The sequence below is a fragment of the Demequina sp. B12 genome (assembly GCF_028823635.1).
GTDB lineage: Bacteria > Actinomycetota > Actinomycetes > Actinomycetales > Demequinaceae > Demequina.
In genome coordinates this window covers 342,459-400,129 of sequence record NZ_JAPEHU010000002.1, presented here as the reverse complement: position 1 = coordinate 400,129, position 57,671 = coordinate 342,459, and the positions used below count along the sequence as shown (strand labels likewise).

The window sequence follows — 57,671 nt, the reverse complement described above, 5'->3', positions numbered from 1 at the left end:
AGATCGCCTGCACGCACGCCCAGGTCACGTGCGCCCGCGTTCGTCGCAATCACAATCTGCGGGCGCCCATTAAAGGCGGCCGATGCTGCCACCACCACGGGCTGTGCCTCACCCAGGCGGGCACGGACATCCGTCACCAGCGTGCGGAGATCGTCGCCGTCGGCGGCGTTGGTGGACTCATGAGCCACCACAGTCACGCCGTTGACGGTCTGCGCGGACTCCACCAACTGCGCTGCGACCTGCTGCATCGCTTGCTGGCGGTACTGGGCGAGCTGCTTCTCGGTGTCCGAAAGCTTCGACAGCAGCGAGCCGATGCGGTCGTGGAGCTCATCGGGGCGCACCTTGAGGGTGGTGGTGAGCTCGTTAACGATCGCTCGCTCCCCCGCCAACTGGGCGAAGGCGTCCGCACCCACGAGCGCTTCGATACGGCGGGCACCGGAGCCCACAGATCCTTCGCTAGTGACGGACAGCAGGCCGATCTGAGCGGAGTTGTCGACGTGCGTACCTGCACACAACTCACGGGAGAACGGACCACCGATCTCGACCACACGCACCTTGTCGCCATACTTCTCACCGAACAACGCCATCGCACCAAGCGACTTGGCGTCGTCAAGGTTCATGACGTTCGTAGCAACCGGCAACTCTTCGCGAATGGCACGGTTGGCGATGCCTTCGATCTCCTCGCGTGCACCCATCGAGATCCCCTGTCGCCACGCAAAGTCCAGACGCATGTAACCAGGCTTGTTGTATGAGCCCGCCTGCGTTGCGTCCTCACCCAAGACCTCGTGCAAAGCAGCGTGGATCAAGTGAGTAGCGGAGTGAGCCTTCGACGCCTGGTGACGGTGCGCAAGATCAACTTCTGCGGACACATGGTCACCGGCAGCGACTTCGCCTTCCTCGACTGTGACCGTGTGGACAATCACGTCAGCCACAGGCTTCTGAACATCGATGACGTTCAGCGTGCAGTTGGCGCCCTGGATGACACCAGAATCCGCGTCCTGACCGCCTGACTCCGCGTAGAACGGCGTCTCGTTGAGGATGACCTCAACGGTGTCGCCAGCCTGAGCCACCGGAACGGCTACGCCGTCCTTGATGACGGCAACCACGGTCGACCCCAGCGACAACTCGTCGTATCCACGGAACACGGTGGGCTGAAGAGCCTGATACACGCCAACGTCAGCGTGGCCGCCCTTCTTAGCCTTGGCATCGGCGCGCGCACGTTCCTTCTGCTCAGCCATCAGGGAGCGGAAGCCCTGCTCGTCGACAGTGACGCCCTGCTCTGCCGCCATCTCCAGCGTCAGGTCAATGGGGAAGCCATACGTGTCGTGCAGCTTGAAAGCATCTGTACCGGAGAGCGCCTTCTTGCCCTGCTCCTTTGCCTTGCCCACGGCCACGTCGAAGATGCTGGTGCCCTGGGTCAGGGTGCGACGGAACGCGTCCTCTTCGGTCGCGGCAACATTCACAATCTTGTCGATGTTGGCGCCGAGCTCCGGGTACGACGGCTTCATCGCGTCATACGAGGTCAAGATGAGCGACTCTACCGAGGGGTCTTCGACGCCCAGCAGCCGCATCGAGCGCACGGTACGGCGAAGCAAGCGACGCAGCACGTAGCCACGCCCCTCATTGCCTGGCACGATGCCGTCCTGAATGAGCATGAGCGACGAACGCACGTGGTCCGCGATCACACGCATGCGAATGTCGTCCTCAGCATCCGCCTTGTACTGCTTTCCGGACAGCTCCTGCGCCTTCGCGATCACCGGGAAGACCTCATCGATCTCGTACATGTTGCCCACGCCCTGCTTGAGGTAGGCAATACGTTCCAGACCGGCTCCCGTGTCAATCGCCTTCTGGTCGAGTTCGCGGATGAGTGGATAGTCCTTGCCCGAGCCAGGACCACGCAGGTACTGGTCGAAGACCAGGTTCCAAATCTCGAGGTAGCGGTCGCCAATCTCGTCGGTCCATCCTGCAGCACCAGACGCCGGGTCGTAGTCGGGACCAAACTCGGCGCCACGGTCCACGTGCCACTCCGCACACGGACCCGCAGGCCCAGGCTGCCCGGTGTCCCAGAAAATCTCCTCACGCGGCAACTTCACGATGCGTTCGGTCGGCACACCCACGTTGCGCAGGGCCGAAAGCGCCTCATCGTCTTGATCCCAAATGGTGACCCACAGGCTCTCGGGGTCAAGGCCGTACTTGCCGTCATCCTCGGAACCCGTCAAGAGTTCGTACGCGAAGTCAATCGCGCCTTCCTTGAAGTAATCGCCAAAGGAGAAGTTGCCCAGCATCTGGAAGAACGTGCCGTGACGCGTGGTCTTACCGACCTCTTCGATGTCCTTGGTGCGAATGCACTTCTGCACACTGGCGATACGCGGGTGCGGCGACTCCTCAGTGCCAATGATGTAAGGAATGAACGGCACCATGCCGGCCACCGTAAACAGCAGGCTAGGGTCCGGGGACACCAAGGACGCGCTGGGCGCAATGTGGTGGTCCTTCGACGCAAAGTAGTCGATCCAGCGCTGGCTAATGTCAGCGGTGCGCATCCTGTTCCTCCTGATCAGGGGTGCCCGGTAAGGGCCGCGGAAGCGAGCTCTCGCTCGCCGGTGAGTGGAGCATCGGCTCTCTACAGAACCGGACCACCCTATAAGTATGACAAAGCCGCTGGGCCCCAAACGAATCCGGGACCCAGCGGCCTAAGTGTGTCGTTGGCTCGAAGCCTACGCCGCAGAAATTAGCGAGCGTAGTACTCGACGACCAGCTGCACCTCGCAGGTCACGGGGACCTCGGCGCGCTTGGGACGACGCACGAGCTTCGACGACAGCTTCTCGAGCTGGACGTCGAGGTACTCGGGCACCTCCGGAAGCACGTCGCGGTGTGCACCTGCGGCGGCAGCCATGTAGGGCTCCATGGTGACGGCCTTGGGCTTGACCTGAATGGTCTGGCCGGGCTTCACGCGGAACGAAGGGCGGTCAACGATCTGACCATCCACGAGGATGTGGCGGTGCAGAACGGCCTGACGAGCCTGGAGGATCGTGCGAGCAAAGCCCGAACGAAGAACCAGAGCGTCAAGGCGCATCTCGAGCAGCTCGACGAAAGCCTCACCAGTCAGACCGGGCTCCTTGCGGGCCTCGGCGAAGGTGCGGGTCATCTGCTTCTCACGAAGACCGTACTGGGCGCGAAGACGCTGCTTCTCGCGCAGACGGACGGCGTAGTCGCTTTCCTTACGGCGAGCGGTACGACCGTGCTCACCTGGGGGGTACGGACGCTTCTCGAAGTGCTTGACAGCCTTGGGCGTCAGTGCGATGCCCAGGCTGCGCGACAGGCGAACCTGACGACGTGCCTTCTGTACTGAGGTCATGATTTCCTTCACAGTTGAACGCGCGCGGAAGCGCGACCAACAATGGTTGTGCGTTTGCTGAGTTCGCGGCGACAGCAGCCAACCGTCCGCGAGGGCTTAAATATGCTACCAGAGGACCGGCGAAATCGGATGAGGACTACGCGCGGCCCAGCATGTCGCGGATGCGCGTCAACCGATCCGTGACCGTGCGTTCAAAACCAAACTCGGTGGGGCGATAGTACTGCGCACCGCGCAACGCCTCCGGGAGGTACTCCTGGGCGGCAACACCGCCAGGTGCATCGTGTGAGTAGACGTACTCCTGCCCATGGCCGATGCGCTCAGCACCCGCGTAGTGAGCATCCCGCAGATGTTCGGGGACCACCCCGGCCTTCCCCGCCCGGACGTCTGCGATCGCCGCATCGATGGCGCGGTAGGAGCGGTTCGATTTAGGAGCCGTCGCCAAGTAAGTCGTGGCTTCAGCCAGCGGGATCCGCCCCTCAGGCATGCCGATGAAGCTCACCGCGTCGGCAGCCGCCTGTGCAATCACCAGTCCTTGCGGGTCCGCCATACCGATGTCCTCCGCTGCAAGGATGACCAGCCTGCGGGCGATGAAGCGTGGGTCCTCCCCCGCCACCACCATACGCGCCAGATAGTGCAAGGCAGCATCAACATCCGAACCACGCACCGACTTGATAAACGCGCTGATGACGTCGTAATGCTGGTCGCCACTCTTGTCGTATGCGACCAAGGCGGCATCCATCGTGCGTTCCGTCAGCTCAGCCGTCACAACCGGACGTTCGGCGCCCTCCGGCGCCCCCATCGACAGTGCTGCGTCCGCCACGGACTCCACCAAGGTCAAAGTCTTGCGAGCATCGGCTCCCGCCACACGCAGAATGTGATCGCGTGCTTCAGGCTCCACATCGACTCTGCCGCCCAAGCCTCGTTCATCCGCCAGCGCTCGGTCGAGCAAACTCCCCAAGTCTGCGCTCGACAACGGCTGCAAAGTCAACAACAGCGAACGCGACAACAACGGACCTACGACGGAGAAACTGGGGTTCTCCGTGGTCGCACCAATGAGCGTGACCCACCGGTTCTCCACCGCAGGAAGCAACGCATCTTGCTGAGTCCGTGTGAAACGGTGGATCTCGTCCACGAACAGCACCGTCTCACGCTCACCCGTCGCGATACGACGCTTGGAGTCCTCAATGACGCCGCGAACATCCTTGATACCCGCGGTCACAGCAGACAACTCGACAAACCGGCGACTGCCCGCCACCAGGTAAGCCAGAGTGGTCTTACCCGTGCCCGGCGGCCCCCACAAAATGACCGACGTCGCAGGAGCATCGTCCCCCACCAAACGACGGAGTGGAGAGCCATCCGTCAAGAGATGCCCCTGACCCACCACCTCATCAAGCACACGGGGGCGCATACGCACCGCCAACGGCGCATTCGGCCCCGGCTCCGGAACACCCCGGTTGGTGCGTTCCGTCGACTCGAACAAATCCATGCCGCAAGCCTACGTGGCGGGCCTGACAACTCCCGCCGCGTCGTGGGGCCCGACGCCGACGTGCGTCGCTCGAGCGCCAGGGCACTCGTATTCGTCACTCTCGTTTTTTCGAGAATGACGCCTGTACCGGCGGGCACGCGCGGGGCCGCGCTAGCCGAACCCGGGATGCGCCGTGGGAGTTCGTCGCCCTCTTGGCGCGTCGATGCCACACACGAGCCAAAACGACAAATGCCGCGCGCCGGACCCCGTGGGGCACGTCGCGCGGCACTTGCCAGCACTCATGACTACGCCGAGGCGGTTTCGTCCTCTTCCTCAGGCTCGTAGTCCACGCCAGCTTCCGCACGCTGCTCAGCAGTGATCGGAGCGGGGGCCGCGGTCAACGGGTCGTAGCCGCCACCTGACTTGGGGAACGCAATCACGTCGCGGATCGAGTCAGCCTTCGTCAGCAACGCCACAATGCGGTCCCAGCCCAACGCGATTCCACCGTGAGGCGGTGCACCAAACGAGAACGCCTCGAGCAGGAAGCCAAACTTCTCCTTGGCCTCTTCCTCGCCAATGCCCATGACATTAAAGACGCGCTCCTGGACATCCTGCCGGTGAATACGGATGGAACCGCCACCAATCTCATTGCCGTTGCAGACAATGTCGTAGGCGTAGGCGAGGGCGTTGCCAGGGTCGGATTCGAAGTTGTCCATCCACTCGGGCTTCGGCGACGTGAACGCGTGGTGCACCGCGGTCCAATTCGAGGAACCGAGCGCAACGTCGTCGTCATCCGCGTCAACAGCCTTGAACAACGGGGCGTCCACCACCCAGCAGAACTCGAAACGGTCCTCGTCGATCAGGCCCACGCGCTTGCCGATCTCCAGGCGAGCAGCGCCCAGCAGCGCACGCGACGGACCAGGCTTGCCCGCAGCGAAGAAGACACAGTCACCGGGGTTCGCACCCACCGCAGCGGCAAGACCGGCCCGCTCGTCGTCGGACAGGTTCTTCGCAACGGGGCCTGCGAGTTCGCCGTCTTCCTGAATCAGGACATAGGCAAGACCACGCGCACCGCGCTGCTTCGCCCACTCCTGCCAAGCGTCGAGCGTGCGACGAGGCTGGTCTGCGCCACCCGGCATGACCACCGCGCCCACGTAATCGTTCTGGAACACCCGGAACGGAGTGTCTTTGAAGTACTCAGTGAGTTCCACCAACTCCAAACCAAAGCGCAGGTCCGGCTTGTCCGAACCAAAGCGAGCCATGGCATCGGCGTAAGTAATGCGCGGGATGGGGGTCGACACTTCGTAGCCGATCAGCGACCACAGTTCCTTGATGAGTTCCTCACCCAAGGCGATCACATCGTCCTGATCCACAAAGCTCATCTCCACATCAAGCTGAGTGAACTCTGGCTGACGGTCCGCACGGAAGTCCTCATCGCGGTAGCAGCGAGCGATCTGGTAGTAACGCTCCATGCCGGCCACCATCAGCAACTGCTTGAACAGCTGCGGCGACTGCGGCAACGCATACCAAGAGCCAGGCGACAAACGTGCGGGCACCAAGAAGTCGCGTGCACCTTCCGGCGTGGAACGCGTCAGCGTGGGTGTTTCGATCTCCAGGAAGTCGTGACGGTCGAGCACCCGGCGCGCTGCCTGGTTGGCCTGTGAACGCAGCACGATGTTGGCGCGCGGCTGAGGACGACGCAGATCGATGTAGCGGTACTTAAGACGCGCTTCCTCGCCCACGTTGACGTGCTCGTCGACCGGCATCGGCAAGGGCGCCGCTTCGTTCAGGATGGTGACGTCGCTCACGACAACCTCCACCTCGCCCGAAGGAAGGTTGGGGTTAGCCGAGCCTTCCGGACGTCCCCGCACCTCACCCGTGACCTGAATCACGTACTCATTGCGCAGGGAGTGCGCCACCTCTTCACGAATCACCACCTGCGCGAATCCGGAGGCATCTCGCAAGTCGATGAAGGCAACGCCGCCGTGATCACGACGACGCCCCACCCATCCAGCGAGTGTGACGGTCTGTCCCGCGTCAGTGGCGCGGAGATTTCCTGCAAGGTGAGTGCGAAGCACAGTGAGCCTTTCGTGGGCACGCTAGACGGGCGCGCCGGATAGGTCTGGTTTGGTCGCCGACAAGTCTATCCGTCACGCACGGTCTGAGGTCGCCCTGCCACGGCATCGGCCCTCCGGAATGTCCGCACCACCACGCCTGACTTCCCCGAGTGGCACAAAACAGCTGCCATAGGTCGCTAAAACAACCACATGGAGCCATGTGGCGGGGAAGGGCTACAGGGAAGGGTGAGGATTAGGAGACGATGCGTGGGCGCGCGTCCGCAGCGGGCGGCAGCCACACGTCGGCGTCCGCGGGCACCTGCTCGCCCGAGCGGATGTCCTTCACCTCGCCGTCCCCCTCAACGGGGCTCGCAGCATCGGCCGACACCGACGCGGGGAACCAGACAAAAGGAATGCCTCGCTTGTCCGCCAACTGAATCTGCTTGCCAAACTTCGCGGCCTTCGGCGATACCTCGCACGCGACGCCACGCGCCCGCAGTCGGTCCGCGATCCGCACCGACTCGCCACGGGTGTCCTCGTCGGTCACGGCGACCATGACAGCGCTCGGCACCCCACGCGACGCCGAGGCAAGCCCCGCCGACAACATCCGGCTCACCAAACGTGACACACCAATCGACATTCCCACGCCAGGGAATCCACCGCCAGCGACCAAAGAGTCATAGCGACCTCCGGAACAGATCGAGCCGAGGTCTTCGTGGCCCGTCAAGAACGTCTCATACACGGACCCCGTGTAGTAGTCGAGGCCACGAGCAATGCGCAGGTCTGCCACCGCCGTTCCCGGCACAGCGGCATTCACCCCCTCGACGAGTTCCACCAGCGCAGCAATCCCAGCCTTCAACTGGGCTTCGGCGTCCGCAACCTCCGCAATGGTCGTGGTCGTGGCCCACAAGTCCTCGATCGCGGCGGCGAAGGATGCGTCAGCAGCACTGATCCGCGCCAACTCCAGAATTGCGTCAGCAGCGCTTTCTCCCACGCCCTTGTCAGCAAGTTCTGCACGCACCCCGTCGGGGCCAATCTTGTCCAACTTGTCGACGCTACGCAGCGCGTCAGCGACATCGTCAATGCCTACGCCACGGTAGAAACCCTCGACGAGCTGCCGGTTGTTGACGTGCATGCGCGCTCCCGGAACAGGCAATGCCGCCAGGGCCCGCGCCATCACGACGGCAACCTCGACCTCAAAATGCGGCGCAAGTACGTCGCGCGCCACGACGTCAATATCCGCCTGGTAGAACTCGCGGAAGCGGCCCTCCTGCGGACGCTCGCCACGCCACACCTTCTGAATCTGATAGCGGCGGAAAGGGAACTGCAAGTCGTTCTGGAACTCTTCAACGTAACGGGCAAAAGGCACCGTGAGGTCAAAGTGCAGACCTACCTTTGCCTCAGCATCGTCGTCAGCGTTCAAACGTCCGAGCGTGTAAATCTCTTTCGAGGCCTCTGACTTGCCCGCTAGGCGTTCCAGCGTCTCCACCGCCCGAGTCTGGATCTCTCCAAAACCGTGGACCTCAAACACTTCCGCAATCGCTGCCAGAACTTGCGTCTCTACAACGCGCTGGGAAGGGGTCCATTCGGGGTATCCAGAGAGAGGTCGCACACGTGCCATGTGGGCCATCATTCCATTACCCGCAGCCCAGCCTCGCCTCAGGGTCGCTTCGCCACGTTCTGAGCAAACGCTGAGCACCCCCGCCTAGACTGACACCAGCACTCCGACACCCCGGAAAAGGAACGCATGACCAGCAAGAAGCGACAACGCGACAACGCCCGTCGCAAGCAAGCGCAACTCGAGGCCAAGCACCACGCGCGTGCCGCACGGCGGGACCAGCGCGTGCGTGTTGGCATCGCGGTAGCGAGCGGCCTGGTCGTGATCGGTCTGGCGAGCTGGGCAGTGATCGCGCTGATGGCAGACGGCGATACGTCGTCTCAGGAGACCACCGCAGCCTCCCCCGACGCCACCACAACGCCCGAAGCCACGTCTTCAAGCGAATCCACGGAAGCTGACGACGACCTGGAGTACGCCACAGGCTGGAGCACCTCGCCTACCGCTCCGGACCCGTCACTCTCAGAGGACCGCACCTGGACCGCGACCCTGACAACCAATCAGGGAGACATCGTGATCGAGATTGATGGCGAGGCCGCCCCCCAAGCAACGTCAAGCTTTGTTGCGCTTGCGGGCGACAGCTTCTACCACCAGTCCGAATGCCACCGACTCACCACCTCCGGCATCTACGTTTTGCAATGTGGTGCTCCTGCCACGGTCGGAGTGGATGGGCCGAACTACCGGTTTGGACCCATCGAGAACGCACCAGAGGACGACTTCTACCCCGCAGGAACTGTCGCCATGGCGCGTGTAGCTAACGACGCAGAATCGATGGGAAGTCAGTTTTTCATCGTCTATGAAGACTCCACGATTCCCTCCGACACGGCCGGCGGATACACCGTATTCGGGCAGGTGACGCAGGGTCTGAGTATTGTGGAGGGCGTTGCCAGTGCCGGAACTATTACTGGCGAGCCCGACGGACCCCCGGCACAGTCCGTCATCGTAAACGAGGTGTCCGTAGAATGACCGCCCCCAAGCCCACTCCTAAGCCCACTCCTAAGCCCAAGCCCCCGGCCTCCGGAGCGACGCCCGCGGTGTTGGCTGCCAAGCCCACCCACCCCGTGAAGGTTCCCGTTGTCGCTGAGGTTTCCGATGACCAGATCGCCGCGGCCGCCAAGTTTGGCGAAGTCGTCGACACCACCGTGGTGGTCATCGTTGGCTCCGACAAACTCGAAGTAGGGCCCGCCGCTGGCGACACCCCCCTCGAGCCGTACGCGAAGGCTTTCTATGAGCTCGAAGCCTCGGTTGAACGCTTCCACGCACGCCTCTCTGGCGCAGAGTTGTCCCCCAAGGACATCGACGAGTCGCTCGAGACCATCGAGGCTCAGCTGACTGAGCCCAAGGTTGTCGGCGACATTGCCGCGCTACGGGAGCGGTTCACCACCGTCAAGGCTGAAGCCACCGAAGCGCGCGAACGAATCAAGGCCGAACGCGACGCTGCGCGTGCCGAAGCCCTGGCCGCCCGTGAGCAGATTGTGCTCGCGGCCGAAGCGATCGCGTCCAAGGACGAGCACGACATCCATTGGAAGAACGACACCGCGGAGCTTCGCTCGCTCCTCGACACCTGGAAGGACGCACAGCGCTCCCAGGCACGGATCCCCAAGGACACCGAGCGTGCGCTGTGGAAGCGATTCACCGCAGCTCGCTCTGGATTCGAGAAAGCGCGCAAGCACCACTTTGCTCAGCTGGACAAGGACAACGCTCAAGTCGCCGGCCGCAAGGAAGACCTGGTGGCACAGGCAGAACGACTCGCCGAGTCGACTGACTGGGACCGGACCGCACGCGCCTTCAAGGACCTTATGAGTGACTGGAAGCGCGCAGGCCGCGGTCGCCGCAGCGTTGACGACGCCCTGTGGAAGCGTTTCCAGACAGCCCAGGACGCCTTCTTCGAAGCACGCCGTTCCGCCGCCGACGCCGAGGACGAAGCCCTCGCCGGAAACGTGGAAGCCAAAGAAGCAGCAGTGGTCGAAGCCGAATCGCTCTTGCCCATCAAGGACCTGGAAGCCACCAAGCGTGCGCTGCGCACGGTTCAGGACAAGTTCGAAGAGGCAGGCCGCGTGCCCCGCGCAGATGTCGCCCGCCTCAACAAGCGTATGGGCGCCGTCGAAAAGGCCATCCGCGATGCGGAAGACGCGAAGTGGAACAACTCGAACCCTGAGCTCGAAGCACGCGCAAGCGGCGCCGTCGCACAACTCGAGGCGGCCATCGTCGACCTCGAGAAGGATCTTGCCGACGCCGAGGCCAGCAAGGACAAGCGCAAGATCAAGTCCGCGCAGGACGCACTCGATGCGCGCCGTGCATGGTTGGAGCAGATCAAGGGCGTCGTCTCCTAACGCCGTTCTCCACAGATGAACAAAGTGCCCGCCAGGCTATACGCCTGGCGGGCACACTCATGTGTATGTGGTCACTCTGTGTCGAAGACGTTGGTACCTCTGCCTGGAATCGCATGCTGCGCGAACAGGTCATCTCGCTACTTGCGCCAGGGCTCGCGCTTCCCGCGGACGTCGAACCCACTGCCCCGCTACGACGCCACGTGCTGCGTGGCCATGTCCCACCCGGAACTACGGTGAGCGGTGCCGCTGCGCTGTGGGTTCACTGGGGCGGACCCCCTCCGCGTGCGATAGACATCTGCGCACCGTGGACGCACCGGCTCAAGTCGCGCCACTCCACCTGGCCGCTTCTCTGGCACCACACTCAACGCCCTCAGAACGCCGACCCCAGCGATCGAGCAGACGTTCACGACAGCGATGCTGCATCGTGGATCGAGTCGGTTCCACGCGCCATCGTCGATGCGCTGCGATGGAGTCCTGACCTAGGAGATGGACTCACCCTCGCCTACACGGGACTGCAGCACGGGGTATCGGCCGATGAGGTCGGGGACGAACTCACACTGCTGAGCCCCCAGGATCGCACCAGCGCACGCGCACGGCACGCATGGGCATCAGTGCTTGAGGCGTACGCCAGCACGCATTGCTAGGGGCGCTTGGCCCCGGTCACGCGCCGCGCGTCATACACACCGTCGATACGGCGCACGGCCGCTAGCACCGCGCCAAGGTGCGATGGGTCTGCCATCTCAAACGTGAAGGTGTTCAAGGCAACGCGGTCGCGGTTGGTCGAGACGTTCGCGCCAAGAATATTGACGTGGTAGTCCGACAGCACCTTGACCACATCACTCAAGAGACGGTTGCGATCCAGTGCCTCGACCTCAATCTGCACCAAGAATGCGGTGTCAGTCGATCCTGTCCACTGGACATCGATGTAGCGCTCGGCCTGGTCTGTCAGCGAGTTCAGGTTCACGCAGTCCGCACGGTGCACGCTCACACCATTACCGCGCGTCACGAACCCTCGGATCGGGTCACCTGGGACCGGGGTGCAGCACTTTGCCAACTTGACGACAACGTCAGACAACCCGTGAACAGAGATGCCAGGATCGCCGCGCCGGGTTCGAATCGCCGATGTCCCGGGACGGGTAATCTCCGTGACGTCCTCGTCGGCACCTTCATCTCCGCCGACGGCCTCAACCATGCGGGCCACCACATCGGACGCTTGCTCCTTGTGCTCACCGATGGCGGCGTAGAGCGAATCGACGTCCTCGTAGTGCATCTCCTTGGCGAGCGCCAACAAGGTCGACTTGCTCATCAGCCTCTGCATAGGCAAGTGCTGGCGCCTGATGGCGCGCGCGAGCATGTCCCGCCCCGTCTCGATCGACTCTTCGCGGCGCTCACGAGTAAACCACTGGCGAATCTTGTTGCGAGCTCGCGTGGACTGCACAAAGTCCAGCCAGTCACGCTTGGGATGAGCGTTCTCGTCTGACGTCGTCAGAACCTCGACGGTGTCGCCGTTGTCCAACGTCGAATCCAACGGAACGAGCCGTCCATTGACCTTCGCGCCAATCGTCTTGTGGCCCACCTCTGTGTGCACGGCGTAAGCGAAGTCCACCGGTGTGGCACCCTGCGGGAGCGCCAGCAAACGACCGCGTGGAGTAAAGACGTAGACCTCAGCGCGCGAGATCTCACCGCGGAGCGAGTCGAGGAAGTCCGTGGGATCCGCGGTTTCCTGCTGCCAGTCAGCGATCTGGCGCAACCAGCCCATCTCCGAAGCCTCAGAGCCCCGCTGGTTTTCCTTGTAGCGCCAGTGAGAGGCCAAACCGTATTCGGCGCGGCGGTGCATCTCATGCGTACGGATCTGCAGTTCGACCGGTTTACCTGACGGGCCAATGACCGTGGTGTGCAACGACTGATACAGGTTGAACTTGGGCATCGCGATGTAATCCTTGAACCGACCGGGCACCGGTTGGTATTTGGCGTGCATCGCTCCCAGGACCGCATAGCAGTCACGCACTGACTGCACCAAGACGCGGACACCGACAAGGTCGTAGATCTCAGCGAGGTCGCGGCCTCGCACAATCATCTTCTGGTAGACGGAGTAATAGTGTTTGGGCCGTCCCGTGATGGTGGCCTTGATCTTCATTTGACGAAGCTCGGCCTCGATCTCAGAGCGGATCTCGGTTAGGTGCTTCTCCCGCTCGGGAGCGCGCTCGGCGACCACGTCCACAATCTCTTGATAGATCTTGGGGTAGAGCGTCCGGAACGAAAGATCCTCGAGCTCCCACTTGATGGCGTTGAGGCCCATACGGTGCGCCAGGGGCGCATAGATCTCTAGCGTCTCCTGCGCCTTGCGACGCGCGGACTCGACCGGGACGTACTTCCAGGTGCGCGCATTATGAAGACGATCGGCGAGCTTCAGCAGCAGAACCCGAATGTCCTTGGCCATTGCCACGACCATTTTGCGGACGGTTTCGGCCTGGGCCGCATCGCCATAGGTCACCTTGTCGAGTTTCGTCACTCCATCGACGAACTCGGCGACCTCTTCACCAAACTCCTCGCGCAGGGTCTCGAGCGGATACTCCGTGTCTTCGACGACGTCGTGCAGCAGCGCCGCGGCAATGACCGTATCCGGAAGGCCCATCTGCGCGATGATCTCTGCGACCGCGAGCGGATGCGTGATGTATGGTTCACCGCTCTTGCGTACTTGGCCGCTGTGGGCTCGCTCAGCAACGACGTAGGCACGCTCGATGATCCCCGTCTTACCTTTGGGGTACATCTTCCGGTACTCGTCAAGCACCGCGTCCAGGGGCTGGGGCGGGCGCGGCGAGTTACGTCGGAAGAAGGCCAACGGTCCCAACGAGGACGTGGTGGGCCGGATCTCCGTCATCGAGCCTCCTCAACACACGAGCGAGACTCCAGTCTACTGGTGACTATTTGCGGCCCTTGCGCCTGGGCTGTGCGGATTGTCCCTGGTGTTCGCCAGCCTTCAGCGCACCTACACGGATTTCGCCATCGTCAGTCACTGCAACATCAGATGTTCCCTGGGCGCGCATCTCCAGGACCATAGCGGTGTGCTTGGCAATGCGCTCTTCGCGCGAGCGGAGAGCGACCTCCAGCGGCGTTGCCACAAAGATCGACGAGTACGTTCCTACGGCCATACCAACGAACAGCGCCAGCGAGATGTCCTTCAACGTTCCTGCACCCAGGATGAAGGAACCGATGAACAGAATGGACGTCACAGGAAGCAACGCCACCACTGACGTGTTGATGGACCGGACCAGGGTCTGGTTGATCGCAAGGTTGGCCAGTTCGGAATAGGTGAAGCGGCGCTGTGCCTCGAAGTGCTGGGTGTTCTCCTTGACCTTGTCAAAGACCACCACGGTGTCGTAGAGCGAATAGCCGAGGATCGTGAGGAATCCGATGACCGATGCGGGTGTGACTTCAAACCCGATCAACGCGTAAATACCCACCGTGAACAAGAGGTCATGGATCAGCGCCAAGATCGCGGCTGCGGCCATGCGCCATGCGCGGAAGTACAGCGAGATCACGACAAAGACCAGCAGGAGGAAGATCACGAGCCCCTGCAAGGCCTGCTTTCCGACCGCTGCACCCCAGGTGGGGCCAATCTGATCGAAGCTGATCGTGGACTCGTCAACACCGTACGCATCCGCAAACCCTGCTGCGAGGTCCTGCTGCTCCTGCGAGGTGATCTCGCCGAGCTGGATCCGCACTGAGTCGTCACCGAGGATGCTGATCCGCGGCTCCTGGGCAGGAACAATCTCGCTGACGACTTCCTCGGCCGGGCCAGCCTCAGGACTTTCAATCTCCGGGACGATGAACTGCGCGCCCCCGGTGAAGTCAATGCCGAGGTTCAACCCCTTGCCGAACAAGATCCCCAGGGACACCAGCATGAGGATCGCGGAGACGATGAACCAGCGCTTGCGCTGCTTCACAATCGGATAGGTCTTCTCACCGCTGTGAAGCTTGTTGCCCCACTGAGCCAGATTCGATGCCATGGCTAGTTCTTCCCCTCGGTCGTCTCTTCGGCGTCCGTGGAATCACCGGCGGGTGCCGTCACAGATCCTTCGCTTGCCTCCGTCGAAGCGGCGTTCGCTTCTGCCTTGCGCTTGGCTGCCTTGCGCTCGGCTAGCGTCAGTCCTTCGCCTTCCCCAGAACCGTCAACCGTGCCAGCAGCCGTCTTGGAAGAGGAGGGCCTGCTCTTCACGCGTCCACGGCCCTTGTACATGGCTTCACGTCCAAGCGAGCGTGGGTCCAGCCCGGAGAACTTGTGGCCCTCTCCGAAGAACTTGGTACGCGCCAGGAGCTTCATGACCGGGTGCGTGAACAGGAACACGACCAGGACGTCAATGAGGGTCGTGAGACCCAGCGTGAAGGCAAAGCCACGCACACCGCCCACGGCGAGGAAGTACAGCGTTCCCGCAGCAAGGAGGCTCACGGCGTCAGAGGCAAGGATGGTGCGCCGTGCACGGGCCCAGGCGTGGTCCACTGCGCTGTTGAGAGAGCGGCCTTCACGGAGTTCGTCGCGAATGCGCTCGAAGTACACGATGAACGAGTCGGCGGTAATACCGATCGCCACAATCAAACCTGCGACACCCGCAAGCGAGAGACGGTAGTCGATTCCCCACGACAGCAGGTCGATCACGCCGTAGGTGGCGCCTCCCGCGATGAGCAAGGAGCCCACCGTCACAAGTCCGAGCGCGCGGTACTGGAACACCGAGTAGACCACCACGAGCAGCAAACCGATGAGGCCCGCAATCAGGCCCTTCTCGAGCTGATCGGCACCCAAGGTTGCCGAGATCTGCTGGTTGGACTGCACCTCGAGGCTCATGGGTAGCGCACCAAACTTGATCTGGTTCGCGAGCTGCTCGGCGGACTCCTGGGTGTAGTCACCGGTGATGACCGCTTGGCCGTTCGGGATGCGTTCGTTGATCTGCGGGTGCGAGATCACGACGCCGTCGAGCACGATGGCGAACTGGTTCCGCGGGGACTCAAGGTCGGTAAGGCGCTGGGAGATCTCGTCAAAGATCTTGCCGCCCTCGTCAGTGAACTGCAGGCGGACCTCGTAGCGGCCCGTGAGGGTGCCCTGCTGGGTCATCTCAGGCCCAGAAGTTGCGGTTTCGATGTCGTTTCCGGTGAGTTCCACGGGCCCCATGGCGAGCTTCTGGAAGTCCGTCGCACACGCCACATAGCCGGCCTCGGGGTCGCCCATGGAGCGTCCCGCGTAGTTTTCCGGGGCCAGACAGTCGAGTGCGGCGTATTCCTCCTGCAACGCAACCGTGATCCACTCGAACGAGGACGGGTCCGTCTCGCCGAACACCGGGCCCGAAGCATCCGTTGTCTCCGTTGTCACCAGTTCTTCGCTGGTCGTCACTGCGGAAGCGCTGGGCTCAGGCGACGGCGATACTGTCGCTGCCGTGGTCTCAGCGGTGGCGGTGGCGTCGGTCTCCCCCACCACATTGGACATCTCGGATGCGCTGGGCTCAGGCGTCGACGACGGCGTTGCGGAGGGCTCAACCGTCGCTTCCACGGTCGGTTCCGGCGTAGCGGTCGTTGACGTCGTGGTTTCCACACTCGACGTCGCGGAGGGGTCGCCGGTCACCAGCACCGGGCGGAACTGCAACTGCGCCGACTGCGCGACCAAGTCGATCGTGGCCTGGTCAGGGTTGCCCGGAAGTGCGACAACGATGTTGTTGCCCTGCGTCGTAATCTCCGCTTCGGCGACACCAGAGGCGTCCACACGGTTACGAATAATCTCCACGGCTTGGTCGAGGTCCGACTGTTCGATGGTGTCGTCGGCACCTTCATCGAAGACCGGCGCCAGGATGATCTGACGACCACCAGCGAGGTCGAGCGCGAGTCCCGGCGCCCAGGACGCGCCGCCCCAGATCACCCCCGCCGCAAGAAGTCCGTACATGGCGACAAAGATCGCCACAAGTCCGATGAGCGCTTTGCGCGCTCCCTTTGTCGCTTTTGACACAGGAATCCTTCACTTGGCAGTTGACTGCGCTCCGAAGAGCCGTGGCGATTCTAGGGGTTCAGACGGCCTCGCGTCGAATAGTAGGCGGACACGCCGTATTGGGGTCAGTCGAAGAGCCGTCCACCCACATGGCCACCTGGAGCGCCCTCCGGGGCGATCAATCCCAGGTGTTCCCAGGCCTCACGGGTAGCAACGCGGCCCCGGGGCGACCTACTCATCAGACCTTCGCGCACCAAGAATGGTTCGGCGACGGTCTCGACAGTTTCGGGTTCCTCGCCCACGGAGACGGCGAGCGTGGACAGTCCCACCGGGCCACCGCCAAATCGCTGGCACAAGGCCCTCAAGACCGCTCGGTCGAGGCGATCCAGGCCAAGGTCATCGACCTCGTACACCTCAAGCGCTTGTCGCGCTGCGGCAAGGTCTCCCCTGCCCGTGCCATGGACTTCCGCCCAGTCTCGAACGCGCCGCAGCAGACGGTTCGCGATACGCGGTGTGCCTCGGGACCGGCGTGCAATCTCCGCAGCCGCAGAGGCATCGATCTCAAACTCCAACAACCGTGCGGAACGTCCCAAGATTCGTTGTAGCTCCCCGGCCTCGTAGAACTCGAGGTGACCGGTAAACCCAAAGCGATCGCGCAACGGTGCGGGTAGGAGTCCTGCACGGGTGGTCGCACCCACGACGGTGAACCGCGGCAGGGTCAAAGGGATCGACGTTGCTCCAGCCCCCTTGCCCACCACGACATCGACCCGGAAGTCTTCCATCGCGAGATACAGCATCTCTTCCGCGGGCCGCGCGAGGCGGTGGATCTCGTCAAGGAAAAGTACATCGCCCTCTTCAAGCGATGACAGGATCGCGGCAAGGTCGCCCGCATGCTGGATGGCGGGGCCGGAGGTGAGCCGCAGCGAAGCGCCCATCTCTGTAGCAATGATCATCGCCAAGGTGGTCTTACCGAGTCCAGGTGGGCCCGACAACAGCACATGGTCTGCCGTCGTTCCGCGCGCCGACGCCGCCCGCAACACAAGCGAAAGCTGATCCCGAAGCGTCTGTTGTCCGACGAACTCGTCGAGCGACCCCGGTCGCAGAGCCGCTTCGCTCGATCTCTCGATCGCATCGGCGTCTGCAGATACGAGGCGCGGGTCAAAGTCGTCGAAGTCAGCCACGCTTGGCACCCATCGTCTTGAGGGCGCGACGGAGCGTCTCGGCAACGTCGGCTACGGCGACAGGCCCATCAACGACCGCGTCGACCGCCTGAGTTGCAGCTTTGGCGTTCCACCCCAGGCCAACGAGAGCCTCCTCCACCTGGTCCCGAGCGTCACCCGTGTGCCCAGGCGCGGCGGTCTCGGTTCCGTCAGTCTGGGGCAGTGACAGCTTTCCGCCGAGCTCGAGCAGTAGCCGCGATGCCACCTTGGCGCCGATGCCGGGGACCTGCTCAAGTGCCTTGCGGTCGCCAGCTGCCACGGCGGCGCCAAGCGCGTCAGGAGTGTGAACAGCAAGCATCGCAAGTGCCATCTTGGGCCCCACGCCCTGCACCGATTGAAGGGTCTCGAAAGTGTCACGCTCATGTTCGGAACCAAAACCAAAGAGCGTCAGAGAGTCTTCGCGCACCACCAGATGAGTGTGAAGCCGCACGGTCTGTCCGTGCCGCAACTGCGCCAAGGTGGTCGGGGTCGACAACACCTTCATTCCCACGCCTCCGGTTTCGACAACAGCGTGGGTGCCGCCGATGGACAGCACTTCCCCATGAAGCGTGGCGATCACGCAGCCTCCTTCGAACGTATGTACGAATACGCTACGGGATTCCGCGGTCCAACGATGTCAGACTCGCCGCCCGCGGGAGTGACGCGCGGTGGCCTCAGCAGCAGCCCATTGACGTTGTGCGGCCGTCGTTCCTTGCGATCCCACTGGGGCTGCGGCACCGCGCCACGCGTGAGCGATGGCGATGGCCAGCGCATCCGCAGCATCGGCCGGTTTTGGCATGGCTTTGAGCCCTAGAACGCGTTGCACCATGTATCCCACCTGGGCTTTGCCGGCGCGCCCCTCCCCCGTCACCGCCGCTTTGACCTCCGACGGCGTGTACAGCGTGACGGGCAGGCCACGGCGTTGTGCCAGCAGCATGACGACGCCCGAGATCTGCGCGGTGCCCATGACCGTCGAAACGTTGCTTTGCGCAAAAACGCGCTCAAGCGCGACGGCTTCGGGACGATGCTCGTCCAACACCAGTTCAAGGGCGTCAGCGAGCCGCGCGATGCGGGCTGGCGTGTCCTCGGTTGAGGGCGACGTTGCGGCAGTGACATGCACCAAGGACACCTGACGTGCGCCGGAAGCATCGATGACGCCGATGCCACAGCGAGTCAAGCCTGGGTCTACACCTAGGATCCGCACGGTACTGTTCCCACGCCCTCTCGCCGCTGGGACGTCGCCTAGTCCTCTTGTGCGGCCTCGAGCACCTCGTCAGAAGCGTCCATGTTGGCAAACACGTTCTGGACGTCGTCACAGTCTTCGAGCGCGTCGATGAGCTTAAGCATCTTCTTGGCACCATCGACTTCGAGTTCCACCTTGACGGACGGCACCCACGCGGCTTCTGCCGACTCGTAGTCGATTCCTGCGTCCTGCAGCGCGGTGCGGACCGCGACAACGTCGGTCGCTTCCGACGTAATCAGGAAAACGTCGCCGCTGTCCTCGATCTCCTCGGCACCCGCTTCAAGAGTGGCCTCCATCAGGGCGTCCTCGGTCACGCCGCCTTCCTGAGACACCACCACCTGGCCCTTGCGGGAGAACAGGTAGGCCACCGAGCCGGGGTCCGCGAGCGTGCCGTTGTTGCGGGTCAGCGCAGTACGTACTTCCATTGCGGCGCGGTTGCGGTTGTCGGTCAGGCACTCGATCAGCATTGCGACGCCGTTAGGGCCGTAGCCTTCGTACATGATGGTCTCGTAGTCAGCCGCGCCGGCCTCGAGGCCAGAGCCACGCTTGACGGCGCGGTCGATGTTGTCGTTGGGAACCGACGACTTCTTGGCCTTCTGGATCGCATCGAAGAGTGTGGGGTTACCCGCCGGGTCTCCACCACCGGTGCGGGCCGCGACCTCGATGTTCTTGATCAGCTTGGCAAAGAGTTTGCCGCGCTTGGCATCGATGACTGCTTTCTTGTGCTTGGTGGTTGCCCATTTGGAGTGACCGGACACGTGTGCTCCTCGTGTATTGCGAGACTGCGGACTGCCGTCCAGTCTACTGATACCTCAGTTACAGAACCCACGCCTGCACCATGAGACGTGCCGCGATCCCTAGGGCCGATGCCCACACGAGGCTCGCGAGCGTGCCGATGATGAACCGTTCGGAGGCATCTGCGCGTTCGTCTGGCTTGGTTGCGCGCAGTTCGGGATAGCGACCTAGGCCCTTGATCGCCACCACGACGGCTACCGCGGCAGGTTCTCCGACCGCGATCGACACCGTCACGATGATGCGCTCAAGAATGCCGATCCACATTCCTCCGCGGAGCAATCCGCGCATCTCAACCCCGGGCTGCACCGCGCGCAACATGAGTCCAATGAGAGGAGCGCCCGCAATCGCAGAGATTGCGGCGGCAGCAACGACGACGAGTACGGCAATCGCGACGGTCATAGAGCGTCATCCTGCCGCAGCTGCGGGCCGGACGCCAGGGCTTCGCTGTGCGCTGTGGACAAGAGCCACTCGGCGACAGCACGCGCCCGAATCTCTTCGTCAATCAGAGCACTCGCCTTGCGTTGGCTCACTGCTTGAGGAGAGATTCCCAGTGCGTGTGCGATCTCCTTTTGTGATGCCCCGGATGCCGCCAGTTCAGCGACTTCCCAGCCAGCATCGGTCCTACGTTCCACGACGGCGCCCAGCAGTTGCATGACGGCTGTAGCCCGTTCTTCTGCTTCGGCTGAGCCGCCAGCCACCACCAGAGGAACAGGCTCAGCACGCCCCCTGGCGCGCTCGACAGCGCGGCGGGCTTCCACGAAGGCCTGCCCCGAGCTCTGGCGCGAGCTCTTTCCGAGCGGTCGATTGACCGCACCGACACCGATGCCCACCGACCACTCCCCGGTCCGCGTCAGTCCGAGCGCCAGGTCTAGCGCCGCTGCCGGAGTGCTGACGACAGTTTGCATCTCGTCACCCACGGTGCGTTCGAGCGGGAGGACGACAGCATCGGCCCATTGCTCAGCCCAGCTGGCGCGGTCGGCGATCACCTCGTCGACCTTCTCCCCCACACGGGTGCTTCCGCGCTGGTCTGCTGTCACAACGTACATGAAGCAAGCCTAGAGCCTTGATGATGCAATATCAAGGTCATGGCCTTGATATGTGGGCTAGGCGGGAACGAGCTCCAGCAACCGCTGATGCACACGCAGCTCATCCGAGATCTCCGGGTGGAACGCCGTAGCCACGCACCGTCCATACTGAACCGCAACCGCGTGGACGCCAGACTCCGGGTCACCCGCGGTGGCCAACACCTCAACCTCGGGGTCGTAGGCCTCGACCCACGGAGCCCGAATGAAGGTCGCATGCATCGGCGAACCATCGGGCAACCACGTCAGCGCCACCTCGGACGAGTCAACCTGACGACCAAACGCATTCCGACGCACCGTCATAGGGATAGCTTCCAGCGTCTGCTGGCCAGCGATTCCATCCACCAAATCCCGGGCCAGCAAAATCATCCCCGCACACGACCCGAGCACGGGTAGCCCAGCATCGATCCGCTCCATCAACAGATCACGCAGACCAAACGCCCGCAACAACTTGTCGATCGTGGTCGACTCGCCCCCCGGCAAGATCAAGGCGTCAACGGACTCCAACTCCTGCGGGCGACGCACCAACGTGACATTCGCACCCAACGCGACGGCCGCAGCCGCATGTTCGCGCACGTCCCCTTGTAGCGCCAACACACCCACCTTGGTCATTCGGCTTCCACTCCCATATCTCGTAAAGTCCCGTTCCACGGAACCAAGTTGTCCCACGGCTCAGCGAGCGCAGGGGGAAAAACTTCAATGTCGCTGCGGGCAAGATCTTCCTGCGACAACCAGACCGTGTCGTCAATCACATCCTGCTCATCAACCGTCCAGGCGGCATCCACGCTGTCGTGCTTCTCCGCATCGGCCAACTGCGCCACGAAGAACACTTCGTGCTGAACGTACTGCCGCGAAAAGAAGTCAAACAGGGCCGTCCGGCGCCACACTGGCCCTACGACCTCATGCTCCTCAAGCACATACCCGGTCTCTTCGGCCAGTTCCCGCACAGCGGCTGCGGCAGGGGTCTCGCCCTCCTCGATACCGCCACCAGGCGTAAACCACCAGGACCGCTCCGGCTGATGCGGGTCGTGGCCCTTCAGCATCAGGACACGGCCGCGCCCATCAAACAACAGAACGCGAGCACCGTAACGCTCAATGCGTTCGGCGCCCGCGTTCTGCTCGTTGAGTTCAGTCACGTGTGACGGTGGTTTACCAGCCGCGCTCTGCGAGACGGTGGGGCTCCGGGACATCGTCCACGTTGATGCCCACCATGGCCTCGCCCAGGCCGCGCGACACATCGGCGATCACCGAAGGGTCGTCGTAGAAGGTGGTGGCCTTCACGATGGCCGCTGCGCGGGCCGCAGGGTCGCCGGACTTAAAGATGCCGGAACCCACGAACACGCCCTCGGCGCCCAACTGCATCATCATTGCTGCGTCAGCAGGGGTCGCAATGCCGCCAGCGGTGAAGGTCACGACAGGCAGCTTGCCGGTCGCTGCGACTTCCTGGACCAAGGGCAGCGGCGCCTGGAGTTCCTTGGCGGCGACATACAGTTCGTCCTTGGGCAACGACGTCAAACGCGCAATCTCGGTGCGCAGGGTACGCATGTGGGTCGTGGCGTTAGAAACGTCACCGGTGCCCGCTTCACCCTTCGAACGGATCATGGCCGCGCCCTCAGAGATACGGCGCAACGCCTCACCCAAGTTGGTCGCACCGCACACGAAAGGCACGGTGAACTGCCACTTGTCGATGTGGTGGGTGTAGTCGGCAGGGGTCAGCACTTCGGACTCGTCGATGTAGTCGACGCCCAAGCTCTGCAGGACCTGAGCCTCAACAAAGTGGCCGATGCGGGCCTTCGCCATCACGGGGATCGACACGGCGTCGATGATGCCGGCGATGAGGTCCGGGTCCGACATGCGGGCCACGCCACCCTGAGCACGAATGTCAGCGGGGACACGCTCCAGGGCCATGACAGCCACTGCACCAGCGTCCTCGGCAATCTTCGCCTGCTCGGGGGTGACGACGTCCATGATGACACCGCCCTTGAGCATCTCGGCCATGCCGCGCTTCACCAGATCAGTACCAACCTGGGGGGTGGTCGCGTTGGCGTTTTCGCTCATAAATCAGGCTTCCTTTACTTGTCGAGTCTCGCGGCTCGCATTACGGCGTGAGCTTTGAGTGCTGAGGGTGGAATTCCGCGTCCATTCTAATCGCGTCGCGGTAGGTTTCCTCTACTCGTGGCGCGACTTGCTTCCAGTCGAAAGTGAGCGCGCGCTGCTGTCCACGAGCAGCAAGTTTCTTTCGTGCGTCAGGGTCAGCGATGAGCGTGTTCACGCGCGCGGCGAGCTCAACCGAGTCCCCTACCGTATGCAACGCTGCGCCGACCTCGCCGTCGGAGTCAGTGGCGACATCACGGAATGCGACAAGGTCCGAGGCGACAACAGCCGCGCCCGCGGCCATGGCTTCCACCAACACGATGCCGAACGACTCCCCTCCCAGGTTCGGCGCGCAATACACGTCAACAGAACTCATGAACCGGGCCTTCATACCTTCGTCGAGTTCCCCGATCACTTCAGCGCCAGCGCGCGCAGCCTTAGCCGCGACTCGATCGGAGAAGCGGCCCGCGACAAGGAAACGCGCGTGCGGATGGCGCTTGCGGACGTACGGAATCGCGGCGAGGTACTCGTCCAAGCCCTTGCGTGCCTCGTCCATGCGGCCCAAGATCCCAACGGTGGGCGCATGCTTGGTGCCCTGCCATTCTTCGACGGGCTTTGCCGTCACATACTCACTCGTGTCCACGCCGTTGGGGATGATGTGTGTCGCAGCCACGCGGAGGTGACGTTTGATGGTCCGGTCCGCTGACGGCGACACAGCGATGCGCGCGTCGAGTTCTTCATAGCCAGGCTTGATGAAGGGTTTGGCGTTGCGCATGATGCGGGAATGCTCGTTCGACGTGTGGAAGGTGGCGACCGTCGGCCCCAGACGCGCCCACATAGCGATCACTGACAGCGACAGGGTGCCAGGTTCGTGGAGGTGAACGACGTCGAAGTCGCCTTCCTTCAGCCACTTCCTCACCCGTGCGGCAGCAAACATGCCGAACTTGATGCGCGCGACAGAACCGTTGTACCGCACAGGAATGGAACGCCCAGCGGTCACGACGTAGTCCGGAACCTGTGTCTCGGGCGCGGCAGGGGCAATCACCGAGACCTCGTGACCCCGTTCCTGGAGCGCTTCCGTCAGATCCATCACGTGCAGTTGAACGCCGCCTGGCCGGTCCAAGCTGTAGGGACACACAATGCCGATTTTCATGACGCCCACCCAAACTTTTGCAACATATGCCAGTCCTGAGGGTGCTGAGAGATCTGTTCAGCCAAAGCTCCGGCCCAAGCCTGGCTCACTGTCTCGACCCGCCGTTCATCCGGATAGTCAGCCGGATCGATGGGCGTACCAAACCACAGCACGACGCCCCACGGAGATTTGGCGGCCTTACGACGCGCCCCCTCAAGACGCTCGTAGGAAACCATGATGGGGATCACCACGGTCTTGGCCGCGATCGCAAGCGCCGCTGGCCCGGGAGCCACTTTGACCTGGTGTCCCCACATGGACACCTCAACGCCTGACCCTGACAAGTCACGGTCAGCGAGCAGGCACACCAGTGTCCGCTCCTTCTTGGTGATCGAGATCAGTTTGCGGAAGGTCGACGATCCCTCATGACCCAGGACTTTGATGCCCACACCTTCGCGCATCGCGACGAACTCATCGAAGACTTCCTGCGGCTTCAGCACCTCGGCAACAGCAGTCACCGGAATGATGTGACGCGCAGCATAGGCGCCCACGAGGTCCCAGTTGCCACAGTGCGACAGCGCCGCGACCACGCCAGTCTCTGTCGTGGTGAGGAGTTCCTTGACCGGCTCGTACCCTTCGAGGCGCACCCGAGCGTCGATCTGCTCGCCGCTCAAGCGGTTCAGCGTCAACGCCTCCGCGTAGTACCGGCCGATGGATTTGAGCCCTTCGCGACTGAGGGCACGGAGATCGTCCCCCTCTTTGCCCGTCACGCGTGCAAGGTTGCTTTCGAAACGGTCGATCACTCGCCCACCCCTGCGCCACACTACGGTCGCAGCGCCTTCCGCCACCACCCTGACGGTCCGGACAGGAAGGAGGCGGGAAGTCCGCCATGCAGTCAGAAACGCATTCATGAAGCGGCGTGACCGTCCAGGCTGGGATCCTCGCGGTTAGCTTTCACCACCACCATGGTGCGCTGCACCACAGTGATCGCTGCCGCCGCCGCAAGCAGGTACAACGTGACGGTCAACACCCACACCGGGAGCCCCAGCCCCACAAATCCAGTGGCGACCAAACCGATCACCAGACGGTCGGAACGCTCCGCGATGCCACCCTTGGCGTCAATGCCCAAGCCCTCAGCACGCGCACGTGCGTACGGCACAAAGGAGCCAAGCGTGAGGCACAACAGTGCCGCCAGGGCCGTTGCGGGCTCATCCACGCGGAAAGTCCAGACAAGCGCACCGAAGATTGCGGCATCGGCCACCCGGTCCAATGTGGAGTCCAGGTAGGCCCCCAAGCGTGACGACTTCCCCGACAGGCGCGCCATGGTGCCGTCCAGCATGTCTGTCACCACAAAGACCGTGATGACCATGACACCCCAAAACAGCATGATGCCGCCCTGCGGGAAGAAGAAGCACGCCCCAAAGACGACGCCCACAGTGCCGATGATGGTTACCGCGTTGGGGTGCACTCCCAGCGCTAGCAATCCCCGCGCAGGGGCTGCCCACAACTTGCCCATCAAAGGGCGAAGGTTGCCAAACATGTTCTCCTCGAAACGCAGGTCTTAGCCTGCCACTGCCTTCCACTGCGCCGACACTTTTTCCCACGTGTCGTCAAGTAGCTGCGGAAGCGCCTTGGTCTTGCCGATGATGGGAAGGAAGTTGGAGTCGCCCATCCAGCGAGGCACCACATGCTGGTGCAGGTGCTCTGCAATGCCCGCACCCCCAATGGCGCCCTGATTCATGCCGATGTTGAAGCCTTGCGTGCCAGAGGTGGCCTGCAACACGCGCATTGCGGTCTGGGTCAGGACACCCATCTCGTCCCGTTCGGCGTCCGTTGTTTCCGTGTACCAGCCGATGTGGCGGTACGGGCACACCATGAGGTGTCCGGGGTTGTACGGGTACAGGTTGAGCACCACGTAACAGTGCTCACCGCGGTGGACGACGAGGGCGTCGCGGTCGGGCAACTCCAACTTGGCGCACAACGGACAATCAGAAGTGCCTTCGTACTTGGGCCGCGACTTGCCGTCCTCGATGTATGCCATGCGGTGTGGAGTCCACAACCGCTCAAAGCCGTCGGGCTCACCGCCCATCGCCTGACCGTCCACCACCTCAGCCACGACTACACCTGGGCCTTGTCCTTGACTGCCTTCACGATCCGGGCCACGGCATCGGCCACCGGAACCTGGTTGTCCTGGCTACCGTCACGGAAACGGAAGGAGACCGCGCCGGCATCGGCATCGTCACCACCGGCAATCAGTGTGAAAGGAATCTTGTCCTTGGACGCAGTGCGGATCTTCTTGGGGAAACGCTCGTCAGAGTCGTCCAGCTCGACACGGATACCCTCCGCGCGCAGCTGTGCCACCACATCGGCCAGATAGTCGTTGAACGCATCTGCGACGGGGATAGCGCGCACCTGAACCGGCGCAAGCCAGACCGGGAACGAGCCCGCGTAGTGCTCCGTCAGAATCGCGAAGAAGCGCTCAATCGAACCAAAGAGCGCACGGTGAATCATCACGGGGCGCTGACGCGTGTTGTCCGGAGCGGTGTACTCCAACTCGAAACGCTCAGGGAGGTTGAAGTCCAACTGAATCGTTGACATCTGCCACGAGCGGCCGATGGCGTCGCGGGTCTGTACAGAAATCTTGGGGCCGTAGAACGCGGCGCCGCCCGGGTCGGGCACCAGTTCCAAACCGGAGGCTTCGGCGACCTCACGCAGAGTGTCGGTGGCCTCTTCCCAGATGTCGTCCTCGCCCACGAACTTCTCGGGGTTCTTGGTCGACAGCTCCAGGTAGAAGTCCTCAAGGCCGTAGTCCTTCAGGAGGTCCAGGACAAAGTCGAGCGTACGGGTGAGCTCGTCCTTCATCTGGTCGCGGGTGCAATAGATGTGTGCGTCGTCCTGGGTAAACCCACGCGCACGGGTCATGCCGTGCACCACGCCGGACTTTTCGTAGCGGTACACCGTGCCGAACTCGAACAGACGCAACGGTAGCTCGCGGTAGGAACGTCCCCGGGAGTCGAAAATCAGGTTGTGCATGGGGCAGTTCATGGGCTTCAGGTAGTAGTCCTGGCCCTGCCGGGTGACGTTACCGGCGTCGTCGCGCTCCTCATCGAGGTGCATGGCGGGGTACATGCCGTCCTTGTACCAGTCCAAGTGGCCCGAAACCTCGAAAAGCTTGCCCTTGGTCGCATGCGGGGTGTAGACGAACTCGTAGCCCTCTTCGACGTGACGGCGACGCGAATAGTCCTCCATCTCCATGCGGATCATCGCGCCCTTGGGGTGGAACACCGGCAGTCCGGAACCGATCTCCTCTGGGAAGGAGAACAAGTCCATCTCTGCGCCCAAGCGGCGGTGATCGCGACGCTCGGCCTCAGCCAAACGCTCCTTGTACGCCACCAAGTCTTCCTTCGTGGCCCAGGCGGTGCCGTAGACACGCTGGAGCTGAGGGTTCTTCTCCGAGCCCTTCCAGTAGGCGGCAGCCGAACGCATCAGCGACCAGCCGTTAGCGATGACCTTCGTTGAAGGCACGTGCGGGCCGCGGCACAGGTCACCCCAGGCACGCTCGCCATTGCGACGCACGTTGTCGTAGATCGTGATGTCGCCATCACCAATCTCGACCGATGCTCCTTCAGCGCCCGCGGCGTCGTGGTTCAGCAACTCGCACTTGTAAGGCTCGTGGCCCAACTCAGCAAGCGCCTCCTCGCGGGTGACTTCACGGCGCTGGAAGGCCTGACCTTCCTTCACAATGCGCTGCATCGTCTTCTCAAGCTTCTTGAGGTCTTCCGGGGTGAACGGCTCCGCTACGTCAAAGTCGTAGTAGAAGCCGTTCTCGATCGGAGGGCCCACACCCAACTTGGCGTCAGGGTTGATCTGCTGCACGGCCTGCGCGAGCACGTGTGCGGTGGAGTGACGCAACACCATCAGGCCATCAGGTTCCTCAACAGTGACAGCCTCAACAGTGGCGTCCGCCGGCACCTCACGCGCCAAGTCCCACAACTCACCGTTCACTCGCATCACGAGTACCTCGCGGCGCTCGCCGAAGAGGTCGGTGCCCGTAGTGCCGGCGTCGAGTTCACGCTTGTCGCCGTCGATGTGTGCGGTGAAGCTAGGCACCTGGGATCTCCTTCAGAGGTGTACGAACATGCCAGACGCGTCGCCGAGCGCGCGCGTCACCCCACGATGCTACCGATCTTCCCCGCCGCCACGTAATGGGGGATGTACCTGAGCACGACTCCGGGCCGCACCATCACGGTTGTGAGACAAGCGCCGCTTCTTCAGCGACCCGGACCGAGAGGTCAAGCCACTGAGAAGCACGGTTCAGATCGTCAACGCCCGATGCAAGGGCCACGATGTTGGCGGCGACTCGCCTTCTGAGATCGTCCTCGTCGACGGTCTCGGCGAAGCCCTGGAAGAGTCGCGTCGCGTGGGCTTCCACGCCGGAGTAGCCGTGAGGGTCGAGCGACGGCAGTACCGACACATGGGCGACCATGCATGACAGGTCATCGGCCCGCCGCCCAGGCCCCAAGGTGTCAATGTCGATAAGCCCCACCACGCGTGTGGGATCGGTCGCGGAGTCCAAGCGCACGTTGGCAGCGTGAAAATCGCCGTGGGTAGGGACACGCGGGGCGTCGTCGGCCGCGTCGAGCCCTGGACCGATGCGGGCGCGCAGCCGGTCGAGCAGCGCAGGATCTAGGCCGCGTTTGCGTGCCAAGTCCAGGTACATGTCGAGCCGGTCAGGCACGCTGGGACGGTCAGGCAGTTCGCACACAGCCGGCGGCAGCGTGTCGAGCGCACGCATCAAGATGTCAGGGTCAATCTGCGCGGCATCGGAGCCGTCGGTCCGGTGCAGGGCTTCCGTCATCGCCACACCAGGCGCCTGCGCCACGAGCACGATTCCATCGCCGGCATCGAGCGCGCGGGGAGCCAAAGAACTGAGGCGGTGACGGTGCAGCAGATCGTAGGCCCGCTCGGGACGCACCACCTTGACGAACCACACGTCCTTGCGCTCCCCCTCCGTGACCTCTGCCCGCAAAACTGCACGCCGCATCGGCCGTAGTACAAGCATTTCCAGGCGTCCTACCTGGGGACGATCGGCACCCGCCCGGTTGAGGCGAGCTTCCAGCGCCTCGGGAACACACGCGTCGGCGAGACCTGGAAGAAACGGGTCAGCGGGGTGGCGCCACACGTGGACCACGCCAAGGTCGGACTCGAGACGTACCGCCTTCGTCGCTGCGCGTTGCGCTTCACTGAGGTCGACATTCGACGCGACGAGGTAGACCCGCTCCCCTGACGCCATGACGTCGTAGCAGGCGGAAGTCTCCGCTCCAGGCCTGGCATGGACGGCGTCCAACGTCCACGACTCAAGCTCTTGATGGGTGGTGGCCAACGCGGTCGCCAACACTTGACCGGCGTCTTGCCCGGTCAAAGTCTCAGCGGCTGCTTGCGTTGTCATAAGGCAATCGAACCACGAAAGGGCCCTTAGGCCTGATATTTGGAGGTTCACACGCCTTGCGCTGATTGTCACAGTCGATCCACACGCCGGCGCTCGGGTGTAGGCCAACAGGACACCTACGGTTGCGGGTCCACCATCACTTTGGCGATGCCCTCGGCGCCGCGCTCGGCCACTAGGGGGGGCGGCACGCGATTCGCGGGCTGCCGATGCTGCAACCGGCCAGAAACGCGTCAGGCCCCCAGCGTGAGCTGAGGGCCTGAACTTAAGGGTGGGCGATACTGGGATCGAACCAGTGACCTCTTCCGTGTGAAGGAAGCGCGCTACCACTACGCCAATCGCCCCTTGAGCGAGAACAATAGTAGCGCGGATTCCGGGCGCTCGTGACCAACGTCGAGGCATTCTCGCTTGGTCAAGCGGCCAACTCCACGGTGGCCAGGCTCAGGTGAACCTACCTTCACACCAGGGACGTCACTTGCGACGCGGTAGCGCAGGGTCCGGATTGCGTTCGGCTTGAAGTTCAAAGTGTGCTGCGAGGTCGCGTAGCAACGTCCCTGCGGAGGTCTCTTCACCATCCAGGCTGGACACGTGCTGAACTCCCCTGATCACACTGGTGACCGCCATGTGTGCGCTACCTGCAATGACCTCATCGAGCGAGGCCAACGTCAATTCGCCTGGCGCTCCTACTCGGACGGGGATCCCGGCCTTCGCCCCCCACTCAAGCGCGAGCCCACGAGCGATCCCGGGCAAGCAGCCTGAAGCCAAGGGCGGCGTCACTATCTCTCCCCCGCGTTCCAAGAACACGTTGGTACTGGTGCCCTCGCATAGGTTGCCGTAGGTGTTGGCCAAGATGGCTTCGTCGGCCCCCTTGCTACGTGCATAGGCGGCGATCACCGCGTACTCACCTGCGGAGGTCGTTTTGATTCCGGCAAGAGCTGAACGCTCGTTGTGCTTCCAGGGCGCACGGACCGCGTGGCACAACCGCGGACGTTCCCCTGCCCCACCCGTGATGACGACGGTGGGGCCAGAGTCACCGCGACCGTATCCGGCCGGGCCTGGCCCAGAGGTGACCGTCACGCGGACCCTGGTGACCACAGCATCGGCCGCTACTACTGCGGCGATCCCCTCGCGCACCTCATCCATGTCGATGCCGTCGATACCCATGCGTTCGGCGCCGTAACTCAGGCGCGACAAATGCCGGGTCAACGCAAACGGCAACCCGTCACGCACGGCAATAGTTTCGAACAGCCCATCGCCCACGGTGAACCCGTGATCGTCGGCGCGGATCACCGCTTCTCCGGGCGCCAGCATCCGTCCCTGCGCCCATACCACCCCACTCATAGGGCCATTGTTCCGGCAGATGCCAGGGCTATCAACCGTTGGGCCTTCAACTCTGTCTCGTCCCACTCGCCTTGAGGGTCTGATCCCCAGGTGATTCCCGCCCCGGTTCCAAACCTCAAGTGGCCCTGCTCCCACCAGAAGGTGCGGATACCCACGGCAAGTTCCGCTTGCTGATTGTCGGCGTCCACCCATCCGATGGCACCGCAGTAGGGACCCCGCTCTTGACGTTCCTGCGCACCGATGATGTCGAGCGCAGACGACTTGGGTGCCCCGGATACCGAGCCGGGCGGGAAGGTCCCCTCGAGCAGCGCGGGCCACATGCGGGCGGTCCACACATGTCGCTCGTCGAGAGTCGCGGCAACGGTGGATTGGAGGTGCCGGAGGCCGGGCAGATCATGAAGGCCCAAGAACTCGGGGACCGTCACGGATCCAGGCAGGGCGACATGAGAGAGATCGTTCCGCACCAGGTCAGTGATCATGACGTTCTCGGACTCGTCCTTGGGCAGCATGTCCTGGCCTGGCGCGGCGGTTCCCTTGATGGGCGAGGACGTGACGCGCGCCCCATCCACACGCAGGTACAGCTCGGGAGACGCGGACACCACCCAGGCGGCGTCGCTGCTGGCATCGGGGGCGGCGTCCATCACGATGGCGCTGCCGTACGTGGCGGGGTTGCCGCGCTCTAGCCGCGCACGGAGGGCCGATGCCGCGGCAAAGGGATCTAGCAGGTCAAGCGGTGCTTGAAGGACCCGGCAAAGATTGACCTGGTACACATCGCCTTCGCGGATGTGAGCGCGCACGTTGTCGACGCCAGTCATGTACTCCGCGCGGTTCATTGACGACTGCCACAGGTCGCGCGCTGGGCCGGTCCAGTCCCCATCGTTGGCGCCGGCGAGTGCCGCCGCATAGTCGACGTTCTCCATGCGCCAGGCATCAATCCTGCCTTCAAAGCGCCCGACCACGACCCAGAAACCGCGCTCGGCTAGGCGGTGCCCGTCGACGGCGGCGTCGATGTGCTCCACGGGATTCCAGGCGCGGACGGTGCGGAACTGCGCCTCGCCTCGCCATGTGCCCTCGGTCCACTCCACGCGCACCACCGTAGTCTGACCAGCGGGGATCCGTGAGCGCACAGGCCTGTGATGCCTGCTCGGATTTGGCAGGCCTCGCGGAATGGGCTAGTCTCTATTTCTCGTCAGGGCACGCCTTGACAATGCGGACGTGGCTCAGTTGGTAGAGCATCACCTTGCCAAGGTGAGGGTCGCGGGTTCGAGTCCCGTCGTCCGCTCGTAGGTTCGTAGCCGGCACTGTTCGGCGACCACGGTGGGTTGGCCGAGAGGCGAGGCAGCGGCCTGCAAAGCCGTATACACGGGTTCAGAGCGAGGCAGCGGCCTGCAAAGCCGTATACACGGGTTCGAATCCCGTACCCACCTCGCATGGGCGATTGGCGCAGCGGTAGCGCGCTTCCCTGACACGGAAGAGGTCACTGGTTCGATCCCAGTATCGCCCACCACACAAGCCGCTCCTTCGGGAGCGGCTTTTTTGATGTACCCGGCCTACTCCTAGCGGCCACCCGCTGAGGACTTCACGAGCGCCTCGATTCCTGCGGTCAGTTCCTGGACGACGCGCTCGGGTTCGCCGGACATGTATCCGTCCACCAGGGCACCGTCACGCAGCATCATGATGGTGCGTGCTACGCGTTCAGGTTCAGGAACTCCCCTGCTCTCTGCCCATGTCGTGAACTCCCCCACCATCCATTTCCGGAAATCTGTCACAACGGCGCGCACGGGATGTGTGGGATCGGGGTACTCCGCCGCAGCATTCATGAAAGGGCAGCCACGGAATCCCGGACCACACATCTGGTCACGGAACAGGGCCAGCATTGCCGTGGCATCGGGTTCATGTGTCGCTACGTAGTCCTGCAGTCGGGCAAGCTCGCGCTGGAGATACGCCACCACCAGGTCGTCCTTGGCCGCAAAGTGGCGGTAGAAGGTCACTTTGGAGACATCGGCCTCCGCAATGATGCGGTCAGCACTCACGGCGCGGATGCCGTGCGCGGTGAAGAGGGCCGATGCCGTGGTCACGATGTCGTCGCGAGCGCGGCCACGTGTGGCTGGCATAGGGCGCACCTCCTGCTGTTGCGGTTCGGGAATCTTCTCACGGCTGCCACCGTTGACGATGTAGACGTACTAGTCAACCAACAAGCGAAGGAGAATGTTCCCCATGGACAAGCCCAAGGTCTTCTACACCGCCACGGCGACTGCCACGGGAGACGGCCGCAACGGACACGTCGCAACTGACGACGGCCTAGTGGACGTGGACCTCGCAACCCCCAAGCCCCTGAGCAAACCCACCAAGACCAACCCTGAACAGCTGTTCGCCGCTGGGTTCTCAGTGTGCTTCAACTCGGCCTTCCAGATGACAGCCAAGAAAGCCAAGGCACCGCTGACAGACTCCCGCGTGACGGCGAAAGTGGGCATCGGGCCTGTGGGCCTGCGGGGAGGGTTCGCCCTTGCTGTCACCCTCCAGGTACGAACCGAAGGACTGGACCAGGCCACGGCACAGGAACTCGCCGAGGCTGCCCACCAGGTCTGTCCTTACTCCAACGCCACGCGCGGCAACATCGAGGTCACACTTGAGGTCACGGCCGCCTAGGTAGCGCGGGCCCCTTCGCGCACCTCACGGATCGATTGCACTCTCGGCCAACCCTGAATCGCGGTAGGCGAGCGAAACGTGATCGACACGTCTATCTGGGATGATGGCACGTAAGCAACGAAGGGGTACTCCGCTCGATGTCTGACACCAACCATGAACGCACGCGTCGATTGGGGCATCGCGCTGATGCTCCAGTCCCCACGTCGACCTACAGGCTGCAACTGAACGCGGACTTCACGTTTGCGGACGCAGCCGCCCACCTGGACTACTTCGAAGCCCTCGGTGTGAGCCACTTGTACCTCTCCCCCATCCTCGAAGCGTCCCCTGGCTCCACGCACTTCTACGATGTGGTGGACCACTCGCGGGTTGCCGCGTCGCTCGGTGGCGTCGACGGCCTGCGCGACTTGGCGTGGAAGGCCGGCGAGCGCGGCATCGGCCTCGTTGCCGATGTGGTGCCCAACCACATGGCCGTCCCCACCCCGGCCTATCACAACCAGGCCCTGTGGTCTGTGTTGCGCGATGGCGAAGAGTCCGATCACGCGCACTGGTTCGATGTCGACTGGTCAGGTGGCGAGCCAGTCCTGATGCCTGTCCTGGGTCAACGCATCGGTACCGTGCTTGCCGACGGGGAACTGTCGGTGGGTTCCATGGTGGTTCCGGGCTACGAGGATGAAGGAGAAGTCCCCGTGCTCCAGTACTACGAGCACGTCTTCCCGATCCGTCCCGGCACCGAGAACCTCCCCTTGGCGTCCTTGGTAGACCAACAGCACTACCGCCTCGCCTACTGGCGTGTCGCCAACGAGGAACTGAACTACCGGCGCTTCTTCGATGTGGGCTCACTCGTCGCGGTGCGCGTTGAGGACCCAGACGTCTTCCACGCCACTCACCAGGTCATCGTGGACCTCATCAAAGACAACACTCTCCAAGGTCTGCGGATCGACCACCCGGACGGTCTGGCTGACCCTGCTGGCTACATTCAGCGGCTTTCGGATGCCACGGACGGTGCGTGGATCGTCGTCGAGAAGATCCTTGAGGACGAAGAGCGCCTGCCCACGAGCTGGAAGACTGCAGGGACAACTGGCTACGACGGTGCGTGGCGTGTGGGGGCGCTGCTTCGAGACCCCGCCGGTTCCTCACCCTTGGCCGCCACCTTGCATCGCCTCACCGGAGACGCGATGGGCACGCTTCCCGCGATGATCTCCGAAGCAAAGCGGGAGATCGTCAAGGAGTCCCTATCCAGTGAGGTGCACCGCCTCGCCACCCTTGCACACACGATTTGCACGACCGACGTGCGCTTGCGAGACCACACGTGGCGAGCGCTTTACGACTGCCTCCGCACGCTGCTCATCACGTTCGACCGCTACCGGGCGTATGTGGTCGCCGGCGCTCTGCCCAAGCCACCGTCGCTCGAAGCGATCGCACACGCAGCAGAACGAGCTCGCGGGGTCCTGGACGAGGAGCGGCACGAAACGCTCGACGTCGTCGTGGATCTGCTGCAGGGCGCCGAGGTGGGCTCGGCGGGCCGCACCAATGACGCCAACCGGCGCGAACTCATCACCCGCTTCCAACAAGCCTGCGGTGCGGTCATGGCCAAGGGCATCGAGGACACCGCGTATTACCGCTGGACGCACCTGTTGCCGCTGTGCGAGGTGGGCTCCCCTGCCTCCCGGTTCGCGATCCCCCCAGCGAGCTTCCATGCCTGGGCAGATGAGCAGCAGTTGCAGTACCCCCACGGCATGACCTGCCTCACCACCCATGACACCAAGCGTTCCGAGGACGTACGGGCACGCTTGTCCGTCCTCAGTGAAGCTGCCGAAGAGTGGGACTCGCTGGTCTACAAACTGCAGGCGGAGACGTCATCAATGCGTCCGTCATTGCTTGACGGCAGGACCGAAAACCTGTGGTGGCAGACGCTGATCGGCACCTCTGACGAGACAGGGTTCATGGAGTGGGACCGGCTTGAGGGCTACCTGGTCAAGGCGATGCGCGAAGCCAAGACGCACACCACCTGGACGTCCATCAACGAGGAGTACGAGTCAGCGGTGCTGTGGTTCGCGCAAGCGACACACATCGATGTCACCGTGCGTGGCCTCGTTCACGACTGGCATGTGGCAGTCGCCGAAGGCGTGCGCGCCCATGTGTTGTCGATGAAGCTGATTCAACTGACGATGCCCGGCATTCCGGACGTGTATCAGGGCACGGAAACCGTTGCACCATCTCTTGTCGATCCAGACAACCGACGCCCGGTGGATTTCGACGCCTTGGCCGGCACCTTAGACCGAGTCGCCACCCGCAAGCCCAAGACCCTCTCGGAAGAGAAGTTGTGGGTCACGGCGAGAGCCCTCCACGCTCGCAAGGAGCACCCCGAAGCATTCATTGGGGAAGGTGCGGAGTACCTCCCCCTCCCGTCGTCCTCAGGTCACGCGGTCGTGTTCGCACGCACGGTGGCCGACGAGCCTCGCGTCATCACAGCGGCTACCCGGCTGGGTCTCGACCTCGACAAGCTCGGCGGGTGGCGCGAACACACCGCCACGCTGCCAGACGGTACCTGGACAGACACCATCTCGGGCCGCACGGTTGAAGGCGGCACCGTCGCCCTGGAGACGTTGTTTGCGCACCACCCGGTCGCGCTGTTGGTGCGGGCGTCATGAAGGCGCGCGTCTGGGCGCCAACCGCCGATGCCGTGGTGGCGGTGATCTATGACGGCGACACCCAGCATCGACTCGCCATGGAGCGTGGGCAGGACGGCTGGTGGACAGGACCAGACCTGCCTCATGGCGTCGACTATGCGTATGAGGTCGACGGCGATGGGCCGTGGCCAGACCCCCGTTCGGCATGGCAGCCGCAGGGAGTGCATGGCCCCTCGCGCGTCTTCGATGCGGGACTCCATCGCTGGACAGACCACGCCTGGACCGGCGTCGACGCCCTCGGCGCAGTCATCTATGAGATGCACGTGGGGACCTTCACGCCCCAGGGAACTCTCGACAGCGCGATCGTCCAACTCAAAGACCTCAAAGCCACTGGGGTGGACATCGTCGAGTTGATGCCGCTGGCCCCGTTTCCGGGACGCCACGGCTGGGGCTACGACGGTGTCTCGCTCTACGGAGTCCACGAGTCCTATGGCGGCCCGGCAGCCTTGCAGCGCTTCGTCGATGCTGCGCACCGCGCCGGGCTCGGAGTCTGCCTGGACGTGGTGTACAACCACCTGGGTCCCGACGGGAACTACCTGAGCAAGTTCGGACCATACTTCACCGACGCGCACGACACCCCATGGGGCTGGGCGGTGAACTTGGATCAGGACGGCGCGGAAGGCATGCGCAGGTTCATTTGCAACAACGCTGCGCGGTGGTTCCGTGACTTCCATATCGATGCTCTGCGTCTGGACGCGGTGCATGAGTTGAAGGATGACTCGTCTCAGCACATCCTCGCGCAGCTGTCGGATGAGACTGCGGAGTTGAGTGTGGAACTTGGCCGCCCCCTGTCGTTGATAGCCGAGTCCGATCTCAATAACGCACGGATGGTCACCCCCACCGCCCAAGGCGGGTTGGGCATGACGGCGCAATGGAATGACGACGTCCATCACGCGCTTCACGCCTACCTCACCGGTGAGCGGCACGGGTACTACGTTGACTTTGGTTCGCTCGAAGCCCTCGACAAGGTCTACCGGGAGGTGTTCTGGCACAACGGCACCTACTCACCGTTCCGAGAGAAGACCTGGGGAGCCCCTGTACCAGCAGAAACTGACAGACGTCGATTTGTGGTGTGCGCCTCAAACCATGACCAGGTGGGGAACAGAGCTATCGGCGACAGGCCCTCCACGACCCTCACTCCCGGCGCTCAAGCCGTATCGCTGGCGGCCATTCTGTTGTCGCCGTTCACCCCGATGCTGTTCATGGGCGAGGAGTACGGGGAACGCCGGCCCTTCATGTTCTTCACCGACCATGACGAGCCGTTGGGCACGGCAGTGTCAGAAGGCCGCATGAGCGAGTTTGGCGGACACGGTTGGGAGGAACTCTACGGCGGGAACGTGGCCGTCCCCGATCCCCAGGACCGCACCACGTTCCTGCGTTCCAAGCTCGGCTCAGGCATCGGCTCCGAGGGGGAACCACACGACTCCCTCCGAACCTGGGTAGCCGACCTCATGGCGCTTCGGCGCTACGTGGACGACCGTGACGCGTGGAAGCGCACGCCTGCAGGGGCGTCGGAACCGGTCCCTGGGGTCTTGCGACTGGCCGGACCAGTGACGATGTACGCGAACCTCACCGCGGATGCCATGGACCTGCAGGCATCAGGAATCCTCGCGGCACAGTTCGGGACGGTGTCACACGACGCAGCACGCTTGCGGCTTGCCCCTGACGCCGTCGCGCTCCTGGTGCAGGAATAGCGGCAACCGCACGCGCGGATGACCTGAGCTCCCCGTCGACTAGCTGGGCTCCCCCGTCACCATGGTGTGGAGCCGTGAGAGCGCGCGTGCGTATTTCTTGCGGTAGCCGCCACGCAGCATCTCTTTCGTGAACACCGTGTCAAGGGAGTGGCCCGATGCGACCACTCGCACATCACGGTCATAGAGCCTGTCCACCAAGGACACCAACCTGAGGGCCTGGGCTTGGTCCGTCAGCGGAGCCACGCCACGCAAGCCCAGGACGGCAATGCCGTCGACGTATGCTCCGTAACGACTGGGATGCACATGCGTCAGGTCCTCCATCAACGCGGCCCACTCCTCACAAGCACCGTCTTCGCGCTCGCCAATGGCGACGACCTCGTCCACTCGTGCTGGCGGCGGAAACTCGGAGCTCCCGCGACCTCGGTAATCAGGGCCGTCGATGGTGACGACGTCGAACACACTCGCCACCGCCTTAATCTCGCGCTGGAAGTCATCCGCTGCGAAACGCCCCTGGCCCAATGAACCCGGCAGTGTGTTCGAGGTCGCGACCAACGCCACACCCGCATCGGCCAGTTCTCGCATCAGCCGCGCCATCAGCACGGTGTCACCCGGGTCGTCCAACTCGAACTCGTCGATGCACACCACGGCGAACTCTTGCAACGCAGCCCGTGTGGCTTGGAATCCCAACGCACCTACCAGATGCGTGTACTCAACGAACGTGCCGAAAGCCGCACGCTCGCCCACATCGTGTGCCAACGCAGCCAGCAGGTGAGTTTTCCCGACACCAAAACCGCCATCGAGGTAGATCCCCTTGCCTGCCGTGGACTTGCGGAAACGGTTGAGTCCCGTGCGCGTCACGCCTGCACTGAACGCACGCACCGCATCGACGGCCTGCTGCTGGCTCGGGAAGCTCGGATCCGGAACGTAGGAATCGAAAGTGGCTGCAGCGAAGTGCGGGGGTGGGACGAGGGCAGAGATCAGAGCCTGGGGCTCAACGTGGGGCCTGCGTCCGACAAGTCGGGCGGTCATGATCGTCAGCCTAGTGAGTGTTCCGGGGCCGAAATGCACGACGCCCCGTGCCACCCAAGGGCGGCACGGGGCGTCAAGAAGCAATCAGCAGTGACGCTTATGCCTCAACCTCGGAACGGTCGCCGGACCACAATGTGTGGAAAGTTCCGTCCGCATCCACACGCTTGTAGGTGTGGGCGCCAAAGAAGTCACGCTGACCCTGGATCACGGCTGCGGGCAAACGCTCCGCACGCAACGAGTCGTAGTACGACAGCGACGAGCCAAACGCCGGTGCGGGAACTCCCGCCAACGCCGCCTGAGAGACGATGCGGCGCCACGCGCTCACGCCACCTGCGACCTCATCTGCAAAGTAGGGATCCACGAGCAGCGTCGCGAGGTTCGCGTTGCGCTCGTAGGCTTCGGTGATGCGGTCAAGGAACCGTGCACGGATGATGCAACCTTCACGCCAGATCTTGGCCATGTCGCCACGCTTGATGTCCCAGCCGTACTCTTCCGAAGCGGCCTGGATCTGGTCGAAGCCCTGCGCGTAAGCGACCACCTTGGACGCGTACAGCGCCAACCGCACGTCCTCGATGAAGCCGTCGCGGTTCTTGATGTGGAAGTCCGATGCGTTGCCTTCCAACACCGAACGTGCGGCCTCACGCTGAGCGGTCTGCGACGAAATAGCACGCGCAAACGTGGCCTCGGCGATGCCGGTCACCGGCACACCCAAGTCAAGTGCGGACTGCACAGTCCAACGACCAGTGCCCTTCTGTCCAGCCTGGTCCACGATGACATCCACCAGCGGCTTGCCAGTCTTCGCGTCCGTCTGCTTGAGGACCTCTGCCGTCACCTCGATCAGGAACGAGTCCAGGTCACCCGTGTTCCACTCTGCGAAGATCTCACCGATCTCCTTGGGGCTCAGGTTCAGACCGGCACGCAGCAAGTCATATGCCTCGCCGATCAGCTGCATGTCTGCGTACTCGATGCCGTTGTGCACCATCTTCACGAAGTGGCCAGCACCGTCGGGACCGACGTGCGCGCAGCACGGCGTGCCATCCTCCGCCTTCGCCGCGATCTTCTCAAGGATGGGGCCGAGAGTTTCGTACGACTCAGCGGGCCCACCAGGCATGATCGAGGGGCCGAGCAGCGCGCCCTCTTCACCGCCGGACACACCCGCACCCACAAAGTGGATGCCCTGCTCGCGCAGAGCGGCTTCGCGCCGGCGCGTGTCGGGGAAGTGAGCGTTGCCGGCGTCAACGATGATGTCGCCCTTGTCCAGAAGCGGAACAAGCGCGTCGATGACTGCGTCCGTGGGACCGCCTGCCTGGACCATCACCACGATGGTGCGGGGCTGTGCGAGTGCGTCGACAAAGTCCTGGAGCGACTCGCAACCGATGAACTCACCTTCGGACCCGTGGTCCTCAATCAGGGAGTGCATCTTCTGCGGCGAGCGGTTGTGCACTGCGACAGTGAAACCGTTGCGGGCGAAGTTGCGGGCGAGGTTGCGCCCCATCACCGCCAGTCCTGTTACACCGATCTGGGCAAGCGCCATGTTCAATCCTTCGCATGGGGGTCGGGGAAAGCTTTCGCGCCCCTAGCCTAGTGGCCCCCAGCCGCGTGGCGTACCGGAGCACCGCGGCCCCCTGGCCATACGCTCAGACTTATGGCCAGGGACTTCGCGGAGGCACCGCCCGCCTTCCGAGACGCACTCACCTCCCTGGCACGCGCACGCACCCGTGAAGACGTCACGCTGACAGAGAGCGCGGCCCCGGCCCGCATCGCGCCGTTCGCGGTCGCCGTCAACGGAGAGACCCATCAAGACGATGCCGAAGCAAGCGGCCGTTTCATTCTGCTCCACGACCCCGCCGGACATGACGCTTGGGACGGCACTTTCCGTGTTGTCTCGCTCGTGAAGGCACAGGTGTCCCCGGAAGTAGGCGGCGACGACATTTGGGCCGATGTGGCCTGGTCCTGGGTTGAAGACGCACTCGCGGACATCCCTCACCGCGCTTTGGGTGGCACAGTATCGAAGGTTCTCAATCGATCCTTTGGCGAGCTCGCTGATCGACCCCAAGATGTTTCCGTTGAGGTACGAGTGTCCTGGACACCGCTCGACTCCGACATCGAACCTCATATTCGCGCGTGGACCGAGTTACTGGCAGAGTGTGCGGGCATCCCTCCACTTCCCGAAGGAGTCACCATGTTGCCCGGAAGCAACGTATGACGGACACCGACGAGCAGACCCCCGCGCGTCCCCTCACCGAACCTGCAGGCGGCGTACCGGCGGTCATCGACACTCCTGACGCACTTGAGGCGATGGCGGAAGCATTCTCCAGCGGGACAGGGCCGATCGCTGCGGACGCGGAGCGCGCCAGCGGCTTCCGCTACGGCCAAGCCACATATCTGGCTCAGTTCAAGCGCGCAGGGGCAGGTATCGCACTCGTCGATACCGCGGCACTTGCGGACCTCTCCCTCCTGAACGACGCATTTGGGGATGCCGAATGGGTCTTTCACGCGGCCAGCCAAGATCTGCCAGGGATGCATGACCTCGGCCTGCGTCCGGCTTCAGTCTTTGACACCGAACTCGCGGCACGTCTTTTGGGCTGGCCGAAGGTTGGCCTTGCCGCAGTGGTGGAGCGCGAACTCGGCCTGGCGCTCGCTAAAGAGCACTCGGCGCAGGACTGGTCGACCCGCCCCCTTCCCCACGACTGGCTGGTGTACGCCGCCCTTGACGTGGAAGTGCTTCTCGAACTGCGTGAGCGTCTTCACCAGCACCTCGTCGACGCTGGCAAGCTCGACTGGGCCCTCCAAGAGTTTGAGGCAGTCCGCACTGCTCCCCCACCTCCGCCACGTCCGGAGCCTTGGCGCCGAACTTCAGGCTCGCACCAGGTCCGTGACCAGCGTGGTCTCAGCATCGTTCGCGCAGTGTGGGAGGCACGCGACAAAGAAGCTCAACGGCGCGACACCTCGCCAGGACGTGTGCTCCGGGACGCTGCGATCGTCGCGGCGGCCCAGGCAAAGCCCACCTCGCTGGAGGCGCTGATGGCGCTACCTGAATGGCGGTCTCGAGGCACCAAGAAGGCCGCTCCGCGCTGGTATCCCGTGATCGAACGTGCCCTAGCGCTGCCAGAACGACAGCTTCCTTCCAAGCGTGGACCCCGCGGCGATGGACCGCCGCAACCACGCACGTGGAAAGACAAGCGGCCGGAGGCCGACGCTCGTCTCACCGCGGCGAAGGAACGCATCGCCACCCTGGTTGAAGACCACCATGTCCCCGCGGAGAACCTTCTTCAGCCTGACGCGATGCGCCGATGCTGTTGGGAGTACCGCGGTGGCGGCGAGTCAGAGATTCGGGAGTTCCTCGCGTCACGAGGTGCCCGCGCATGGCAAGTCGACCTCACAGCCCCAGAACTCGCGGCAGCGTTCGAAACGGCCGCAACCGACTAGTCCGCGAGTTCCGCCAATACGGTGTCTGCGATCGCGGTGGCATCAAGGCCGGCATCTTCAACGATCTGGGCTCGTGAGGCGTGCTGGAGGAACTCCCGCGGCACTCCCCTGTGAACCCACGTCGCACGGTGACCCTCAAGTCGAGCGGCATCTGCCCACTCCTGCCCGATGCCTGCATCGGTGAGACCGTCCTCGATCGTCACGACCAGAGTGCAGCCTTCCAAGAGGTCCACTAGACCCTCGGGGATGGGGTGAACCCATGTCGCCGTCGCAGCGATCACGCCATATCCGTCCGCCGCAACCTTCGCGGCCACGTCAACGGCAGTCGCTGCCATAGGACCAAGCCCCAGCACTGCCACTGTGGGCATGTCACCGTGCTCAGCGAGGACTTCCATCGTCCCCACCGTGCGCAACGCAGGCAACTCATCGCCGACAGGTCCCTTGGGGTACCGCACCACGGTGGGGGCATCCTCGACCGCGATGGCCTGCCGGAACGCTTCCCTCATGCTGCTGGCGTCACGAGGTGCCGCAATCTGAATCGTGGGGACGTGCCGCAGCAACGCCATATCCCACATGCCGTTGTGGCTAGGGCCGTCGTCTCCGGTGATTCCAGCCCGGTCCAGCATGAACGTCACGCCAGCGCCATGGAGTGCAGCATCGAGCAGCACCTGGTCGAACGCGCGGTTGAGGAACGTCGCGTACACGGCGAACACGGGGTGGAGACCCGCGAAGGCGAGTCCCGCCGCGGACGTCACGGCATGCTGCTCCGCAATTCCGACATCGATCACCCGATCGGGGAACTCATCCGCAAACGGCTGCAGCCCCACCGGCGCGAGCATGGCGGCAGTAATGCCGACGAGCTCGTCACGTTCACGCCCCGCAGCCACCATTTCTTCGGCAAACACCTTGGTCCAACCGAAGCGGCTCTGCTGGACAGGCAGTCCAGTCTCGGGATGAATCTTGCCTACGGCATGGAACCGGTCAGCGACGTCTTCCTCCGCAGGTGAGTATCCCCGGCCTTTCTCCGTCAGGACATGCACCAACACTGGCGCGCCAAAGTCCCGCGCGTGAGTGAGCGCCGCCTCGACCTGAGCCAGGTCGTGTCCGTCCACGGGGCCCACGTACTTCAGGCCCAGGTCGTCAAACATGCCCGGGTCCGTGATCAGTCCTTTGACTGCCCGCTTCCCGTGCATGACGGTGTTGTACGCGAAGTTGCGCAGTGCGCCACGCCCCTTGAAGGTGCGCTTGCCCCACCCCAAGAACTGTTCGTATCGCGGGTCGGTACGAATCCCATCGAGTTTGCGCGCCAAACCGCCAATCGTTGGCGCATATGAGCGGCCGTTGTCGTTGACCACGATCACGACTCGGTCGTGTGACGCGGAGATCGAGTTCAGCGCCTCCCACGCCATCCCGCCCGTGAGTGCACCATCACCAATCACCGCTACTGCGGTCCGCTCATGCTCACCCCGCAAGGTGTAGCCGCGCGCGATTCCCGCGGCCCACGACAACGACGTCGACGCATGTGAGTTCTCCACGACGTCGTGTTCAGACTCCGAGCGCTGGGGATAGCCGGCTAGCCCGCCCCGACTGCGCAGTCCCGTGAAGTCCTGGCGCCCCGTCAGCAGTTTGTGCACATACGACTGGTGCCCTGTGTCAAACACCAAGGTGTCCCGCGGCGACTCGAACACGCGGTGCAAGCCGAGCGTCAGCTCCACGACACCCAGGTTCGGGCCCAAGTGGCCGCCCGTACGCGATACCGACTCCACCAGGACATCGCGGATCTCGCTGGCGAGATCCGTCAGTTCATCCTGATCGAGACCGCGAAGATCTTGCGGCGATGCGATGCGCTCGAGCACGCAACCTCCTGAGGGTGTGGGGTGAGAACCACTGTACGGCGAACCGGCCGGGAAGTGGCGCAAGGGGCGCCGTGACTGTTCGTCACGACGCCCCTCACGTGGTGTCAAATATGTGTCTTAGGAGACCAAGGAACGGAGGACGTACTGCAAGATTCCGCCGTTGCGGAAGTAGTCCGCCTCACCTGGGGTGTCGATGCGGACCACTGCGTCGAACTCCACCACGGAGCCGTCAGCCTTGGTGGCCTTAACCGGAAGCGTGCGAGGGTGCTCTCCCGCGGAGAAGGCGCTCACGCCAGCAATGTCGAACGACTCAGTACCATCCAGCCCAAGCGACTGCGCGCTCTGGCCTTCGGGGAACTGCAGGGGCAGAACTCCCATTCCGATCAGGTTGGAACGGTGAATGCGCTCAAAGCTCTCGGTGATCACGGCCCGAACGCCCAGGAGTCGGGTGCCCTTGGCGGCCCAGTCACGCGAGGACCCGGAACCGTACTCCTTGCCCGCAAGCACCACCAGCGGGGTGCCCGCAGCGGCGTAGTCCTGAGCTGCGTCGTAGATCGTGTCCTGCTCGTCCTTGACGAAGTTGTAGGTGAACCCACCTTCAACGCCGTCGAGCAACAGGTTCTTGAGGCGGATGTTTGCGAACGTGCCGCGGATCATGACCTCGTGGTTTCCGCGCCGCGAACCGTAGGAGTTGTAGTCGCGCCGCTCCACACCGTGGTCAGCCAGGTACTTGCCCGCAGGCGAGTCTGCCTTGATGGCACCTGCTGGCGAGATGTGGTCGGTGGTGACCGAGTCGCCCAACAATGCCAGCACTCGTGCGCCCGCGATGTCTTCGACGGGTGCCGGGGTTGCTTCCATGCCTTCGAAGTATGGGGGCTTGCGCACGTAGGTCGACTCGCCATCCCATTCGAAGGTCTTGCCGTCTGGGGTGGGAAGACCACGCCAGCGCTCATCGCCTGCGAAGACGTCTGCGTAGTCCTTCGCGAACATCTCTTCAGTGATCGAGGACTGAACGATCGACTCGACCTCGACGGGGTCAGGCCAGATGTCCTTGAGGAACACGTCGTTGCCGTCCGCGTCCTGACCAAGAGCATCGGTCTCGAAGTCGTGGTGCATGCTTCCCGCAAGGGCGTATGCGATGACCAGCGGCGGGGATGCCAGGTAGTTCATCTTGACGTCCGGGTTGATGCGGCCCTCGAAGTTACGGTTTCCGGACAGTACCGAGACCACCGCGAGGTCGTGCTCGTTGACGGCGTTCGACACGGGCTCGGGAAGCGGACCGGAGTTACCAATGCAGGTGGTGCAGCCGTAGCCGACCAGGTGGTACCCCAAAGCCTCGAGGTCGGGCCAGAGACCAGCCTTCTCGTAGTAGTCCGTCACGACCTGCGAACCCGGCGCCATCGAGGTCTTCACCCACGGCTTGACCTGGAGACCCTTGGCGTTCGCGTTGCGCGCCAACAGTGCTGCCGCGAGCATCACCGAGGGGTTCGAGGTGTTGGTGCACGAGGTAATCGAAGCGATCACCACGTCGCCGTCCTTCAGGGGAACCGTGTTGCCGTGCTCGTCGACGTAGGTGCCAGCACCGTCCTTCGCACCCTTGTAGTTCTCCAGATCCTTCGCGAACTGGCCTTTGGAGGCCGACAGTTCAATGCGGTCCTGGGGACGCTTGGGTCCAGCGATCGACGGCACCACCGTTGACAGGTCGAGCTCAAGGTACTCGGAGAAGACAGGCTCCACGTAACCCTCGGCAGAGGGGTCGTGCCACATGCCCTGTTCCTTGCAGTACGCCTCGACGAGCTTGACTTGGTCCTCGGAACGCCCGGTGAGCTTGAGGTAGTCGATCGTGACGTCGTCGATCGGGAAGATCGCAGCAGTCGAGCCGAACTCGGGCGACATGTTGCCGATCGTGGCGCGGTTCGCCAACGGCACCGCCCCTACACCTTCGCCGTAGAACTCCACGAACTTGCCGACGACTCCGTGCTGGCGCAGCATCTGCGTGATGGTGAGCACCACGTCGGTTGCAGTTGCTCCGGCCGGGATCTCTCCCGTCAGCTTGAAGCCGACGACCTTGGGGATCAGCATCGATACGGGCTGGCCAAGCATGGCTGCCTCAGCCTCGATACCGCCCACGCCCCAGCCCAACACGCCCAGACCGTTGATCATGGTGGTGTGTGAGTCGGTGCCGACACACGAGTCAGGGTAGGCACGGACTGCGCCGTCAACCTCAGCAGTCATCACTCCGCGTGCGAGGTATTCAAGGTTCACCTGGTGGACGATGCCCGTGCCCGGGGGCACCACCTTGAAGTTGTCGAATGCGGTCTGGCCCCAACGCAGGAACTGGTAGCGCTCACGGTTGCGGGCGTACTCAAGGTTCGTGTTGAGTTCGAGGGCGTCCTTGCGACCAAAGACGTCGATCACGACGGAGTGGTCAATGACCATCTCTGCAGGCGCGAGGGGGTTAATGACCGAGGGGTCGCCGCCCAGGTCCACCACGGCTTCGCGCATCGTGGCGAGGTCCACGACACAAGGCACTCCGGTGAAGTCCTGCATCACGACGCGCGCAGGCGTGAACTGAATCTCGGTGTCGGGCGCTGCGGTGGGCTCCCACGAGGCGAGGGCCTTCACGTGGTCGGCAGTGATGTTGGCGCCGTCTTCCGTGCGCAGCAACGCCTCAGCAAGTACTTTGAGCGAGAACGGGAGCTTCTCTAATCCAGGTACCGCGTCAAGGCGGTAAATCTCGTAGGCCTTTCCATCCACGTCTAGCGTGGCTTTGGCTCCCAGGGTGTTCTCACTCATAGACATCCTCCGTTGGTGTTGACCGGCTGACAGTCTACCGGGACTTAGGACCCTCAGATGCGGAGCACTTCCTGGTGACTACCTGCGCTCAAATGTGGCGATGGTTTCCATGTGATGGGTCATGGGAAACAGATCCACGGCTTCCGCCCGCACCAACGCGTATCCCAACGTCGCCAAGATCGCGGTGTCCCGCGCCAAGGCAACAGGGTCACAAGCAACATAGACCAGGTGGTTGGCGCGTACAGCGCCCACCAACTCGAGGGTCTTGGCTCCTGCGCCAGAACGCGGCGGGTCCAATACCACTGCGTCAACCGGGCCGATGCCTCGGCTCAGTTCACGCCGGACGTCGCCGTGAACCACGTCTACCTGGGGATAGTGGTGGCAGTTGCGCTTGGCCGCACGGCTTGCCTGGGCATCGGACTCAATCGAGATGACGTCACGCCCTGTCATCGCCAACGGCAGTGAAAACAAGCCGGCTCCGGCGTAGAGGTCGGCCACGCGCGCGGCCTCACCCACTGCATCCAGGACCGTGTCGACCAAGAGCTGGGCAGCTCCGCGATGCACCTGCCAGAACCCGTCAGCGCTGACGCGGAACTGCGCGAGTTCGTCGCCGGCCCTGACGTCTTGTCGGACCGTGCGCGCGGCGTTCTTCCGCGAGTCAGCGCGGCCGTTGTGCCACGGTTTGCCGTTGACCATGGTGCGCGTCACACCGTCTGACCCCTGCGCGATACTGACGCGTGCCCCGGCCGGGAAGCGGTTCCCCAGGAGCGCCTCTTCCACCGCTTCAGTGGCAAGCGGCATCGACTCGAGTGCTCGCAAGTCGCGCGACCGATGAACGGCCATGCTCGCGCGCCCTTCGGAGTCCGCGGTGGCGCTGACCCGTGTCCGGTACCGCAGTCCGCCGCTCTCAGCGTCACCCGGCACCTGCGCCACGACCCCGGGAAAAGGAGCCTTCGCGAAGCGCTCGAAGGACTCGCGCAGCACGGACTCCTTCCACGCCAACTGGCCGGCCAGACTCACATGCGCAAGTTCTCCCCCACCCACGCCGCCCGGTCCGGCTTCCGGCCACACGCTTGGTACACGATCTGGCGACGGCTCGATGATCTCGACAGCATCGGCTCGCCAGAGCTTGGCGTCTTCGCCCGACTCGGTGAGACGAGCACGCACCGTCTCCCCCGGCAACGCGTGGCGAACAAACACCACCCGCCCGTCAAGCCGGGCCACACAGTGTCCACCGTGCGCAGGAGCGCCAATGGTCAGGTCAACAAGGTCACTCACGGTAGTTGCTCTCCTGGTTCGGGGGCTTCCTCATGTTGAACCTCTTCACGAGCGGACTCCAAGTGCCACGGCACCGCGGCCACGACGACGCCCTTGAGTCCTAGCAACTGCTGACGCAACTTCGTCGTGGAACGGTTGTGGAGGGACCGCTCCCACCAGCGGCCCACGATGTACTCCGGCACATACACGACGACGACTTCGCGCGGTGAGGTGCGGTGAATGGTGGTCACATACTCCATCACTGGCCCCACCAGGTCCCGGTAGGGCGAGTCCAAAATCACGAGCGGGACTCCGGAGTCGATCCGGCCCCAATCCCGTTGCAGTTGCAACGCGGGCTCACGCTCGATCTGTACGCCCACCGCTTCAAGAGTGGAGTGCCGCGCCGCCTTCGCATACGCCAATGCGCGCAATGCGGGACGGTGCAGTTGAGCAATCAGCACCACGCCACGAGTCGAACTAGGAAGCGCCACTTCCAGATCGGAGGGCTGCAAACGCACATCAGCCCGGACCGCCGCATAGTGGCGGTTCACGGCATGCATCAGCACCACGAGGCCACAGATCAGCGCGATAGCGATCCAGGCCCCGCTGAGGAAGTTGAAGACCAGCACCACAATCCATACGGCGGCAGCCACCGTAGTCGCGACGATGTGCAGCACGCGGCGAGACTGCAAGCGCACCCGCGACTTGCGGCGTGTGGCCAACTTCAGCTTGCTGTTGGTCCACCGGATCATGGCCACTTGGCTGAGCACGATCGACGTAAAGACGCCGATCACATAGAGGTGGATCAGCGTTTCGACCTCAGCGCCAGCGAATGCGACCACCACGGCAGATGCACCCGCGACCAATAACACGCCACCACGCAGCACCGCGCGGTCGTTGCGCATCGTGAACTGCCGCGGCAGATACGCGTCCTTGGCCAAGTACGACGTCAGGTTGGAGAAACGGCGGAACACGGCCGCGACCGCAGCGTAGAGCAGAGCCGCCGACACGATCGCGATGATCCACACCGCAACGGCATTGTCGAAGACCCCCTGCGCCACCTGCAACAGAATGGGCCCCTTGGACCACCCGGTGATGCGATACATCCAGGCCAGGAGCGCGACTGCGAAGAACGCCAGCGCCGAGGCAATCACCGCGATGATGAGGGTGCGCCCCGCGCGTTTGCCGCGCGGCTTCGCATGATTGGGCGCGGACGATGCCAAGTGTTCGATGCCCGTCACCATCACGGCACCGGAAGCGATGGCCCCCGCATAGGCAAACCACACAGACCATGTCTCCGGGGCATTTGCCGCGATAGGGCTTGTGGTGTCAGTGCCATGGCTCGACACACCGAACACCACCATCACGGCAATGATCAGCAAGAAACCAAACCACACGCCCAAAATGACCCGTGCACGGTCACGCACGACTCGCAAAGCAACGACCGCAACGATTCCGACAAGTCCAACAGAGAGCTGGACATCCCACTTCTGGAGTTGCGGGATCAAGAACGCCACCAGCTGCGTCAATGCGGCAACCGAAACGGCGACCGTAAACAAATAGTCCACCAGGACGGACGCCCCTGTCACGACGCCAGCACGCCGCCCGAGGACATCGCGTACCAGCCCGTAGTCGCCCAGACTGTCCGGACGGGCGTGGACATTCGACCTGTAAGCCAAGCCCAACAGCACCATGATGAGAACCACACCAAGCGCCATGTAAGGAATGGCGCCTTGCTGGCTTCCACGTCGGAGCGCGTCAACAACAGCATCTGGCGCATACAAGACGGCAGACAAAATGCCTGCACCAAACACTGGAAGCGCCAACCGCGTGCGCAACGTCACCGGTACTACAGCATCGGTCGCGATGGGCTGCCCAAACACCAGGCGCCGCATTTGTTGCAGAAGTCCTCCCACGTCACACCATCCTAGGCGCAGGGGGTATACCGTGGGGGACCGTGCACATAGTCATCATGGGTTGTGGCCGTACAGGCTCCTCGTTGGCCGTTGAGTTTGAGTCGCGCGGGCACTCTGTCTCGGTGATCGACCGCGTAGGTGACGCCTTCAGACGCCTCCCGAGCGAGTTTCAGGGACAGAAGATCACCGGCATCGGCTTTGACCGCGAGACGCTCGTCTCTGCCGGGGTGGAACAGGCCTACGCGTTCGCTGCCGTGTCCTCCGGCGACAACTCCAACATTCTCGCGGCGCGCGTCGTCCGCGAGACATACGGGGTCGAGAACGTGATCGCCCGTATCGCCGACTCCGGCCGTGCAGAGGTGTACCGCCGGCTCGGAATCCCCACCGTCGCACCGGTGCCATGGACGAGCGCCCAAATCGTGTCGCGCCTTCTCCCCGGGGGCGTCGAGGAGTCATTCGCCGACTCCAACGCGGGAGTTGCCGTACGGAGACTTGCGTTCAACGGCGCCTGGATCGGCAAAAAGGTGACAGAGATCGAACATGCCTCTGGCACCCGTGTGGCGTACCTCGTGCGCTTTGGAAAAGCTCTTCTGCCCGACGCCACTACGATCATCCAGGCCGACGACGAAGCACACTTCGTGATTCCGGCCGCCACCGCTGGCACCGCAGAACGCGTTGTCTCACGAGCACCTGGAGCGTCGTCATGAGAGTGCTGATCGCAGGCGCCGGCTCGGTGGGGCGGTCCATCGCACGAGACCTCCTGAACCACGGGCACGAAGTCATGCTCATGGATCATTCCCCCGCCGCGATGCGCGTAGCCCAAGTCGCCGAAGCCGAATGGATGCTCGCAGATGCGTGCGAAATGACGGCGTTGACGGAAGCTGGCACCGAGAACATGGACGTCGTGGTGGCAGCCACCGGTGACGACAAAGCGAACCTGGTGGTGTCATTCCTTGCCAAGACAGAGTTCGGAGTTCCACGTACCGTGGCACGCGTCAACAACCCTCGCAATGAGTGGATGTACGACGCACAATGGGGCGTTGATGTGGCGGTCTCCACACCCCGCATCATGACCGCGATGGTGGAAGAGGCTGTGGCCGTCGGTGACTTGGTCAAGGTGTTCACCTTCCACCAATCAGGCGCGTCCATCATCGAGGTGACGCTACCGCCCGACTCCCCCGTGGTCGGGGCAACCGTGCGTCAGATCCCGTGGCCTCCGGAGACAGTGCTGTCGTGCATCGTGCGCTCGGACCGCACCATTGCCCCTAGCCCAGCTGACACTCTAGAAGCACTCGACGAGTTGCTCTTTATTGTGTCTGCTGAGGCGGATCCTGAGGCTCTTGACGCGGTGCTGCGCTCTGCACCATGAGCCACACCACCCAGAGTGTGAGCGCGAAGAGCGGCACCCCCATCGCGAGCCGCGCGACGCCTAGAGCTGCGGTCTGGTCACTGAGGTAAAGCGGCAGCTGCACAGCCAAACGGACGGCATACATCGCTACCAACAGCGCACTCGCACGCTGCATCACCCTCATCTGGCGCGGGTCCTTGCGCCATGACGTCCAGTCCCCGCGCAAGAGTCCCACCGCGATGCCGACCAGCGGCCAACGCACGGCCATCGACACTACGGTGGCGGCGCCATAGATGATGTTGATCCACAAGCCCCACACGAAGTAGTCGGAGGGCTCACCCGTGCGCCAAGCCCAAATCGCACCGATCGCGACACCCACGGCACCGGTCAGGGCCTGCTGAATGGTGGATCGCTGGACCAATCGGACCGCAACCAACACCAGCATCGTGACGACAGCAGCGATCACGGGAACGCGCATACCCCCGTCGACCAAGAACGCGACGACAAACACGAACCCTGGAGCCACGGACTCCGCGAATCCACGCCAGCCTCCGATGGCGTCAGCGAAGGAAAACTCCTCCGCCTGCATGACTTGGCCCAAACGTCCAGCGTTGAGAGCCTCACTCGCGGCTTCCGCCGCTTCCGGGGCGCGATCGTGCGTGTCCTGCGCGGCAGGCTCCGGGTCACCCGCCGGAGACGACGACTCGTGCGACATCACAGCGTGTACTGGGGGTTGAAAATACGGGGCAATGCTTCCGCATCGCTGACTCGACCGTGGAAAGTCACCATGGCCCCGGCCTCGATGCCAGGAATCTCCCGCCTACCCATGAACACCGCATCGAGACGACCGGTGCCGTCGTCGATACGAGCAGTCAACTGCGGTGCCGCATCGCGAGGCTCAACACGCAGCGCCACGATACGGCCCTTCACGGTGACGAGAGTGCGTGCCGCAGCGTTCTCGATGTTGACGACGTCGTCGGTGACAGTCACGGAAGTGGTCAGTCCTCTTCAGTCGCGGGAGCCTCGGACTCCGCGTCGGGTGCGGACTCCTCAGACGTGAACTTCGGCGTGTCAAGTACGAGGATCGTGCCGGCGATCATCGCCTCAGGTCCACGCTCCACGGCACAGTTGCTGAGGAACGCATCGATGCGGGCACGAGTGTCGGCCGAGTGAACAGAAGGCCCCATAGCCGCAGCTTTGAGCAACCAGCGATCACCGTCGATGCCTTGAAAACGCATCGGGATGACCACGGTCTCGCCCTTCTTGTTCTGCCGAGTGATATGTGCGGCGAGCTCAGGTCCGAAACGTCCCTCTTCGGCTTCGATACGTCCGGTGCTGCGCAAGCGTGCCGTAATCGCGCGCCTGACTTCGGTCCACTGACCGGTGCCGCGGGGCGCTGCAATCACCTGCAACTGCACCTGACAGTCGGCTACCTTGACGCTCACTGCACCGCACTTGCGGGTCTTCGGATCGATCTCGGCGCGCACACGCATGTGGGCCACAGCCGGCAGACGCAAGGGCCCGTAGTAGATGAAGTCCTTGCCTTCAGGGACGTGGTCCCAACTCCATGGACCATCGGCGCTTTCGAGGGCGTCCAGTCCGTCGTCGTATGCCACTGCCTCACTCATGCCCGTACTCCTGTCGAACCGAATCCCCCGTCGCCGCGCTCCGAATCGGGAAGCTCGTCGACCACCACAAAGGTGGGCTGCTCGACACGCTGGATCACCATCTGCGCGATGCGATCACCTGCGTGCAACTCAAGTGGAGTTGAGGCGTCCGTGTTGAGCAGCGTCACTTGAACCTCGCCACGGTACCCCGCATCGACGGTTCCCGGTGCATTCACGATGGTGAGTCCGTGCCGAGAAGCCATTCCAGACCGGGGGTGGATAAAGGCCGCGTAGCCCATCGGCAACGCGATCCGAATCCCTGTGGGAACGGTGGCCCGCTCCCCCGGAGCCAGCGTGACGTCGACACGCGTGGTCAAGTCAGCTCCGGCATCACCGGGGTGTGCGAAGGAAGGCAGAGGAACCCCGGCCTCCGTCGTGGAGACCAGGATCTCTACCGCATTCACTGTGGAGTGACCTCAGTCCTTATGCCGCGCACTCGGAGCAGATGGGCTGGTCGCCCCGCATCTCCGCGAGCTGGCTTCGGTGGTGGACCAGGAAGCAAGACATACACGTGAACTCGTCCTGCTGTGCAGGCAACACGCGCACGGAGAGCTCCTCTCCGGAGAGGTCTGCGCCGGGCAGCTCAAAGCCCTCTGCAGCCTCCGTCTCATCCTCGTCGACCACACCCGACGTCTTGTCGTTACGGCGAGCCTTCAGCTCCTCAATGGAGTCAGCGGAGATCTCGTCGTCGGTCTTGCGAGGAGCGTCGTAATCAGTTGCCATCAGGCGGTAGTTCCCTTCACGCGTTCACCGTGCGTTTACTCAATGCCCGGGAACACGTTTTTGTTCCCTCGAGCGCAGGCATTGTGCCCCAAAAATCGCGGCGGCGCGACTCTTGCGCTAGGAACTGGTCCACGTGTCGTCTGCGCCGGCTTCAACCAGAGCCTCATGGAGGGCATCCCAGCGGTCCTCGGTGGCGGCGATCAGAAGCCTCTGATCAGCGGCCTCGCCATGCAGTCCAGCGACCTTAAGCCCGGCTTCCTGGGCGATCAGCATTCCCGCGGCGAAGTCCCATGGGTTGAGCCCATGTTCGTAGTAGACGTCGACGATTCCAGCCGCGACATGACACAAATCAACTGCGGCAGACCCCAAGCGGCGAATGTCCCGGACGTGTGGGAGCAATTGGGCGACAATCTGCCCCTGCCGCGCACGTCGCGCCGCTTGATACTGGAAGCCGGTGGCGACCAACGTGCTTTCAAGGCTCGGCCCGGAGTCGCGCTCGAGGCGCTCGCCGTTGCACCATGAGCCTCCGTCTCGACATGCTTGCCAGGTCGCCCCCGAGCCATCGACAATCACTCCGGCTTCCAACTGCCACGTATGCGGCTGGGGTTCACCGGTGACAGCGGCAATCGACACCGCGTAGTGCGGAAGGCCGTACAGGTAGTTCACGGTGCCGTCGATGGGGTCCACAATCCAGGTGACCCCAGAAGTTCCGGAGACGTCAGCGTGCTCTTCTCCATGAACCGCGTCGTCGGGGCGGAGTTCGGCGAGCCTGGTGCGGATGAGGTCCTCGGCTGCAATATCCATCTGGGTCACGATGTCCACGATCGAGGACTTCGTACCTGCCACCGCGGCTTGTTGCCTACCTTCTCGCACCAGGGTTGCCGCCTCCTGGGCGATAGCGTGGGCAATCTCCATGAGTTCATGCGGTGTCGTCATGACAACCATCGTGCCTCACCGAGGACGGCGTCAGTCGAGTGCAACACGACCGCGTGCCTTCCCCACAATGACAGTTCGCCATGGCACCCTGAGGGCATGACGCGACTATCCCTTGTGCGACCGGCCGACGATGGCGAGCACCTGATCGTCGCCGACGAGTCCGGCAACGAGTACGAGCTTGCGCTCACCGACGATCTTCGACGCGCCGCATCGACGGTGCGCCACCGTCCCGCCCCCACGGACGACGATGCTGCGCCCATGATGACTCCGCGAGAGATTCAGCAGCGCATCCGTGGCGGCCTGAATGCCGCCGAGTTGTCAGAACTGACGGGTCAGCCCGTGGAGTTCCTTGCCCGCTACGAGGCACCGGTCTTGGCAGAGCGGTCGTATATCGCTGCGCAGGCGAAGACCACCCGCATCGGCCGTGACGCCGACTCCCCCATTCTCGGCGACCTGGTCACGGATCGCCTTGCCGGGCGTGGCGTGGACATCGACTCGGTGGTGTGGGATGCCTGGCGCGAACCGGATGAGCCGTGGATGGTGGCCGTCGACTACCGCGTTGATGGGCGCAATGTTCGTGCGCAGTGGAGTTTTGATCACTCGGCACGCACCGTGAACGGCCTCGATGACGAATCCCGATGGCTATCGGAGACAGAACTCCTGGACGTTCCGATTCCCAAGCGCCACCTGAGCGCGGTCCGGGACGCCAGTCACGCTGCTCCCCTGGAACCTGCACGGCCGATCATGCCTGTGACCGAGCCGACCCCGATTGTTGCTGAGCCCACTCAGACCGAGCTTCTGCTCGATGATCTCGAGACCCGTCGCGGCACCCGTGACACTGTCGAGGTCGACGAAGAAGACGACGCGGACGACGATGGCGGCTTTGAAGGATTTGGTCCAGCCGTCCAACGTCAACGCCAGGCAGATGTGGGCTTCACCGCATCTCCCCCCAAGTCCCGGCACCCCGCCGGTTCGGCATTGAGCGCGTCCGCTCCGAGCGCTGCCTCGGCGCCTGCCCCTGCGGCTCCCGCGCCCAAGAATGCAGACACCGAGCGGGAAAGCGAACCCAAGAAGCCCCGGCGCGGTCGCAGTTCAGTGCCCAGTTGGGACGAGATCGTGTTCGGCGCCAAGAACGAGTAAGCGCTGACTTGCGCTAGTCAGCGCTAGCGATAAGGAGCGGGACATCGCGTTCCAATGGCGTCAATGACCCATGCACCCCGACCAGTCGCATTGACTGGTCGGACTGGGTACGGGAATCAACGACGGTCGACTCCCCCGCCATCACGACGACCACGTCGCCAATACGATCTCTGACAGACTCTGCCATGTCACCAAAGAGTCGGGCTTGTGCAGCTTCCTCTTGAGTCGCAACAACCGCGTGTGAGCCGAGGTGCTCCTGCCAACGATTGGCCACCGCTGCTGCCGACGCGCCCTCTCTCACGTGCAGATGAAGTGCGCGGGGCTCCCCCGCGACCAAGTCGACGTCCTCACGCAACACCGGATCGCTCGCCACATCCCAGCGGTCTGCAAAGGAGGCGTCGACCATGCCGTGGTCAGCGGTGACGACCATTGCGGCTCCACGCGGCAGTGAACGCGCAAGCACCCTCAGTTCTCGATCAGCATCTTCCAGCGCGGCGACCCAGGCGTCGCTGTTCCACCCGTGCTTGTGACCGGCGGCATCAATCTCACCCCAGTAGCAATAGGACAGCCCTGGCTCGCGTGCGACCTGCGCCGCGACGGAAATGCGCTCAGGGAGCGTCTCAGCACCAATGAAGGTGCCGCCATTGAACGCCGCCTGTGTCAGGCCTGACCCGGCGAACCTCCGCTTACCCAACGAGGTCACCGTCATGCCGGCATCGGCGGCTTGGTGAAGAAGCCCAGGCTCACGCTGCCATTCGGCTGGATCGTAGGCGCCTTCCCACGACACGAGGTTGGCGAGCTTCCCTGTCCGAGGGTTGCGGGCGGTGTAGCCCGTCATCCCTGTCTTGCCGGAGGGCTGGCCGGTGCCGAGAAGGGCAAGGGCCGATGCCGTGGTAGAGGGATACCCCGTGGAGATGAAGCCCTGTTCGATCGAGCGCAGGAAAGGGGCATGTCCGCGGCGAGCGTCAAGCAGGTGGTGACCGAGACCATCGAGCAGCACCACCACGATGTGCCGTGCCTGGGGGATGCCGAGCCTTGCGGCATCTGCGGCCGCATCTCTGCCCGTGACGACGTCACCGCGGCCTAGTGCTGCGAGAGCCCCGGGAACGACCGCGCCAAGTTCGCGACCGCCGTAGTCGGGCAGAGTGAGGCCCCGTGATTGGCACTTCGCTGCGAATGTCACCCTCAACGACCAAGCGAACGCTGCACCGCGCTGGCGAAGTCTTCCAAGGCGCGAATGGTTTCCACGCCGTCGGCGATCGCGCTGACTCGCACCAAGGTGTCGTCGCCGGTGATGCCGCCGGAGTACCCGTGGTCGGCGTCACAGTGAGGGTCGCCGCATTGCGCGGGCTCAAGTTCAATCCGTGAGTGAACACCCCACCCCACGGCCAACACCAACTCGCTGGGAGCATCTCC

The 57,671-nt window shown here is 63.4% G+C and carries 51 protein-coding genes and 4 tRNA genes (2 of these 55 cut by a window edge); 14 read left to right on the top strand and 41 right to left on the bottom strand.

The window, feature by feature from the left end; all coding sequences use genetic code 11:
- The 5 genes from alaS to hisS all read right to left on the bottom strand — a co-directional run.
- On the bottom strand, nt 1-2,540 hold the 5' portion of the coding sequence (gene alaS, locus ON058_RS06380) for an alanine--tRNA ligase (protein ID WP_274668189.1). 136 nt of this gene lie to the left of the window's left edge; 2,540 of the gene's 2,676 nt are visible here — the first part of the coding sequence; it begins with the start codon at nt 2,538-2,540; its stop codon lies beyond the left edge, outside the window.
- A gap of 188 nt (nt 2,541-2,728) precedes the next feature.
- Nucleotides 2,729-3,355, bottom strand: a complete 627-nt coding sequence (gene rpsD / locus ON058_RS06375; RefSeq protein WP_274668188.1) for a 30S ribosomal protein S4 — start codon at nt 3,353-3,355, stop codon at nt 2,729-2,731.
- Nucleotides 3,356-3,491: 136 nt separating this feature from the next.
- Nucleotides 3,492-4,841, bottom strand: a complete 1,350-nt coding sequence (locus tag ON058_RS06370) for a replication-associated recombination protein A (protein WP_274668187.1) — start codon at nt 4,839-4,841, stop codon at nt 3,492-3,494.
- Between the two features lie 284 nt (nt 4,842-5,125).
- Nucleotides 5,126-6,898, bottom strand: coding sequence for an aspartate--tRNA ligase (gene aspS / locus ON058_RS06365; RefSeq protein ID WP_274668186.1), 1,773 nt, complete (start codon nt 6,896-6,898; stop codon nt 5,126-5,128).
- 232 nt (nt 6,899-7,130) lie between these two features.
- On the bottom strand, nt 7,131-8,498 hold the full coding sequence (gene hisS, locus ON058_RS06360) for a histidine--tRNA ligase (protein WP_274668185.1): 1,368 nt from the start codon (nt 8,496-8,498) through the stop codon (nt 7,131-7,133).
- 126 nt (nt 8,499-8,624) lie between these two features.
- Between hisS and ON058_RS06355 the strand changes: the two genes are divergently transcribed.
- The 3 genes from ON058_RS06355 (at nt 8,625) to ON058_RS06345 (ending at nt 11,469) form a co-directional block, all read left to right on the top strand.
- Nucleotides 8,625-9,458, top strand: coding sequence for a peptidylprolyl isomerase (locus ON058_RS06355; RefSeq protein WP_274668184.1), 834 nt, complete (start codon nt 8,625-8,627; stop codon nt 9,456-9,458).
- Complete coding sequence (locus ON058_RS06350; protein ID WP_274668183.1) at nt 9,455-10,825, top strand: DUF349 domain-containing protein; 1,371 nt, start codon at nt 9,455-9,457, stop codon at nt 10,823-10,825. The genes ON058_RS06355 and ON058_RS06350 overlap by 4 nt, the downstream gene beginning before the upstream one ends.
- Nucleotides 10,826-10,938: 113 nt before the next feature.
- Nucleotides 10,939-11,469 carry a hypothetical protein gene (locus tag ON058_RS06345; protein ID WP_274668182.1) on the top strand — a complete coding sequence of 177 codons (531 nt, stop codon included), beginning with the start codon at nt 10,939-10,941 and terminating at the stop codon, nt 11,467-11,469.
- Here the strand turns inward: ON058_RS06345 and ON058_RS06340 are convergent.
- The 21 genes from ON058_RS06340 to ON058_RS06240 form a co-directional block, all read right to left on the bottom strand.
- Entirely contained in the window at nt 11,466-13,706 is a 2,241-nt protein-coding gene (locus ON058_RS06340) for a bifunctional (p)ppGpp synthetase/guanosine-3',5'-bis(diphosphate) 3'-pyrophosphohydrolase (RefSeq protein WP_274668181.1), read from the bottom strand. The genes ON058_RS06345 and ON058_RS06340 overlap by 4 nt on opposite strands.
- 43 nt (nt 13,707-13,749) lie before the next feature.
- Entirely contained in the window at nt 13,750-14,835 is a 1,086-nt protein-coding gene (secF, locus tag ON058_RS06335) for a protein translocase subunit SecF (protein ID WP_274668180.1), read from the bottom strand.
- Between the two features lie 2 nt (nt 14,836-14,837).
- Nucleotides 14,838-16,817 (bottom strand): protein translocase subunit SecD, encoded by a 1,980-nt coding sequence (gene secD, locus ON058_RS06330; RefSeq protein WP_274668179.1) that lies wholly within the window; start codon nt 16,815-16,817, stop codon nt 14,838-14,840.
- Between the two features lie 104 nt (nt 16,818-16,921).
- Nucleotides 16,922-17,977, bottom strand: a complete 1,056-nt coding sequence (gene ruvB / locus ON058_RS06325) for a Holliday junction branch migration DNA helicase RuvB (RefSeq protein WP_274668178.1) — start codon at nt 17,975-17,977, stop codon at nt 16,922-16,924.
- Complete coding sequence (gene ruvA, locus ON058_RS06320; protein ID WP_274668177.1) at nt 17,970-18,575, bottom strand: Holliday junction branch migration protein RuvA; 606 nt, start codon at nt 18,573-18,575, stop codon at nt 17,970-17,972. Before ruvA ends, ruvB begins: the two co-directional genes overlap by 8 nt.
- 57 nt (nt 18,576-18,632) lie before the next feature.
- Entirely contained in the window at nt 18,633-19,199 is a 567-nt protein-coding gene (ruvC, locus tag ON058_RS06315; RefSeq protein WP_274668176.1) for a crossover junction endodeoxyribonuclease RuvC, read from the bottom strand.
- A gap of 38 nt (nt 19,200-19,237) precedes the next feature.
- The gene (locus ON058_RS06310) at nt 19,238-19,996 is read right to left on the bottom strand and encodes a YebC/PmpR family DNA-binding transcriptional regulator (protein WP_274668175.1); all 759 of its coding nucleotides are present in this window, start codon (nt 19,994-19,996) and stop codon (nt 19,238-19,240) included.
- Between the two features lie 58 nt (nt 19,997-20,054).
- Nucleotides 20,055-20,432, bottom strand: a complete 378-nt coding sequence (locus tag ON058_RS06305) for a hypothetical protein (protein ID WP_274668174.1) — start codon at nt 20,430-20,432, stop codon at nt 20,055-20,057.
- Nucleotides 20,429-21,079: a hypothetical protein gene (locus ON058_RS06300; RefSeq protein WP_274668173.1), complete on the bottom strand. Its 651-nt coding sequence runs from the start codon at nt 21,077-21,079 to the stop codon at nt 20,429-20,431. The genes ON058_RS06305 and ON058_RS06300 overlap by 4 nt, the downstream gene beginning before the upstream one ends.
- Nucleotides 21,080-21,136: 57 nt before the next feature.
- On the bottom strand, nt 21,137-21,727 hold the full coding sequence (gene pdxT, locus ON058_RS06295) for a pyridoxal 5'-phosphate synthase glutaminase subunit PdxT (protein WP_274668172.1): 591 nt from the start codon (nt 21,725-21,727) through the stop codon (nt 21,137-21,139).
- Nucleotides 21,724-22,251, bottom strand: a complete 528-nt coding sequence (locus tag ON058_RS06290) for an NUDIX hydrolase (protein ID WP_274668171.1) — start codon at nt 22,249-22,251, stop codon at nt 21,724-21,726. The genes pdxT and ON058_RS06290 overlap by 4 nt, the downstream gene beginning before the upstream one ends.
- A 13-nt stretch (nt 22,252-22,264) precedes the next feature.
- Complete coding sequence (gene pdxS, locus ON058_RS06285; RefSeq protein ID WP_274668170.1) at nt 22,265-23,173, bottom strand: pyridoxal 5'-phosphate synthase lyase subunit PdxS; 909 nt, start codon at nt 23,171-23,173, stop codon at nt 22,265-22,267.
- Nucleotides 23,174-23,213: 40 nt separating this feature from the next.
- Nucleotides 23,214-24,362 carry a glycosyltransferase family 4 protein gene (locus ON058_RS06280; RefSeq protein WP_274668169.1) on the bottom strand — a complete coding sequence of 383 codons (1,149 nt, stop codon included), beginning with the start codon at nt 24,360-24,362 and terminating at the stop codon, nt 23,214-23,216.
- Entirely contained in the window at nt 24,359-25,249 is an 891-nt protein-coding gene (locus ON058_RS06275) for a phosphatidylinositol mannoside acyltransferase (RefSeq protein WP_274668168.1), read from the bottom strand. Before ON058_RS06275 ends, ON058_RS06280 begins: the two co-directional genes overlap by 4 nt.
- Nucleotides 25,246-25,878: a phosphatidylinositol phosphate synthase gene (gene pgsA, locus ON058_RS06270; RefSeq protein ID WP_274668167.1), complete on the bottom strand. Its 633-nt coding sequence runs from the start codon at nt 25,876-25,878 to the stop codon at nt 25,246-25,248. The genes ON058_RS06275 and pgsA overlap by 4 nt, the downstream gene beginning before the upstream one ends.
- A 21-nt stretch (nt 25,879-25,899) precedes the next feature.
- Entirely contained in the window at nt 25,900-26,427 is a 528-nt protein-coding gene (locus ON058_RS06265) for an HIT domain-containing protein (RefSeq protein WP_274668416.1), read from the bottom strand.
- A gap of 29 nt (nt 26,428-26,456) precedes the next feature.
- Nucleotides 26,457-28,448 carry a threonine--tRNA ligase gene (gene thrS, locus ON058_RS06260; RefSeq protein WP_274668166.1) on the bottom strand — a complete coding sequence of 664 codons (1,992 nt, stop codon included), beginning with the start codon at nt 28,446-28,448 and terminating at the stop codon, nt 26,457-26,459.
- 133 nt (nt 28,449-28,581) lie between these two features.
- Nucleotides 28,582-29,787, bottom strand: a complete 1,206-nt coding sequence (locus ON058_RS06255; protein WP_274668165.1) for a phosphotransferase — start codon at nt 29,785-29,787, stop codon at nt 28,582-28,584.
- Nucleotides 29,788-30,056: 269 nt separating this feature from the next.
- Nucleotides 30,057-30,128 (bottom strand) — tRNA-Val (locus ON058_RS06250).
- A gap of 127 nt (nt 30,129-30,255) precedes the next feature.
- Nucleotides 30,256-31,125 carry an aminotransferase class IV gene (locus ON058_RS06245; RefSeq protein ID WP_274668164.1) on the bottom strand — a complete coding sequence of 290 codons (870 nt, stop codon included), beginning with the start codon at nt 31,123-31,125 and terminating at the stop codon, nt 30,256-30,258.
- A complete protein-coding gene (locus tag ON058_RS06240; RefSeq protein ID WP_274668163.1) occupies nt 31,122-32,210 on the bottom strand; it encodes a chorismate-binding protein in 1,089 nt (362 codons plus the stop codon). The genes ON058_RS06245 and ON058_RS06240 overlap by 4 nt, the downstream gene beginning before the upstream one ends.
- 124 nt (nt 32,211-32,334) lie before the next feature.
- On the opposite strand from ON058_RS06240, the gene ON058_RS06235 reads away from it, so the two are divergent.
- The 3 genes from ON058_RS06235 (at nt 32,335) to ON058_RS06225 (ending at nt 32,632) form a co-directional block, all read left to right on the top strand.
- Nucleotides 32,335-32,407: transfer RNA gene (locus tag ON058_RS06235), tRNA-Gly, on the top strand.
- Nucleotides 32,408-32,441: 34 nt separating this feature from the next.
- Nucleotides 32,442-32,552: transfer RNA gene (locus ON058_RS06230), tRNA-Cys, on the top strand.
- 5 nt (nt 32,553-32,557) lie between these two features.
- Nucleotides 32,558-32,632: transfer RNA gene (locus ON058_RS06225), tRNA-Val, on the top strand.
- A 49-nt stretch (nt 32,633-32,681) separates the two neighbouring features.
- Here the strand turns inward: ON058_RS06225 and ON058_RS06220 are convergent.
- Complete coding sequence (locus tag ON058_RS06220) at nt 32,682-33,239, bottom strand: TetR/AcrR family transcriptional regulator (RefSeq protein ID WP_274668162.1); 558 nt, start codon at nt 33,237-33,239, stop codon at nt 32,682-32,684.
- A gap of 103 nt (nt 33,240-33,342) precedes the next feature.
- On the opposite strand from ON058_RS06220, the gene ON058_RS06215 reads away from it, so the two are divergent.
- The 3 genes from ON058_RS06215 to treZ all read left to right on the top strand — a co-directional run bounded on the left by ON058_RS06215 (nt 33,343) and on the right by treZ (nt 38,158).
- Nucleotides 33,343-33,774, top strand: coding sequence for an organic hydroperoxide resistance protein (locus ON058_RS06215; protein WP_274668161.1), 432 nt, complete (start codon nt 33,343-33,345; stop codon nt 33,772-33,774).
- A gap of 137 nt (nt 33,775-33,911) precedes the next feature.
- On the top strand, nt 33,912-36,425 hold the full coding sequence (gene treY / locus ON058_RS06210) for a malto-oligosyltrehalose synthase (protein ID WP_274668160.1): 2,514 nt from the start codon (nt 33,912-33,914) through the stop codon (nt 36,423-36,425).
- The gene (treZ, locus tag ON058_RS06205) at nt 36,422-38,158 is read left to right on the top strand and encodes a malto-oligosyltrehalose trehalohydrolase (protein ID WP_274668159.1); all 1,737 of its coding nucleotides are present in this window, start codon (nt 36,422-36,424) and stop codon (nt 38,156-38,158) included. The genes treY and treZ overlap by 4 nt, the downstream gene beginning before the upstream one ends.
- Before the next feature lie 39 nt (nt 38,159-38,197).
- On the opposite strand, the gene zapE is transcribed toward treZ, so the two are convergent.
- On the bottom strand, nt 38,198-39,187 hold the full coding sequence (zapE, locus tag ON058_RS06200; RefSeq protein ID WP_274668158.1) for a cell division protein ZapE: 990 nt from the start codon (nt 39,185-39,187) through the stop codon (nt 38,198-38,200).
- Nucleotides 39,188-39,284: 97 nt separating this feature from the next.
- Complete coding sequence (gene gndA, locus ON058_RS06195) at nt 39,285-40,721, bottom strand: NADP-dependent phosphogluconate dehydrogenase (protein ID WP_274668157.1); 1,437 nt, start codon at nt 40,719-40,721, stop codon at nt 39,285-39,287.
- 111 nt (nt 40,722-40,832) lie between these two features.
- Here gndA and ON058_RS06190 point away from each other — a divergent pair, with 111 nt between their 5' ends.
- Entirely contained in the window at nt 40,833-41,393 is a 561-nt protein-coding gene (locus ON058_RS06190; protein WP_274668156.1) for a DUF3000 domain-containing protein, read from the top strand.
- The gene (locus ON058_RS06185; protein ID WP_274668155.1) at nt 41,390-42,616 is read left to right on the top strand and encodes an HRDC domain-containing protein; all 1,227 of its coding nucleotides are present in this window, start codon (nt 41,390-41,392) and stop codon (nt 42,614-42,616) included. The genes ON058_RS06190 and ON058_RS06185 overlap by 4 nt, the downstream gene beginning before the upstream one ends.
- Here ON058_RS06185 and dxs read toward each other — a convergent pair.
- The 4 genes from dxs to ON058_RS06165 all read right to left on the bottom strand — a co-directional run bounded on the left by dxs (nt 42,613) and on the right by ON058_RS06165 (nt 50,441).
- Complete coding sequence (gene dxs / locus ON058_RS06180; protein WP_274668154.1) at nt 42,613-44,472, bottom strand: 1-deoxy-D-xylulose-5-phosphate synthase; 1,860 nt, start codon at nt 44,470-44,472, stop codon at nt 42,613-42,615. The genes ON058_RS06185 and dxs overlap by 4 nt on opposite strands.
- A 117-nt stretch (nt 44,473-44,589) precedes the next feature.
- Nucleotides 44,590-47,268, bottom strand: a complete 2,679-nt coding sequence (gene acnA / locus ON058_RS06175; protein WP_274668153.1) for an aconitate hydratase AcnA — start codon at nt 47,266-47,268, stop codon at nt 44,590-44,592.
- A gap of 78 nt (nt 47,269-47,346) precedes the next feature.
- Nucleotides 47,347-48,546, bottom strand: a complete 1,200-nt coding sequence (locus ON058_RS06170; protein WP_274668152.1) for a class I SAM-dependent RNA methyltransferase — start codon at nt 48,544-48,546, stop codon at nt 47,347-47,349.
- Nucleotides 48,543-50,441 (bottom strand): APC family permease, encoded by a 1,899-nt coding sequence (locus ON058_RS06165; protein WP_274668151.1) that lies wholly within the window; start codon nt 50,439-50,441, stop codon nt 48,543-48,545. Before ON058_RS06165 ends, ON058_RS06170 begins: the two co-directional genes overlap by 4 nt.
- A gap of 56 nt (nt 50,442-50,497) precedes the next feature.
- On the opposite strand from ON058_RS06165, the gene ON058_RS06160 reads away from it, so the two are divergent.
- Both ON058_RS06160 and ON058_RS06155 read left to right on the top strand, forming a co-directional pair.
- Entirely contained in the window at nt 50,498-51,148 is a 651-nt protein-coding gene (locus ON058_RS06160) for a TrkA family potassium uptake protein (protein WP_274668415.1), read from the top strand.
- Nucleotides 51,145-51,810, top strand: a complete 666-nt coding sequence (locus tag ON058_RS06155; protein ID WP_274668150.1) for a TrkA family potassium uptake protein — start codon at nt 51,145-51,147, stop codon at nt 51,808-51,810. The genes ON058_RS06160 and ON058_RS06155 overlap by 4 nt, the downstream gene beginning before the upstream one ends.
- On the opposite strand, the gene ON058_RS06150 is transcribed toward ON058_RS06155, so the two are convergent.
- The 6 genes from ON058_RS06150 to ON058_RS06125 form a co-directional block, all read right to left on the bottom strand.
- Entirely contained in the window at nt 51,749-52,504 is a 756-nt protein-coding gene (locus ON058_RS06150) for a DUF3159 domain-containing protein (RefSeq protein WP_274668414.1), read from the bottom strand. The two genes, ON058_RS06155 and ON058_RS06150, sit on opposite strands and share 62 nt — an antisense overlap.
- On the bottom strand, nt 52,504-52,779 hold the full coding sequence (locus ON058_RS06145) for an OB-fold nucleic acid binding domain-containing protein (RefSeq protein WP_274668149.1): 276 nt from the start codon (nt 52,777-52,779) through the stop codon (nt 52,504-52,506). Before ON058_RS06145 ends, ON058_RS06150 begins: the two co-directional genes overlap by 1 nt.
- Nucleotides 52,780-52,787: 8 nt before the next feature.
- A complete protein-coding gene (locus tag ON058_RS06140; RefSeq protein ID WP_274668148.1) occupies nt 52,788-53,417 on the bottom strand; it encodes a DUF3710 domain-containing protein in 630 nt (209 codons plus the stop codon).
- Nucleotides 53,414-53,860: a dUTP diphosphatase gene (gene dut / locus ON058_RS06135; protein ID WP_274668147.1), complete on the bottom strand. Its 447-nt coding sequence runs from the start codon at nt 53,858-53,860 to the stop codon at nt 53,414-53,416. Before dut ends, ON058_RS06140 begins: the two co-directional genes overlap by 4 nt.
- Before the next feature lie 19 nt (nt 53,861-53,879).
- On the bottom strand, nt 53,880-54,179 hold the full coding sequence (locus tag ON058_RS06130; RefSeq protein ID WP_274668146.1) for a DUF4193 domain-containing protein: 300 nt from the start codon (nt 54,177-54,179) through the stop codon (nt 53,880-53,882).
- Nucleotides 54,180-54,296: 117 nt separating this feature from the next.
- Nucleotides 54,297-55,115 (bottom strand): inositol monophosphatase family protein, encoded by an 819-nt coding sequence (locus tag ON058_RS06125; protein WP_274668145.1) that lies wholly within the window; start codon nt 55,113-55,115, stop codon nt 54,297-54,299.
- Nucleotides 55,116-55,211: 96 nt separating this feature from the next.
- Here ON058_RS06125 and sepH point away from each other — a divergent pair, with 96 nt between their 5' ends.
- Complete coding sequence (gene sepH / locus ON058_RS06120) at nt 55,212-56,255, top strand: septation protein SepH (protein ID WP_274668144.1); 1,044 nt, start codon at nt 55,212-55,214, stop codon at nt 56,253-56,255.
- 13 nt (nt 56,256-56,268) lie between these two features.
- Here sepH and ON058_RS06115 read toward each other — a convergent pair whose 3' ends face one another.
- A complete protein-coding gene (locus tag ON058_RS06115) occupies nt 56,269-57,438 on the bottom strand; it encodes an alkaline phosphatase family protein (RefSeq protein ID WP_274668143.1) in 1,170 nt (389 codons plus the stop codon).
- Between the two features lie 2 nt (nt 57,439-57,440).
- Nucleotides 57,441-57,671, bottom strand: partial view of a DUF5998 family protein gene (locus ON058_RS06110; protein ID WP_274668142.1) — the 3' portion only. The gene runs 330 nt beyond the window's last position; the window shows 231 of its 561 coding nt (coding positions 331-561); its start codon lies beyond the right edge, outside the window; it ends in the stop codon at nt 57,441-57,443.

Bases quoted from the DNA above. Each gene is read 5' to 3' on its own strand.
- ON058_RS06340 (WP_274668181.1), bottom strand. From the start codon at position 13,706: ATGACGGAGATCCGGCCCACCACGTCCTCGTTGGGACCGTTGGCCTTC.
- ON058_RS06150 (WP_274668414.1), bottom strand. From the start codon at position 52,504: ATGTCGCACGAGTCGTCGTCTCCGGCGGGTGACCCGGAGCCTGCCGCG.
- ON058_RS06125 (WP_274668145.1), bottom strand. From the start codon at position 55,115: ATGACGACACCGCATGAACTCATGGAGATTGCCCACGCTATCGCCCAG.
- ON058_RS06190 (WP_274668156.1), top strand. From the start codon at position 40,833: ATGGCCAGGGACTTCGCGGAGGCACCGCCCGCCTTCCGAGACGCACTC.
- ON058_RS06275 (WP_274668168.1), bottom strand. From the start codon at position 25,249: ATGAATGCGTTTCTGACTGCATGGCGGACTTCCCGCCTCCTTCCTGTC.
- ON058_RS06350 (WP_274668183.1), top strand. From the start codon at position 9,455: ATGACCGCCCCCAAGCCCACTCCTAAGCCCACTCCTAAGCCCAAGCCC.
- ON058_RS06305 (WP_274668174.1), bottom strand. From the start codon at position 20,432: ATGACCGTCGCGATTGCCGTACTCGTCGTCGTTGCTGCCGCCGCAATC.
- ON058_RS06355 (WP_274668184.1), top strand. From the start codon at position 8,625: ATGACCAGCAAGAAGCGACAACGCGACAACGCCCGTCGCAAGCAAGCG.
- ON058_RS06160 (WP_274668415.1), top strand. From the start codon at position 50,498: ATGGGTTGTGGCCGTACAGGCTCCTCGTTGGCCGTTGAGTTTGAGTCG.
- zapE (WP_274668158.1), bottom strand. From the start codon at position 39,187: ATGACCGCCCGACTTGTCGGACGCAGGCCCCACGTTGAGCCCCAGGCT.
- ON058_RS06155 (WP_274668150.1), top strand. From the start codon at position 51,145: ATGAGAGTGCTGATCGCAGGCGCCGGCTCGGTGGGGCGGTCCATCGCA.
- ON058_RS06255 (WP_274668165.1), bottom strand. From the start codon at position 29,787: ATGACAACGCAAGCAGCCGCTGAGACTTTGACCGGGCAAGACGCCGGT.
- ON058_RS06265 (WP_274668416.1), bottom strand. From the start codon at position 26,427: ATGGGCGGTGAGCCCGACGGCTTTGAGCGGTTGTGGACTCCACACCGC.
- ON058_RS06370 (WP_274668187.1), bottom strand. From the start codon at position 4,841: ATGGATTTGTTCGAGTCGACGGAACGCACCAACCGGGGTGTTCCGGAG.
- ON058_RS06280 (WP_274668169.1), bottom strand. From the start codon at position 24,362: ATGAAAATCGGCATTGTGTGTCCCTACAGCTTGGACCGGCCAGGCGGC.
- rpsD (WP_274668188.1), bottom strand. From the start codon at position 3,355: ATGACCTCAGTACAGAAGGCACGTCGTCAGGTTCGCCTGTCGCGCAGC.
- acnA (WP_274668153.1), bottom strand. From the start codon at position 47,268: ATGAGTGAGAACACCCTGGGAGCCAAAGCCACGCTAGACGTGGATGGA.
- ON058_RS06245 (WP_274668164.1), bottom strand. From the start codon at position 31,125: ATGAGTGGGGTGGTATGGGCGCAGGGACGGATGCTGGCGCCCGGAGAA.
- ON058_RS06215 (WP_274668161.1), top strand. From the start codon at position 33,343: ATGGACAAGCCCAAGGTCTTCTACACCGCCACGGCGACTGCCACGGGA.
- hisS (WP_274668185.1), bottom strand. From the start codon at position 8,498: ATGGCACGTGTGCGACCTCTCTCTGGATACCCCGAATGGACCCCTTCC.
- secF (WP_274668180.1), bottom strand. From the start codon at position 14,835: ATGGCATCGAATCTGGCTCAGTGGGGCAACAAGCTTCACAGCGGTGAG.
- treZ (WP_274668159.1), top strand. From the start codon at position 36,422: ATGAAGGCGCGCGTCTGGGCGCCAACCGCCGATGCCGTGGTGGCGGTG.
- ON058_RS06185 (WP_274668155.1), top strand. From the start codon at position 41,390: ATGACGGACACCGACGAGCAGACCCCCGCGCGTCCCCTCACCGAACCT.
- gndA (WP_274668157.1), bottom strand. From the start codon at position 40,721: ATGGCGCTTGCCCAGATCGGTGTAACAGGACTGGCGGTGATGGGGCGC.
- sepH (WP_274668144.1), top strand. From the start codon at position 55,212: ATGACGCGACTATCCCTTGTGCGACCGGCCGACGATGGCGAGCACCTG.
- pgsA (WP_274668167.1), bottom strand. From the start codon at position 25,878: ATGTTTGGCAACCTTCGCCCTTTGATGGGCAAGTTGTGGGCAGCCCCT.
- pdxT (WP_274668172.1), bottom strand. From the start codon at position 21,727: ATGACCAAGGTGGGTGTGTTGGCGCTACAAGGGGACGTGCGCGAACAT.
- pdxS (WP_274668170.1), bottom strand. From the start codon at position 23,173: ATGAGCGAAAACGCCAACGCGACCACCCCCCAGGTTGGTACTGATCTG.
- ON058_RS06345 (WP_274668182.1), top strand. From the start codon at position 10,939: ATGCTGCGCGAACAGGTCATCTCGCTACTTGCGCCAGGGCTCGCGCTT.
- ON058_RS06300 (WP_274668173.1), bottom strand. From the start codon at position 21,079: ATGTACGTTGTGACAGCAGACCAGCGCGGAAGCACCCGTGTGGGGGAG.
- ON058_RS06130 (WP_274668146.1), bottom strand. From the start codon at position 54,179: ATGGCAACTGATTACGACGCTCCTCGCAAGACCGACGACGAGATCTCC.
- treY (WP_274668160.1), top strand. From the start codon at position 33,912: ATGTCTGACACCAACCATGAACGCACGCGTCGATTGGGGCATCGCGCT.
- ON058_RS06220 (WP_274668162.1), bottom strand. From the start codon at position 33,239: ATGCCAGCCACACGTGGCCGCGCTCGCGACGACATCGTGACCACGGCA.
- ON058_RS06140 (WP_274668148.1), bottom strand. From the start codon at position 53,417: ATGAGTGAGGCAGTGGCATACGACGACGGACTGGACGCCCTCGAAAGC.